The organism is Halomonas sp. THAF12 (genome assembly GCF_009363675.1).
GTDB lineage: Bacteria > Pseudomonadota > Gammaproteobacteria > Pseudomonadales > Halomonadaceae > Halomonas > Halomonas smyrnensis.
Genome location: NZ_CP045399.1, coordinates 2,421,438 through 2,477,234 on the forward strand (window position 1 = coordinate 2,421,438; position 55,797 = coordinate 2,477,234).

Below are 55,797 nucleotides of genomic sequence, written 5' to 3' on the forward strand. Positions count from 1 at the left end.
TGCCGGCCGCCCAGGCCGCCGCCCTGCCGCTGACCACCCTGACCGCCTTCGAGATGCTGTTCGACCGCCTGCGGGTCACCGAGCCGGTGCCCGGCGCGGCACCGGCGGTGCTGATCATCGGCGGTGCCGGCGGCGTGGGCTCGATCGCCATCCAGCTGCTGCGCGCCCTGACCGACCTGACCGTGATTGCCACGGCGTCACGCCCGGAAACCCGGGCATGGGTCGAGGCGCTGGGCGCCCATCACGTCGTCGATCACCGCCGGCCGCTGCCGGCACAGATCGAGGCGCTGGGCATCGGCCAGCCCGGCTTCGTGTTCTCGACCACCCACTCCGGGCAGTACGCCGAGCAGGTGGCGGAGCTGCTGGCCCCCCAGGGGCGCTTCGGCCTGATCGATGATCCCGAGACGCTGAACGTGCTGCCGTTCAAGACCAAGGCGGCCTCCATCCACTGGGAGCTGATGTTCACCCGCGCCCTCTTCACCACCGCCGACCTCGACCGGCAGGGCAAGATACTGGACAGGGTGGCCGGCCTGCTGGACACCGCCATGATCCGGTCCACCGCCACCGAGGCCTTCGGCACCATCAATGCGGCGAACCTCAAGCGCGCCCATGCGCTGCTGGAGAGCGGCAAGGCCAGGGGCAAGATCGTGCTCGAAGGATTCGCCTGACGCCTGGCGCGCCTGCCCGACACGCCACGAGGCGGCCGATGTCTCGGCCGCCTCGTGGCGATTAGGCGATACTGGCGAGCGGACCTCGCGGCGGCCCGCTCGGGCGGCGGGGCCGTGGCCTCGCCGCCGGCGCCCCGTTACCCGTTGGACTTTTCCCAGGCGAAGGGCTGGAAGGGCTCGTCGACCGGCGTCTCGGCCAGATGGTTGGTGTAGTTGCTCATCACCTTCTGAGAAATCCCCAGGACGATCTCCAGCACCTGCTGGCGGGTGAAGCCGGCGTCGAGGAAACGCTGCACGGTGGCCTTGTTCACCTCGCCGCGCTCCCGAACCATCGCCAGGGTAAAGGTCCGCAGCGCCTCGAGACGATCGCTGGGCAGCGGGGTCTCGTTGCGCAGGGCCTCGGTGATCGCGTCATCGACCTTCATCGACTTGGCGATGGCGGTATGGGCCGGCACGCAGTAATGGCAGGCATGCTCGACGTTGATCGTCTGCCACACCACCGTGATCTCGTCGGCGTCAAAGCTGGTGCGCTGGAAGAGATCGTGGAGAACCTGATAGCCCTCCAGCAGCGTCGGCGCCTCGGCCATCACGGCGTGCAGCCCGGGAATCATGCCGAAGCTCTTCTGGGAATTGTCCAGCAGCGGTTGGCTCTCGGCCGGGGCCGTCTCCGGGGTATGCAGGGTAAAGTCGCTCATGTCGTGCTCCTTCGGGAAGAGTGTTAGCAGGGAGAGGCCCTGCCCCCACCCCTTTTTGAGCGATCGCTCAAAAAGGGGTACAGGAAGGGATATCCCCATCACGATTCAAGAGGCTAGCTGTTTTTGAGTGATCACTCAAGCTACAATTTGAGCGATCACTCAATATTCATGCGCGAGCCACCCACTCGCGAATCGGAGAGCGCCATGTCTCGCCCCAGCCATCACGACCGTCACACCGCGCTGGACCAGGCCATGCAGCTGTTCTGGCGCCAGGGGTTCCATGCCACCTCGCTCAAGGACATCGAACGCGCCCTCGACATGCGCCCGGGCAGCATCTATAGCCACTTCGGCAGCAAGGAGAAGCTGTTTCGCGAATCGCTGGAACGCTATACGCGGCTGGGGCTTGCCGAGCTGGAGCGGGCCTTGGACGAGGGCCCCACGCCGCTGCGAGCCCTGGCCGACTACCTGCGTGGCCTCGGCACGCTTTACGACCAGGCCTTGCCCAGCCGCGCCTGCATGCTGGTGAAGAGCCTGCTGGAACTCGACGAGCGCGAGGCGGCGGCGCGCGAGCACGTCAATACCCTGCTGGCCGGCATGGAGGCGCGCTTCCACCAGGCCCTGGAAACGTCCCGCCGGCGCGGCGAGCTGCCCGATGACCTCGATACCCGACGCCTCGCCCGCCGCCTGCAGGCCGACGTCATGGGGCTGCGGGCCTTCGCCCAGCGCGATGTCGACAGGCAGGCCGTCGAAGAGCTCGCCGAGGACATGGCCCGTGCGCTGGAGTCCCTCGGCACCTCCCGCCTCGGCGATAGCTCCACCGTCTGAGCAGGCGGCGACAGGGCCCCGCGATCCCCCGAGCATCAAGCAGGCTCCCATCGAGCGGGCCCCTCTTGAGCGTCGTTGGCGTTGGCGCGGCCATCGATTATCGCCCCAAGCAAGCAAGAGGCCCGCGTCGAGCGGGCCTCTTGCGCAGATTCCATCACCTCACCCTCGGCAGCCTCGTGCGCCCCTATCCTGAAAGGACCCATCGATCTCCCGGTTCTCGATGACGGTCACCATCACGTTGCCGGGGGCGATTGGACGTTATCCTCTGCTAGCCGTCGGAGCGCCTCTTCAGCCATTCATCCGGCGGCAGACTCATGGACATCAGGCGGCATGAAAGGGCCAGCACGACACCGAGGATCCGCGCCAAGATCCCGCGACCGGCTCACGCCGGCTGGCGCGTGGCCGCAATGGTGATATCGCGGATGTTGACGTGCTGTGGCTGCTGGTACATGTAGACGGCCGCCGCGGCGACATCCTCGGCGGCCAGCACGCCCCCCATGGCGTGTTTCCACGCTTCGTAGCCGGCCTTGATCTCTTCGCTGGTGGTGTGGCTCACCAGCTCGGTGTCCACCGCGCCGGGATGAATGGCCATCACCCGCACGCTGCTGTCGGCCACTTCCTCCCGCAGGTTCTCGGTGATGGAGCTGACCGCAAACTTGCTGCCCACGTAGGCGGCGTGACTCGGGAAGCTCTTCTTTCCTGCAATGGAGCTGATGTTCAGAATCGTCCCCTGGCCGCGGGAGGTCATATCGGCCAGAACCGCGTGAATGCCGTTCAGCAGCCCCATCACGTTGACATCGAACATGCGCTGCCACTCGGCGGGGTCCTGCGTGTCCAGCTGACCGAGCAACATGACGCCGGCATTGTTCACCAGCATATCCACCGGCCCATAGAGCGCCTCGGCTTCCCGGATGGCAGCCCGAAACGCTTCCGCATCGGTGACGTCGACCCGGCGGCACAGTGCGTTGGGCAGTGCCAGGGCTTCGATCCGCTCGAGGCGGCGAGCCAGCAGCAGCAGTGGATGGCCAAGCGCTGAAAGCTGTTGGGCGATGGCGGCACCGATGCCGGATGAGGCACCTGTCACCACGACGAGCGGTTTGGTCATGATACGTCTCCCATGAAGCTGGCCTGCCGCGATGGCAGGCGTGAATCATCAACAGGGGGCACATGATGAGCAATGCCGTTATGATGAAAAATGCCCCCATTCTGAAAAGACTGTTCACTTTTTATGAACGACATATCGTTGCGCTGGGTACGTGCCTTCCTGCTGGTCGCGGAGCACGGCAGCTTCACCGCGGCGGCGAAGGCCTCCGGCCACTCCAAGGCCAACCTGAGCCAGCAGGTCACGGCACTTGAGCAGGCACTGGCCGTGCAGCTGCTGCACCGCACCACCCGAAGCCTGCGCCTAACGCGCATCGGCGAGGGATATGCCGAGCGGTGTCAGCTGGCGTTTCGCCAACTGGAATCGGCGAGCGAGTGGGCCATGCAATCGACCCGTGAGCTGAGCGGACGGATTCGCATGAACTCCGTCGGAGGACTCATCGGTGAAGAGCTGGTGGCCCCACTGGTGTTCCGCTTCCAGCAGCGCCACCCGGGGGTGGAGATCGCGCTGGACTTCTCCAGCCTGCGTGAGGATCTCATGGACAGCCCCTACGACCTGGTGGTGAGGATGGGAGAGCTGGCCGACTCCAGTCTCGTGGCCCGCCGGCTGCATCGCGTCACGACCCGCTATGTCGCCAGCCCGGAGTTCCTGGCCCGGCACGCCCCCATCCAGGTCCCCGACGACCTGCGCGCCCTGCCACTGATCTACGGCAGCGTGGATCACTGGCTCTTGGCGCGAGGCAGCGAGCAGCGGCTCATCCAGGCCAGTCGCGGCTACAGGATCATCAGCGGAAGGGCCATGCGCCAGGCGGCGCTATCCGGCCTGGGGGTCGCTCGATTGGTCGACGCCTATGTCCAGGCGGACATTGCCAGGGGGACGCTCGTCGAGGTGCTTCCGGACTGGGCCGAACCCACGCCCTTGTCGATGGTTTGCCCCCCTCACCGCTTCCAGCTGCAGAGTGTCCGGGGGCTGATGGACTGGCTCAAGACGCACTTTGCCGGTGCTTATGAAAAGGCCCTGGTACAAGGTCTGCCGGTGGGCCCCATGGCCTGAACCAGGCCATCGTGTCGCTCCCCTCGACGGCACGGGCGGCCGCCCTCTCCGAGAGGAGCGATCAGGGCGTCTCGGAGGACCGCGCCGGCCGCGGTTCTTCCCTCTCCGCGCCCTCCCCTCGCTGGTCCAGTGCCTCCCCGGGGCGCTCGTGAGCCGGCTCATCGTCCTGGGTGGCGTAAACGTCCTCGATGGCCGCCACCCCCACCGAGGAGGTCTGGGACGGAACGACGACATAGTGGGAAGGCGCGACCGAGCCACGCTTGGCAAAATACCGCACGCAGCCCAGGCCGAAGAGGCCAAAGATCAGCTGCACGGCCGCCAGCCACCAGAAGAAGCCCGCGGCGCCGACCTGGCTCATCACGGCCCCCACGGCCAGCGGGCCGATCACCGAGCCCACGCCGAGCAACAGCACCAGGGAGCTGCTGGCGCCAAGCATCTCCGAGGGTTCCAGGCAGTCGTTGGTATGCGCCAGGTTCAAGGAGTGCAGCGCAAAGGAGAGACCGCCGAAGAGTCCCACACTCGCCAGCATCCCCGGCGTTGCCCAGCCGGTGGCCCGGTACGCCAGCATCGAGGCGCCGGCCGCCGCAAAGGTCACTCCGAGAATGACCCAGCGTCGATCCATGCGGTCGGAGAGACGTCCCAGTGGCCACTGCAGCAGGGCGCCGCCACAGATCACGGCCCCCATGAACAGGGCGATGCGGGCGACGGACAGGCCGGCATCGTGGGCATAGACCGCGCCCATCCCCATGATCGTGCCATTGATCAGCCCCGCCACGAAGACGCCTCCGGCACCGAACGGCGAGATACGACACAGCCGGCTCACGGACATGCGCGACGCGAGGCTGACATCCGGGGCCGGCGTGGCACTGAGCAGCAGCGGTACCACCGCGACGGAAATCAGGATCGACGACAGGATGAAGAGATCGGCCTTCGAGGGATCGGCCACGTTCAGCAGCAGCTGTCCTCCGCCCTGCCCCAGGTACATGACGACCATGTAGACCGCCAGCAGGCGCCCGCGCGTGAGGTTGGTCGCCCGATTATTCAGCCAGCTCTCCGAGACGACATAGATGCCGGCGAAGCACAGGCCGGTGACGAAACGCATCAGCCCCCAGGCCACGGGCACCACGAACAGCTCCTGAACGAGAATGGCCACCGATGCCATGGCCGCCAGGGCAGCAAACACGCGAATATAGCCCACCCGTCGCAGGGCACGGGCGGACCATACCGAGCCGAGCAGAAAGCCCGCGAAGAAGGCCGCCATGATCAGGCCGATCACGCCGCTGCCGAACGCTTCCTGGGAGGCCCGCACCCCCAGCAGGCTGCCCTGCAGCCCATTGCCCAGCATCAGCAGGGCCAGGCCAACGAACAGGGGGCGGACGCCATCACCGACGTGGAGAAGGACTCGGGGGCGGTCGCGCGGTCCGGGGTCGCGCTCATGGCAGTGCCTCCTGGCGGGTGACGGCGGGACGGACAATTCCATCGGCTACACCTTCTTAGGTCAAGCCGGCAGCGAAATGCGCCAGTCCCTCGCCTCCCCTGGCCCATCATGGCCGATGCCATCACAGCCTCAGGCGCGGCGCGATAAAATCGAGGAAGGCGCCGATGCGCCCCGACAGGGCCGTGTTGCGGTAGTAGACGGCCTGGACCGATTCCCTCGGATTGGGGCTAATCATGCGATCCGCCAGCAGGGTGACCAGCCGTCCCTGGACGAGATCGTCCTGGATCATGAAACGCGACAAGCAGGCGATCCCCTCGCCGGCCAGGCACAGCTGGCGCATGACCTCCCCGCTGGTGGTGCTCAGCTGCGAGCGGATGTTGGGGCCCTCTTGCGTCAGCCCCTCGACGGGCCAGCGATTGAGGTTGTCGGCATTCAGGAATCCCAGCAACTGGTGGTCACGCAATGCCGCGGGGCTGACCGGCACGCCATGGCGCTCCAGGTACTGCGGGCTGGCGACCAGCTGCAGCGGCGAGCGCCCCAGCGGGCGGGCATGCAGGGTGGAATCCTCCAGGCCGCCGATGCGAATCGCGACGTCCGTTCGCTGCTCGAGCAGGTTGATGATGTCATCCGAGGCCGACAGCTCGAGCTCGATCCCCGGGTAGTGTTCGCGAAATGGCCCGATCAGGGGCACCAGCTGATGCAGCACGAAGGGCGTGGCGGCATCCACCCGAAGACGGCCCCCGGGTCGCTCGCGACTCAGCCGCATCGCCTCCTCGGCCTCTTCCAGGGTGTTCAGCCCCTCCCTGACCCGATCGATGAAGAGGCGGCCCTCGCTGGTCAGGGTCACGCTGCGCGTGGTGCGATTGAGCAGGGGCGTATCGAGCTGCTGCTCCAGCCGCTGCACGGCGCGCGACACCCGTGCCACCGGCACCTCCATCAGCCTCGCCGCCGCGCTGAAGCCGCCGCTGTCGACCACGGCTACCAAGAGCTGAAGATCCTCGGTCCGACTCTGCATACTCCCCCCATGGCCGCGGCACTGTTATCAAAAACGTAAAGGTGTTTTGATTTTACCCCGGTTTATCGCACAAGACAGCAGGCGCAGACTCCGCAGCGTGAAACGTTCCCTCGCTTCCCCAAGGAGATCTGCCATGCCCATTGCATTGTTTGCACTGACGCTCAGTGCCTTTGCCATCGGCACCACCGAATTCGTGATTGTCGGCTTGGTGCCCACCATCGCCCAGGACCTGGGCGTATCGTTACCTTCGGCCGGCCTGCTGGTCAGCCTCTATGCCGCCGGCGTCGCCGTTGGGGCGCCCGTCTTGACCGCCCTGACCGGGCGGCTGAACCGCAAGCTGGTGCTGCTGGGGCTGATGGCCCTGTTCATCATCGGCAACCTGCTGGCCTGGCAGGCGCCCGGCTACGGCTCGCTGATCACGGCGCGCATCCTGACCGGCCTGGCCCACGGCGTCTTCTTCTCCATCGGCTCGACCATCGCCACCAGCCTGGTCAGCAAGGACAAGGAGGCCAGCGCCATCGCCATCATGTTCACCGGCCTGACCGTGGCGCTGGTCACCGGCGTGCCCCTGGGCACCTGGATCGGCCAGAACTTCGGCTGGCGCGCCACCTTCCTGGTGGTCTCGGCGCTCGGCGCCCTGGCCCTGATCGGCAGCGCCCTGCTGGTGCCCAGCAACCTGAAGAAGGCCGCGCCGGCCTCGATCGGCCAGCAGCTCAAGGTCCTGACCCATCCGCGCCTGCTGCTCGTCTACCTGATCACCATCCTGGGCTACGGCGGCACCTTCACCGCCTTCACCTACCTGGCGCCCATCCTCCAGGAGGTCAGCGGCTTCGGTAACAACGCCGTCAGCCTGATCATGCTGGTCTACGGCGCCTCGGTGGCCTTCGGCAACATCTACGGCGGCAAGCTGGCCGACCGCATGGGCCCCATCCGCGCCCTGACCCTGATCTTCACGGGCCTGATCGCCATCCTGCTGGTGCTGACGGTCTCCGCCACCCATCCCGTGGCCGCGGTGCTGACCGTGCTGGTCTGGGGCGCCTTCGCCTTCGGTAACGTGCCGGGCCTGCAGGTCTATGTGGTGCAGCAGGCCGAGCGCTTCGTTCCCGAGGCCGTCGATGTCGCCTCCGGCCTCAACATCGCCGCCTTCAATATCGGCATCGCCCTGGGCTCGGTGGTCGGCGGCTACGTCGTCGACGGCATGGCCCTCACCGACACCGCCTGGATCGGCGCCGGCATCGTGGTGCTGGCCCTGGTCCTGACCCGGCTCTCCGGCAACCTGGACCGTCGTGGCCAGGCCGCGACCGCGCCGGCCTGATGTCCCTTCCTCTGCCCGGCCTTAGCGCCGGGCAGCTGCTTGCCGACAGGAGATCGACATGTCCCTCAATCGACTGACCCAAGGCCCGCTGACCCTCGGGGTCGAGCTGCCGCTGGATAACGACTGGAGCCCGAGCGGCGAGCGCGCCCGTCGCGACGAGGCCCGCCCCTTCGGCGTTCCCGACATGGAAGCCCATGCCGAGCGCATCGCCCAGGTCGACCGCCTCGGTTTCCGCGCCGCCTGGCTGCGCGATGTGCCGCTCTATGACCCCAGCTTCGGCGATGCCGGCCAGGTCTTCGAGCTGTTTACCTATCTCGGTTACCTAGCGCGCCATACCGACCACCTGCTGCTAGGCACCGCTGCCGCCGTGCTTCCCCTGCGCCAGCCCTGGCTGGTGCGCAAGGCGGCCGCCACCGTGCAGGCGCTGAGCGACAACCGCCTGCTGCTGGGGGTCGCCAGCGGCGACCGCCCTGCCGAGTACCCTCTGTTCGGAGAAGACTTTACCCAGCGGGGCGCCCGGTTCCGCGACGCGGTGGAGATTCTCAAGGGACAGGCGGATACCCGGCTGTCATCGGGGCAGGCCGTGTTGCCCCATGCCCCTCAACCACCGCTGCTGGTGGCCGGCCTCGCCCAGCAGACACCCTCCTGGGTGGGCGAGCAGATGGACGGCTGGCTCGCCTACCCCGGCACGCCACAGGATCACATCCAGCGCGTCGGCCTCTGGCGCCAGGTGGCCGGTGACAAGCCCTATGTCAGCTTCATCCACCTGGACCTGCTCGAACAACCCGACGCCCCCACGACCCGGCAACGCTTCGGCATCAGCGCCGGCCGCGAGGGGCTGATCCGCGAGCTCGAGGCGATGCAGGCGGCCGGGGTCAACCATATCGGCCTGCACTTCCGCCGCAACCAGCGCCCCCTGGACGAGACCCTCGAGGAGATCGGCCGCGAGGTGCTGCCGCGCTTTCAGGGCCAGGCGCCCGTCATCGACCCCCATGCCAGGGAGACCGCCGATGTCGACTGACCACACGTCCCTCCCCGAGACCTTCGAGGCCTGGACCTGGACCGGTCCGGGTGAGCCGGAGGCGCTGAAGCGGGAGCGTCGCTCACTGGAGGCGCCCGGCGATCAGGAGGTGATCGTCGCCACCCGCGCCATCGGGCTCAACCCGGTGGACTGGAAGTTCATCGCCATGGACAGTGCCCTGTGGCAGCCGGGCCAGATTCCCGGGGTCGATGCCGCCGGCGAGGTACTGGCCTGCGGGGCGGGCGTCACTCACGTCGCGCCCGGCGATCGCATCGCCGTGCATACCACCCTGGCCGGCCCGGGCAGCTTCGCCACCCACCTGCGCCTGCCTGCCCGCGCCGTCATCCCCCTGCCGGAAACGATCGACTGGGCGACCGCGGCGGCCTTTCCCTGCCCGGCCCTGACCGCCTGGCAGGCCATCGAGAAGCTACCGGTCAAGCCCGGCAAGCGGCTGATGATCACCGGCGCATCCGGCAGCGTCGGGCGCTGGCTGGTGCAGCTGGCCGCGGAGCGCGGTTTCCGGGTCATCGCCATGGCATCAACCAAGCGGCATGAGGCGCTCAGGGCGCTGGGCGCGCAGGAGGTGCTCGAGACGCCAGAGGCCCTGTCGGCGCCGGTCTTTGCCGTCATCGATACCGTCAATGGCGAGCACGCGCGCCGGATGACCGATCACCTGGGCGCCAACGGCCATATCGTCTGCGTCCAGGACCGCCTGGAGGCGGCCGCGGCACCGGCGTTCGGCCGCGCCCTGTCCCAGCACGAGGTCGCCCTCGGCGCCCTGCATCAGGCCGGCAGCGACGCGGACTGGGCCGAGCTGCGCCAGGCGGGACGCACCCTGCTCGCACGCGTGGCCGACGGCGAGTTGACGCTGCCGACGCCCGAGATCGATGACTTCGCGCACCTCCCGCAGCGCCTGAGCGAGCTCAAGCACGCCAGGGTGCGACCGCTCAAGACCGTCATCACCCTGTAATCCCCCAACCTTCGAGAAAGGAGACTGCCATGCTGTGGGTCATCGCCACGATCACCACCGCCCCGGGACACGACAAGGACGTGCTGAACGCCTTGCTGGACATCGCGCCGACCGTGCGCCAGGAAGCGGGTTGTCAGCTGTACCAGCCGAGCCAGGATCATCCCGAGGGACCGACGGCCTACGCCCCACCAAGGCCTGACACCGTCACCGTCATCGAGGCCTGGGACTCCCGGCAGGCGCTGGACGACCACATGGCCACCCCCCACATGACGCGCTTCAGTGAGGCCACCTCGGAATGGGTGACCCATGCCGAGATTCGCCTGATCGATCCCGTCGACGCCTGATCCCTGGCGCAGCACCGATCGCCGCAGGAAAGCAGCAGGGAGACGTTCCCCTGCTGCTTCCTGCAATGCCAGCCCTTCATGCACCGGCCCTATGCCACCCAGGGGGCTAGCAGAAGCGCCACGGCGTACATCGACACGCCAAAGACCCCGTGCCCGGCCACGCTTTTCCACCGGGCGACCCAGGGTCTGGCACTCTTCGCGGCGGCGACGCCCTGCCCGACATTCGCGCGGGTCTCGACAGCCTGGCGACGGGGGTGGAAATACTGCGAGAAACGGACGAGAGGCAGGTGCTGACCGTCACCGTCAGCCCCGCCTTTGCCGCCAAGTGGCTGCTGCCGAGGATCGAGCGCTTTCATCACGCCTGGCCCGAGCTGGATCTACGACTGGACACCCAACACCGGCCGCTGGATCTGGCCGCACATGGCATTGACGCAGGGATTCGCTATGGCGCGGGTCACTGGCCCGGGCTGCTGGCGACAAGACTCATGGAGGAAGAGGTCTATCCGGTGTGTGCGCCCGCCTTGCTGGAGAACGGCGGCCCCTTGAACCATCCGGGCGACCTCGCCGGCAAGGTCCTCATCCACGACCTTTCCATGCAAGGTCATCGCGACTTCCCCACCTGGCAGGCATGGCTGACCAAGGCGGGTGTTCCCCAGGTGAACAACGGCCGCGGCATGCAGATCAACAACTCAGCCGCCATCCTTCAGGCGGCGATCGACGGGCATGGCATCGCCCTTGCCCGCAGCGTGATGGTTCACGACGACATCAAGGCGGGTCGGCTGGTGCGTTTGTTCCCGAGCTTCCGCTATGCCTCGCCGCTGGCCTACCACGTTGTCTGCCGGCCGGAATGCGCCGAGCTGCCACGCTTTACCGCCTTCAGGGACTGGCTGCTGGACGAGGTGGCGTCATAGGGCGCGGCAGGCGTCACGCCTGCCTTCAGGGCGCCGCCAGGAGGCCGGCGCCCTGAGATGAGCACCACTTGTCACCTAAGCCCGCGTCAGGAGTCGTTGCTCTCATGGCGAGAGTAGGTAGACTGGTCTACCTACTCTCGCCATGAGGTTCCCATGTCTCGCCTATCGCCCAACGCGCCCGCCAGCGCCCAGCAGCGCCTCATCGAGGCGGCCGCCGAGCTCTTCTACCACGATGGCATCACCGCCACCGGCATCGACACCATCGTCAAGCACGCCGGGGTCGCCAAGAAGAGCCTCTATAACAACTTCGCCTCGAAGGCCGCGCTGGTGGCGACCTACCTCGAGGTACGCCATGCCGAATGGCTGGACCTCTACGCCACGCGCCTGGCACAGGCCCACACTCCCCAGGACAGGGTGATGGCGGTCTTCCTCGCCTACGAGGATCATGCCGAGCACGCCTATCCGCGCGGCTTTCGGGGCTGCGGGCTGCTGAATGCGGCCGCCGAACTGCCGGCGGGCGCGGGCGGCAGGGCCGTGGTGCGACGGCACAAGGAACAGGTCGAGGCCTTGCTGGCGGAACACCTCGAGGCGCTGTTTAACGACCGGGCAAGGGCCCAGCAGCTGGCACAGCACCTGGCCTTCCTGCTCGAGGGCGCAATGGCCCGGGCGGGCCTGGAGGGCGAGAGCGACTGCCTGCGGCAGGCGCGCACCATGGCAGCGGCCATGCTGGAGGTCGCATGACACGGCAGGGCAACGAACGGTTACTGGGCATCCTGACCGTGCTGATGGCGGCGGTGCTGTGGGGCACGACCGGCACGGCCGCCACCTTCGCCCCGGATGTCGGAGCGGTCGCCATCGGGGCCGTCGCCATGGGCGGCGGGGGATTGATGCAGGCGATGCTCTCGGCAGGCAGGATTCGCCACCACCGGTCTCGGCTCAGGCCCCACTGGCGCTGGCTCGTGATCGGGGCGATCGCCGTGGCCATCTACCCGCTCGCCTTCTATGCCTCCATGCGCCTGGCCGGCGTGACCATCGGCACGGTGGTCTCCATCGGCTCGGCTCCCCTGCTCTCGGCACTGATTGAGTCGCGGCTGGACGGGCTGCGCCTCGGGGCACGCTGGATGCTCGGCGCCGGGCTGGGGCTCTCCGGCATGCTGCTGCTGTGCCTGGCCGAGGGGGTGGGGCATGTCCCGGCGGGCACGACGACCGACGTGCTCCCGGGCACCCTGCTCGGCCTGCTCGCCGGCCTCAGCTATGCCCTGTATTCCTGGACGGCACGCCGCCTGATGCAGCAGGGCATCCCCTCGCGCGCCGCCATGGGCGCCACCTTCGGCATCGGCGGCCTGCTGCTGGTGCCGGTCCTGCTGCTGACCGGCGCCCCGCTGCTGGCCTCCTGGAACAACGCCGCCGTCGGTCTCTACATGGCCCTCGTGCCGATGCTGCTGGGCTATCTCTGCTTCGGGCATGGCCTGGCGAGGGTCCCGGCCAGCACGGCCACCACCATCACCCTGTTCGAGCCCGTCGTGGCCGCCGGCCTGGCGGTGATCATCATCGGCGAGCGCCTGCCGGCCACCGGCTGGCTGGGCATCGTGCTGATCCTGGCCTGCCTGGTCTGCATCAGCGCACCGGTGGGACGCACTCGGCCACGGGGCGAAGCGCCTCGGCCACAGACGGCTCGCTGACCCACTCGCTCGCCTGCCTGAGCATACCGACTGGGGGAATCACCGCCGAACGGATCGCCCATTGGGCCTCGGCGCGGCACCGTCGTCCGACAAGGTGCCGCGCTCCTTGTCGATCTCTCGGGCCGTCGGACCTTTTCAATTAGCAAAATAATCTTTTTCGCCGAGCGGCATTGTCTCATCGCCCCTTCGCCCCCAGTGTGAATGTCACGTCTTCTCCTCCTTGGGAGGGAGGGGGCCATCAGCATGCCGAGAAGCCCCCGAGGGCACTCAGGGACACTTCACCACGATCAGGAGTCTTCATGACCGCGACAACACTGCCCAACCCCGGCTTTGGCACCTTCCGCCTCGAGGGCGACACCCTGCGAGACAGCCTGACCACGGCCCTGGAGGCGGGCTATCGCCATGTCGATACCGCCCAGTTCTACGGGAACGAAGCCGAGGTCGGTGACGTCCTGGCCGACAGCGGCATCGCCCGGGACGAGATCTTCCTCACCACCAAGGTGTGGCATGACCGCCTGGTACCGGGCGACCTGGAAAAGAGCGTGGACGAGAGCCTCGAGCGCCTGAAGACCGACTACGTGGATCTCTTGCTCATCCACTGGCCGTCACCGAACGACGAGGTCGCGATGGAGGACTATCTGCCGGCGCTCCAGAAGGTCAAGGCCTCCGGCAAGGCACGCCACATCGGCGTCTCCAACTTCACCTGCGCGCAGCTGGACCGTGCCGTGTCGATTCTCGGGCGCGGCGAGATCCTGACCAACCAGGTCGAGGTGCACCCCTTCCTGCAGAATCGCCAGGTGATCGAGAAGTGCCGGGAGCACGGCATCGAGGTGACCGCCTTCATGCCGCTGGCGGTGGGCAAGGTCATGGAGGATGCCACCCTCAAGCAGATCGCCGAGCGCCATGACGCCAGCCCGGCGCAGGTGGCGCTGGCCTGGCTCAAGGCGCAGGACATCGTCACCTTCCCCTCCTCCACCAAGGCGAAGAACATCCGCAGCAACCTGGCGGCCTTCGACCTGACGCTCAGCGATGAGGAGATGCAGGCCATCGCCGAGCTGGATCGCGGCGAGCGCATCGCCGATCCGGACTTCGCGCCGGACTGGGATTGAGCCCCGGAGCCCCGACAAGGGCGTGATCGGGAAGCAGGAGCGTGACGGGCGCGGTGTCGAGGGCAGAGTCGAGCCAGCCCGCCACCGCGACAGAATGGCCAGGGAAGGCCATTCGCGCGACCCCATGGCCTGAGACGCAGCCGCTGCGACAAGGGCAAACATACCCAACGGTAGCCCCATCGAGGCCGTATCCCCCTCAGGCGTCTCTTGCCGCTAGCGCCTCGTCGATCCAGGTCTCCAGCTGGGCCTCGCTGACGCCCCGTGGGTCATAGATGACACAGTAGGTGGCAAGGGTTCCCCGCACGACCTTGTGGCCACCCGATATTTCTGTAATTCTAGACATATGGACACCAAAAAAATGCTCGAGGCCTTCACGGCCCTCTCCCAGGCGACCCGGCTGGAGACCTTTCGCCTGCTGGTACGCCACGAACCGGAAGGCCTGCCAGCCGGCGAGATCGCCAGACTGATGGAAGTGCCGCACAACACCATGTCGACCCACCTGGGCGTGCTGTCCCGAGCGGGGCTGGTGGTCTCGCGCCGCCATAGCCGTTCGGTGATCTACCGCGCCAGCCTCGACCACATGCGCGAGACGCTCAGTTTCCTGGTGCGCGATTGCTGTGCCGGCAGCCCCGAGCTCTGCGAACCGTTGCTCGAGGAACTCCAGCCTTGCTGCCGCCCTTCAAAGGACACTGCGAAATGATCAGCGTGATCTATCACAACCCGGCGTGCGGGACCTCCCGCAACACCCTGGCCATGCTTCGCGCCTCCGGCGAGGAGCCCCACGTCATCGACTACCTGACGACGCCGCCCAGGCGCGAGAAGCTGCGGGAGCTGCTGGCCGACATGGCCATCACGCCTCGTGAACTGCTGCGCCGCAAGGGCACGCCCTTTGATGACCTGGGGCTGGACGACCCGGCGCTGAGCGACGAGCAGTTGATCGATGCCATGCTGGCCCACCCCATCCTGATCAATCGTCCCATCGTGGTGACAGAACGGGGCACCCGCCTGTGCCGGCCGTCGGAGACGGTACTGGGACTGCTGCCGAACCCCGTCGCCGAGTTCACCAAGGAGGACGGCGAATTCATCCGTTTCGAGGCACCTGCGTCATGACGTCCGACCTTCCCAACATCGACCCCGAGCTCTTGCGCCCCATCGATACCGACGCGCTGGTGGGTCCCGACGAGCCGCATCACGCCCCACGTCTTCTGGTGCTGTACGGCTCGCTGCGCGAGCGCTCCTATTCGCGCCTGCTTGCCGAGGAAGCGGCACGCCTGCTGCGCTGGTACGGCTGCGAGGTGCGCACCTTCGACCCCTCCGGCCTGCCGCTGCCGGACGACGCCGACAGCGACCACCCCAAGGTGCGGGAATTGCGCGAGCTGGCCGAGTGGAGCGAAGGCATGCTGTGGGTCAGCCCCGAACGCCACGGCGCCATGACCGGCATCATGAAGGCCCAGATCGACTGGATCCCCCTGGCCCTGGGCGGCGTTCGGCCGACCCAAGGCAAGACGCTGGCGGTGATGGAGGTCTCCGGCGGCAGCCAGAGCTTCAATGCCGTCAATCAGCTGCGCATCCTCGGCCGCTGGATGCGCATGCTGACCATCCCCAACCAGTCCTCGGTGCCGAGGGCCTTCAACGAGTTCGACGAGGCCGGGCGCATGCGCCTGTCGCCGCTCTACCTGCGGGTGGTCGACGTCTGCGAGGAGCTGGTGAAGTTCACCTGGCTGACCCGGGGGCGAGCCGCCTACCTGACCGACCGCTATTCGGAGCGGGTCGAGAGCGCCGAGGCGGTGTCACGCCGCGTCAACCAGTCGACGCACTGAGTCCACATCCCGGAAAGGAGTCCTGCATGCTGGCATTCGCCATCTTCGTGGTCACCCTGGTGCTGGTCATCTGGCAGCCCAGGGGACTCGGTATCGGCTGGAGCGCCCTGGGGGGCGCCGCGGTGGCGCTGGCCACCGGGGTCGTCGACTGGGGCGACGTAGGCACGGTCTGGCACATCGTCTGGGATGCCACCTTCACCTTCGTGGCGCTGATCATCATCTCGCTGATCCTCGACGAGGCCGGCTTCTTCGCCTGGGCCGCCCTGCACATCGCCCGCTGGGGCAACGGCCGAGGGCGGCTGCTGTTTCCGCTGATCGTGATCCTCGGGGCCATGATCGCCGCGGTGTTCGCCAACGACGGCGCCGCCCTGCTGCTGACACCGATCGTCGTCGCCATCCTGACGCGTCTCGACTTCCGCCCCGGGGCCGCCCTGGCCTTCATCATCGCCACCGGCTTCGTCGCCGACTCGACCAGCCTGCCGCTGGTCATCTCCAACCTGGTGAACATCGTCAGCGCCAACTACTTCGATATCGGCTTCTCGCGCTATGCCCAGGTGATGGTGCCGGTCGATCTGGTGTCGCTTCTGGCCACGCTGGCGGTGCTCGGCTGGTACTTCCGCCACGACGTGCCGGGCCGCTACGACGTCGAGCGGCTCGAGGCGCCGGCCTCGGCGATCCGCGACCGCCAGGTCTTCCGCGCCGCCTTCCCGCTGCTCGCCGGGCTGCTGGTCGCGCTGTTCCTGACCACCCGCTGGCAGGTCCCGTTCGCCGCCATCATGGGGGTAGCGGCCCTGGTGCTGATGGCCATCGCCGGACGCTGGTTCACCTCGAGCCACCTGCATGTCATCTCGCTCAGGAAGGTCATCGGCGACGCCCCCTGGCAGATCGTGCTGTTCTCGCTGGGCATGTACCTGGTGGTCTATGGCCTGGGCAATGCCTGGCTGACCGCCGAGGCCGCCTCGGTGCTGGAATGGCTCGGCGGCCAGGGCGCCTTCGTGGCCACCGTGGGGACCGGGTTCGCCTCGGCGCTCCTCGCCTCGCTGATGAACAACATGCCCTCGACCCTGGTGGGGGCGCTGGCCATCGATCAGGCCCAGGTCTCGGCGACGACCCAGCAGCTGATGGTCTATGCCAACATCATCGGCAACGACCTGGGGCCCAAATTCACGCCCATCGGCAGCCTCGCCACCCTGCTCTGGCTGCACGTGCTGGCCGGCAAGGGCTACCGCATCGGCTGGGGGCAGTACATGAAGGTCGGGCTGATCATCACCCCGCCGGTGCTGCTGGCCGCGCTGGTGGCCCTGGCCCTCTGGCTGCCCATGCTGCCGTCGAGCTGACGATAAGGAATCCGCCTCTCGGCCCCGACGGCCGAGAGGCCCCGCCGGTCCCCTTTCATGACGGTGGCCCCCCCCGCCCGCTACCAGGCCCCCTTCGCCAAGGGGGCCGTGGCCTTGTCGAACGATGGTTCCATCACGCCATCGCCTCGGCGACTCGGGAGCGGTTCACCCGCTCCTGGAGCTACAGCACGCCCAGCGCCAGCATCGCCAGGCCACTGCCGGCCAGCGGCGTCATCCCCAGCGCCTGCTGTGCGACCAGCGCGAAGCCACGGGCTCTGATCACGAGGCCTCCTGGAGGTCGCGGCGATCGCCCCGAGATCCTGTACATGGTGCCGTCACTCCGCCACGACATCGGCCGGCAAGGACTCGCTCCATTCGCGCAACTCATCGAGCACCTTGATGGCGGTCTCCCCCAGCGGCGTGATCGCATATTCCACGATCACCGGGGACGTCTCGCGCACGTGGCGGGAGATCAATCCCTTCGCCTCGAGGAAGCGCAGTCGCTCGGTGATCATCTTCTTGCTGGCACCGCCCACCATCCGGGCCAGGTCATTGAACCGCACCGGCCCGTCCTTGATGTGCCACAACAAGGACCCCGTCCACTTGCCACCGAGCACGCGCATGCCCTTCTCGATGGCGCAGGGTTCCATGCAGGGCGCCGCTACCCGGCGCCGGCCTTTCGGATCTTCCGTCACAAACGCATCCAATCGCACACCTCCTGTCGTGTCTGCCCAGCGCCAATCGGGTTCTGGGCCTGAAACCGCTCATCGATTCCCGAGGGCTCCCCGGAAGAGGCCATCCCGGGGCGGGCCCGGTCGGTCCTCCGAAGAACAAGGTTACCAAAAGTATACTAGTTGTTTTTGGTTACCCCTCGCGTCATCTTAACGCCTGCAGAGCTTGTTGATCCACTACTCGTTGCCCGTCGTGGCGGAGGATTTCATGCGTAAGATCTTGATCATCAACGGACATCAGCCCTACCCGTTTGCCAAGGGCACACTGAATGACACTCTGGCTGAGCGTGCCCGCTCATGGCTGGCCGACCAGGGACACGAGGTGCGTGTCAGCCGCATCGCCGAAGGGTATGACGTCGAGGAGGCGATCGCCGATCACCAGTGGGCCGATGTCGTGATCATGCAGTTCCCGATCAACTGGATGATGGTGCCCTGGTCCTTCAAGAAGTACATGGATGAGGTCTATACCGCCGGCATGGACGGCCGCTTCTGCGAGGGCGACGGGCGCACCGCCGAGAAGCCGAAGGAGAACTACGGGCTGGGCGGCACTCTCACCGGCACACAGTACATGCTCAGCGTCACGCTCAACGCCCCGGCCGAGGCCTTCAACGACCCCGACGAACCCTTCTTCGCCGGCAAGTCGCTGGATGACCTGGTCGCCCCCGTGCATCTGAACGCACGCTTCTTCGACATGAGCACCCTGCCGACCTTCGGCGCCTACGACGTGATGAAGAATCCCGACATCGACAGCGACCTCGCCCGCTTCGACGCCCACCTCGAGCGCGTCTTCGGCTGATGCCTCCGTCACACTCAGGAGAATCCCCCATGACAACGCCTCAATGGCCTGACGCTGGGCACCCGGTTCCGCTGGCCGACCAGGCCTCCCCGGAGTTCTACCGCGAGCTCATCAACACCGGTGAGACACGCCTGGTTCACATGACCATGGCCCCCGGCGCCGCCGATGCGCCTCACCGCCATCCCGAAGAGATCGTCTACTTCCTTTCTGCCGGCCGCCTGCGCATCGCGCTGGAAAGTGGCGATGTCGTGGAGCGTGACGTGGTAGCAGGCGACGTCATGCACAACGAGGCCTGGGCCCACCAGGTGACCAACGTTGGCGCGACTTCCGTCGAGGCCATCATTTTCGAACGCCTGGATCGCGACGACCTGGCGTGATCGCACTTATCCCGAGGAGAGAGACGATGAAGACCATTCTGATGACCGGGGCCGGCAGCGGCCTGGCGGAAGGGGCGGCACTGGCACTGGCGCAACAAGGGCACAGGGTGATTGCCACGGTGGAGATCTGGCCCCAGGTGTCGGCCCTGAAGGAGAAGGCGCAGCAGCAGGGCGTTGACCTGGAGGTCGAGAAACTCGACATCACCGATGCTCCGGATCGCGACAGCATCTTTGCGCGCTACGGCGCCGAGGTGGATGTTGTGGTGGCTAATGCGGCGATCGGCGAGACCGGCCCCATCGCCGAAATCCCCGTGTCGCGCGTGCGCAAGGTCTTCGAGACGAACGTCTTCTCGACGCTGGAGTTCGTGCAGCCTTACGCCAAGGCCTTCGCCGACCGCGGCCAGGGCAAGATCGTGCTGGTATCGTCCATCGCCGGGTTCACCACCTTCCCCTACCTCGCGCCCTATGTCGCGTCCAAGCATGCCCTGGAGGCCATTGCCCAGCTCCTGCATGAAGAGCTGGCACCGCTGGGCGTGAAGGTCGCCACCATCAACCCGGGCCCCTTCCGCACCGGCTTCAACGACCGCATGTACGACACCCTCGACCAGTGGTACGACCCGAAGACGCACTTCACCCCCGAGGCGCCGATCCGCGAGACCCAGCAGCTGTTCGCCGGGGACGATCTACAGCTCGACCCCTCCTCCATGATCGATGAGATGGTACGCCTCATCCCGCTGGACGAGCATGCGTTCCGCAACGTGCATCCCGCACGATTCGAGGAGGACGTGAAGCGCTACCAGGAGAGCCTCTGGGACCGTCAGATGTGATCGTCCACAGGCAACAGGCCATGCGCGTCGGGCCCGATGCAAGAGGGTACCGGGCCCGACGCGCACCGCCCTTCATCGCGTCACCCCCATGAGGACGTTCACCATGTCACAGCCGGATATTCACCTGTACACCGCCGCCACCATGAACGGTTACAAGCCGGTCATCTTTCTCGAGGAAGCGGAGGTGCCCTACGAGCTGACCTTCATCGACTTCGGCAAGAAGGAGCAGAAGGCGCCCGACTATCTCAAGCTCAATCCCAACGGGCGCATTCCCACCATCGTCGACCGGGGCAACGACGACTTCGCCGTGTTCGAGAGCGGCGCCATCCTCTGGTACCTGGCCGAGAAGTACGACCGCTTCCTGCCCAGAGAGGCCAAGGCCCGCAGCGAAACGCTGCAGTGGCTGATGTTCCAGATGGGCGGCATCGGCCCGATGATGGGCCAGGCCATGTACTTCCAGCGCATCGCCGCCCCCAACGGCCAGCAGGAACCCTTCTCCATCACGCGTTACGTGGAGGAATCCCGTCGCCTGCTGGAGGTCCTGAACACCCGCCTGGAGGGCCGCGAGTGGCTGGCGGGAGATCAATACACCATCGCCGACATGGCGACCTATCCCTGGGCACGCGCCTACGTCTGGGCCAAGGTGTCGGTCGAGGGTCTCGACCACCTGAAGGCCTGGTTCGAGCGGCTCGATGCGCGCCCCCAGATCCAGAAGGCCTTGACCATCCCGAAGGCACAGCCCGCCTTCTGGGGTGACGCCGACGAAAGCGAGTTCCTCAGGGAGAATGCCGCGCGCTTCGCCACCGATGTCAGGAAGTGAGAGCCCATCACGCAACCTGGGGGCCTAGCCTTGCACGTCAGGATCATCGCAAGGACAGACAGTCCAAATCGCAGCTGGGGCAGTGTCCGGGGCAGTTGAATACGAAACGCCCTCGTGGGCAGGATATCGGCTGAACCAGCCCTGTCTCAGGATGCAGCCCCCGTCCGACACGGGAGCAACGCAAACACCGAGACCGACGTTGTCACGCGGGCTGGACCATTGACGTCGAATAGCGATGGATGGCCATGAAAGAACTGACCCAGCAACTGCGGACCTTGCTCAAGGTCGCCGAACATCAGAGCTTCGCTGCGGCCGCGCGGGAGCTGGATATCGCGTCCTCGACGGCCACACGACATGTCAACCAGCTGGAACGTCACCTGGGCGAGCCCCTGCTGGTTCGTACGACCCGGCATGTGCGTCTATCGCCAGCCGGAGAACATGCCTTGGTGCGCTTTCGCGCCATCCTCGCCGAAGTGGAGCACCTGACCCGCGACCTGGACACCCTGGGAGAGCGCGTCGCCGGGCCGCTCAGAGTGTCCGTGCCCTGGCGCTACTCTCGCCTCTACCTCGCTCCAATGGTGAGCGAGTTCATGCAGCTGTATCCCGAGGTGGCCCTGGAGATCATCAGCAGCGATGACATGGTCGATCTCGTGAAGAACGACTTCGATGTCGCCATTCGCATCGGTCATCTCGACGACTCCAGCCTGATTGCGCGCCGCATTACCGATCAGCGTTTCATGCTGGCGGCAGCCCCCTCCTACCTCGAAGCCAGGCCCCCGATCAGCGAGCCGAACGATCTGGATCAACATCGTTTACTGACGTTCAGCTACAGCGCCAGCAACCATTACTGGCGGCTGACGCAGGGAGGAGTATTACACCGCATCTCGGCGCGATCCGGCGCTCTGCGGACCAATAATGCCGACATCCTCACCCAGGCCGCGCTGGATGGAGCCGGCGTGGTGGTCCAGCCGCTCTGGGCTATCCGTCACGAACTGGCCATGGGTCATCTGGTGCCGGTGCTGGAGGACTATCATGTGACATCGACCGATTTCGATACCGGCATTCATGTCGTCTTCGCCCGAGAGAATCAGAGTAACCCTCGTGTACGCGCCTGGGTCGATTTCTTGATGGCGCGGCGCGAGCGCCTCTCCTGTTGAATGCCTCGCGAGATGCAAGAGGAAGCGCCGCACCAAGGGGCCCTCGGCAAGGATTAGAAAAGAATATCGCTGCGGATGATGTACTTGGCCCCCTCCGTGATCGGTTCGCTGGCATGCACGCAGTGCTGCGGATGAGAGCCATGCGGGAAGCACAGCACCGCGCCCTTGGGGGTCGAGACCGAGACGGTCTGGATGTCATCGCGTGACCGGGCCGGCTTGCCGGGATCGGTGCGGCTGACCAGGAACTCGGTGCGACCGCCGGTGTAGCCATCGCTCAGGAAGATCAGGAAGGTGTAATGGCTCATCAGGCCCGGGTAGGCATCCGTGACGACTTGACCGTCGATGACGCGGCTGCCGGGCCAGGCCCCATCGGTATGCGGCTTGAAGAAGTCGCCCACCTCATAGCGATAGACGCGAAAGCGCGCATTGATACCCTTGGCCTGTTCTCCGTCGATACGCTCGTTGACCAGAGAGGCCACACGCGACCAGATCACCCTGTCGATCGCCTCACTGACGATCCAGTTGACGTTATGGTTGTGACGGACCGAGCGCGGCAGGGAAACGGGAGCGTCCTCCTCGAAGCCCATCTCCTCGACGGCCTGCACGAAGTGGTCGGCTTCCCGGGGGGTCAGTACGTCGAGTAGCTGGAAGGCGCCCGGAACGCCCTCTACTTCCTGGCGGGTGGCGGCAGCCACGTCATCGGTGTCGAAGAAGTCGCCCACCTCGCCGTTGTCACTCCAGATAGGGAGGGGCTTGGGATTGAAGCCGCGTTCGTGACTCACGGCATGGAAAGACAGGCTCATGACAAAAGCTCCTGAGTGACGAGAAACATGTGATGGATGACAGGCGCGCGGCTGAGGTCGCCCGACGTCAGCCGAGGCAGGCGACAGGGCGCGAGTCTCAGTCGGCATAGCGCACCAGCACCCGCGTCTCGAGACTGGTGCGTGTCGGCGCCTCGGGCGCGGTATTCAGCAATTCGGCGGCGGTATGCGCGACGGGCGGCTTGCCGGCGCTATCGAAGGCATTGAAGAGGATGGCCTCATTCGGCCGCATGCGGGAGGCGAAGTACCAGCGGTGAGCGGGATTGTGAACCAGCCCCTGAATCTGACCGCGGCGATCCGGATAGAGAATATCGATGTCGACCCAGTCATCGGGCTGAACGGTAGACACATCCACAAACGCCAGTGGGTCGCGCTCCACGCTATGTTCCACGGGCTGCCACACATTGACGATGCCATAGTGGCCGCGCAGCCATTGCTCGGCCTGTGCCGGTGGCAGAACGTCACGCAGACGCTGAGAGCCGGCATCTGACGAATAGTCGACGTGAACATGCTGGGCCGGCACACGTTCCCCCTCGAAGCCGCGCAGGGTGTGATCGAAGACATGCACGTCGCTTGCCCCCAGCTGTTGCTTGAGCAGTGTCTCTATCGCCGGCGTGTGCTGGCGGTCTCGTGTTTCGGGATCCCGCACATCCACGGCAAGGGACGGCGTCTCCACCAAGACCAGCCCCTGCGTGACGAAATCGGTCGGCACCACGCGAAGATCATGCAGTCTGACCCCACGACGATCGTGCTCCGGCTCGATACGTCGTCCGGTCTCCCCGTTAGGATCCACCTGAATCTGCAAGCCTTCGGGGCGATCGACCTGATAATTGACGTAGGCAAGGCGTGTCGATGTGGCTGTTGACATGAGAATGGAAGCGCTCTCCCTCACGATGAACGATCCGTCGGCAAGTCATTGAAGCAGCACGCTCTTCTTCTCCTTGCCAGTGACGGCCTCACCCCCCGAGGCTAGGGCAGGGCCCAGGCGGGAAAAAGGCGACAAGATGCAATTGGCTATTGCCGATTCGGCAATGGTGTCATCACGCCAGCCGAAGTCGCATGGCGGATCGTCGATCGCCGAGACGCTCGCGCCGGGCGTCGACGTCGCCGCCCGCGGGCAGGGCGAGAAGCCCCGCGACGCGGGCTCCAGCGAGGCGCGGCCCGATATAGCCAAATAAGGCTATTACATTGAAAAATAGCCCTGAGAATCTATCCTGAGGCATGACCGTCGCCCTCGGGAGTCTCCATGGCCACACGTCTCGCCGTCATCACCGGCGACATCATCGATTCGCGCCGCCTCGAGGAGGGCCAGCGCCTCCACCGGGTGCTCGAGACGACCCTGGAGGGCCTCGCCGAGCGCCACGAGGGAGACTATCAGCGCTATCGCGGCGACGGTTTCCAGCTCGCCATCGCCCGGGTCGAGGCGGCACTGGAGGCGGCCGTGGCGCTGCGCGCCGCCCTGATCGCGCGCTCCGAGGCCGGACACCGCTGGGACGCCCGGCTCGCCATCGCGGTGGGGCGTGACGACTGGCGGCCCGGCGAGGCGCTGGCCTCCGCCGACGGCCCGGTCTTCGTCGCCTCCGGCCGCACCCTGGATGCGCTGGACGCATCGGACGCGCACCTCGCCCTGCGGCACACCGACGTCGATGAGGCCCCCTGCGAAGCCTTGCTGATCCGCCACCTCGACGCCCTGCTGGCCGACTGGTCGCCCCGCGCCGCCGAGGCGGTCGGCCTGCGCCTGACCGAGGATCTCACCCAGCAGGCGCTGGCCGAGCGGCTGGGCATTCGTCAGCCCAGCGTCCACAAGCGCCTGCGCGCCGCCCGCTGGCCCCTGCTGGCCGACACCCTGACGCATTTCCGCGCATCGCTCGCCGACGAGGAGGCGACGCCATGACCGCCACGGCCCTGACGACGCTGTTCGCCCTGATCCTCGTCCACCTGGTGGGCGACTTCCTGCTCCAGCCGCGGCGCTGGGTCGAGGCACGCCAGCGCGACAAGGCCCGTGCCGGCGTGCTCTACCTGCATGCCGGGATCCATGGGCTGCTGGCCCTGGCGGTGCTGTTGATCGCCGGCATCGATCCGCTCGCCGCCGTGGCCTGGTCGGTGACCATCGCCGCCAGCCACGCGCTGATCGACCTGGGCAAGGCGCATCTGGACCCGCGGCAGCTGTGCTGGTTCGTGCTCGATCAGGCCCTGCACCTGATCGTGCTGCTGGGCGTCTGGCTGGCCTCGCTGGGCAGCCTGGCGCCTCTGAGCGCGGCGCTCGACTGGCTGAGCCGTCCCGAGGTGATGGCTCACGCTCTCGCCTATCTGCTGGTCACCCGCCCCATGGCCATCGCCATCGCGCTGGCCATGCGCCCCTGGAGCGAGGAGGTCACCGACCCCGGCACCCTGGTCGCCGCCGGGGCTCGCATCGGCATGCTCGAACGGCTGCTGGTGCTGACCCTGGTGCTGCTCGACGAGTTGACCGCGGTGGGCTTTCTGCTCACCGCCAAGTCGGTGCTGCGCTTCGGCGATCTGCGTGCCCGCCGCGACCGCAAGCTCACCGAGTACGTGCTGCTGGGCACCCTGCTCAGCGTCACCGCCACCCTGGCGCTGGGGCTGGCGGTGCGCCAGCTGCCCTGGACGGCCTGAGCATGCGCTCCATGGCACTGCTCTACATGGTGCTCGCCCTGCTGCTGGGCGGCTGCGCCGGCGGCGAACGCCCCGTCGGGCCCGGCGGCGTGGTGATCGACGACAGCCATTCGTCCAGCGCCCACTCCAGCCGGGTGCGCTTTCTGGTGCTGCACTACACCGACGAGGACGAGGCGACCTCGCTGGAGATTCTCAGCGGGCCCCGCGTCAGCGCCCACTACCTGGTGCCGCGCCGGCCCGGCCGGGAGCGCGGCGCGCCACGGGTCTATCGCCTGGTCGACGAGTCGCGCCGCGCCTGGCACGCCGGCGCCAGCGCCTGGGCGGACCGCACCCATCTCAACGACAGCTCTCTGGGCATCGAACTGGTCAACGCCGGGCCGGATCGCCCGTCCATCGAGGCCGCCTCGACGGTGGCCTGGGCGCCCTTCCCCGACGAGCAGATCACGGCGCTGATCGCCCTGCTCAGGGACCTGATCGCGCGCCACGACATCGCCCCCACCGACCTGCTCGGCCACGCCGAGATCGCGCCCACACGCAAGATCGATCCGGGACCGGCCTTCCCCTGGCGGCGCCTGTATGCGGCCGGCATCGGCACCTGGCCGCTGGAAGCCGACCTGGCCCGCTACCGTCGCCTGTTCGCCGCGGGCCCACCGCCGCTCGCCGTCCTGCAGCGGGCGCTGGCGGCCTGGGGCTACGCGGTCACGCCGAGCGGCGAACTCGATAGTGCGACCCGAGGCGCGCTGCGCGCCTTCCAGATGCGCTATCGGCCCGCCGACTATCGCGGCCGGCCGGACGCCGACACCGCCGCTCGGCTGTGGGCGCTGCTCGCCCGCTACCGGCCCGAGGCGCTGGCCGATCCGGCGCTCGCCTCGCCGCTCTCGCCGTCCGCGGCGACGCCCGGGAAGCCACCCGCGCCGCGGGGATAGTGGATGACGTCGTGGAAGCGCGCCGGCCGCTCGGCCGGGTTGCGATAGGCGTGGGGCCGGTCGGCGGCGAAGCGCAGTCCCTCGCCCGCCGCCAGACGCCGCCAGGCGCCGTCCACCCGCACCTCCAGCTCGCCCTCGACCACCACCAGGTGCTCGATCACGCCCGGCGCGTGGGGCGCCGACTCGCTGACCGCGCCCGCGGCCAGGGTGCCCACCAAGAGCTCGAAGCCGAGCGCGGGGTCGAAGGGAAACAGCGGCACGGCCGACATCCCGGCGGCATCGCCCTCGGAGGCCGGCGCAGCCTGAGGCGCGGCACCGGCCAGTCCCGCATCCGGGGCAACGGCCTCGGGTTCGAACAGGCTCGAGAACGGCACGCGAAAGCCGCTGGCGATCTTCCACAGCGTCGCCACCGTGGGGCTCGATTCGCCGCGCTCGATCTGGCCCAGCATGGCCTTGCTGACCCCGGTCTCCCGGGCGGTGCGATCGAGGCTCCAGGCCTCGGCGCGGCGCAGCGCCCTGAGCCGTTCGGCAATATGCTGCGAGATCTCCTGCATCGGCCTCTCCCGGTCGCGTTCAGACGGTTCCGATAGATCGTTCGGATAGCCGATAGATCGTTCGGATAGATGGAAAGGCGCCATTGTAGCGCGGCCGCCGTGGCCTGCCTGCCCGTTTGTGCGTTTTAGCGCACGGTGCTAGGGTGGCGCCATCGTGCGCTATAACGCACAGCCACCCGGAGCCCTCCCATGCCCATGCCCAGCCGGCCAACGCCGAGTCCCGCCAGCGCCGAGCGTCCCTCACTGTGGCGCGACGGCAGCCTGTCGACCCTCACCGCCGGCTTCATCGCCGTGCTGATCGGCTATTCCAGCTCGGCGGCGATCATCGTTCGGGCCGCCGAGGCGGCCGGCGCCAGCCAGGCCGAGATCGGCTCCTGGCTGTGGGCGCTGGGCATCGGCTCCGGCGTCACCACGCTGATCTTCTCGCTGCGCTACCGCATGCCGCTGCTCACCGCCTGGTCGACCCCGGGCGCGGCGCTGCTCGCCACCAGCCTGCCGGGGCTGCCCATGAGCGAGGCGATCGGTGCCTTCCTGTTCTCGTCGCTGCTGATCACCCTGTGCGGCGTGACCGGGCTGTTCGAGCGCCTGATGCACCGCCTGCCGCAGGCGCTGGCCTCGGCCATGCTGGCCGGCGTGCTGCTGCGCTTCGGACTCGACCTGGTGATGACCGTGGAGCATCGGCTGGTGCTGCCGCTGGCGATGGGGCTGACCTATCTGGTGGCCAAGCGGCTGTGGCCGCGCTATGCCATCCCGCTGGTGCTGGCCGTGGGGGGCCTGGTGGCCCAGGCCCAGGGCCTGCTGGATCTCGGCGCCATTACCCCGGCGCTGGCGGTGCCGGCCTATACGGCACCGAGCTTCGACCTCGGCACGCTGATCGGCGTCGGCATCCCGCTGTTCGTGGTCACCATGGCCTCCCAGAACCTGCCCGGCGTGGCCGCCCTGCGCGCCGCCGGCTACCGGCCGCCGATCTCGCCGCTGGTCGGCGGCACCGGGCTGACTGGCCTCGTGCTCGCGCCCTTCGGCGGCTTCGCCCTCAATCTGGCGGCGATCAGCGCCGCGGTCTGCCAGGGCCCGGAGGCCCATCACGACCCACAGCGACGCTACGCCGCCGGGGTCGCGGCGGGCGGTTTCTACCTGCTGCTGGGGCTGTTCGGCGCTACCGTGAGCTCGCTGTTCGCCGCCCTGCCCGGCGAACTGGTGGTCGCCATCGCCGGTCTGGCACTGCTGCCGACCCTCGGTGCCTCGCTGGCCGACGCCCTGGGCGATGCCCGCCAGCGAGACGCCGCCCTGCTCACCTTCCTGGTCACCGCCTCGGGCATCGCGCCGGGCGGCATCGGGGCGGCCTTCTGGGGGCTCGTGGCCGGGCTGGTGGCACTGGCCATCGGCCGCTGGCGCGCCACCGGAAAAGACGACTGAGCCATGTCGCCCTGGGCACTGCTGGCGTCGCCTCGGTGCCGCACCATGGCGATGGGGGCTGCTAGGCTGCCGCGATCCAATAACAACTTCCCTGGAGCATGCCCATGGCGATCCCGACTCTCTCCATCTGCCGGGGGCGCGACATCACCCCACACCTGCCGGCCCTGGCCCAGCTGCGCATCCGGGTCTTCCGTGACTACCCCTATCTCTACGACGGCAACGAGGCCTACGAGGCCAGCTACCTCGAGCGCTACGCCGCCAATCCGGAAAGCTTCTTCGTGTTGGCCTTCGACGGCGACACCCTGGTCGGCGCGGCCACCGGCCAGCCGCTGGACGACGAGGTCGACGACTTCCGTGCCCCCTTCGAGGCCGCCGGCTACCGCCCCGAAGGCGTCTTCTACTATGGAGAATCGGTGCTGCTGCCCGAATACCGCGGCCGCGGCATCGGCAAGGCCTTCATGGAGGCCCGCGAGAGCCACGCCGAAAGCGAGGGCTTCGGCCATGCGGCCTTCTGCGCCGTGGAACGCCCGGTCGACCATCCGCTCAAGCCCGACGACTACCGGCCACTGCACGACTTCTGGAACGCCTGGGGCTATCGCCGCACGCCGTCGCTCTCGACCACCTTCGCCTGGAAGGACATCGATGCCGACGAGGAGACCGCCAAGCCGATGATCTTCTGGCTCAAGGCCCTGGACTCATGAGCGAGAAACACCCGCCGACGGTGACCGTGGCGACCGCCCAGTACCCCATCGAGGCGTTCGCCGACTTCGCCGACTTCCAGGCCAAGGCGGCGCGCTGGGTGCATGACGCCGCCCGCCGCGGCGCCGAGCTGCTGGTGTTTCCCGAGTACGGCGCCATGGAGCTGGCCTCGCTGCTGCCCGAGGCCGAGCAGGGCGACCTGGCGGCCCAGCTGCACGGTCTGCAGCCCTGGCGCGATGCCTTCGTCGAGACCTGGCGCGGGCTTGCCCGCGAGCATGGCGTGACCCTGCTCGCTCCCTCCCTGCCCTGGCGGCTCGACGACGGACGCTTCGTCAATCGCGCCTGGCTGTGCGGCCCGGACGGTGATCCGGGCCATCAGGACAAACAGGTGATGACGCGCTTCGAGAACGACGAATGGGGCGTCGAGGCCGGCCACGGCCTCAGGGTCTTCGACACCCCGGCCGGGCGGCTGGGCGTGCTGATCTGCTACGACAGCGAGTTCCCGCTGCTGGCCCGGGCGCTGGTGGATGCCGGCGCCGAGCTGCTGCTGGTACCGAGCTGCACCGACACCGAGGCCGGCTTCCAGCGCGTGCGGCTCAGCGCCCAGGCCCGCGCCATCGAGCAGCAGGTGGCGATCGTGCACTCGCCCACGGTGGGCGAGGCGCTGTGGTCGCCGGCGGTGGACATCAACATCGGCCGGGCCGGCGTCTACACGCCCTGCGACCACGGCTTCCCGCCCGACGGCGTGCTGACCCAGGCCCGGGACGCCACGCCGGGCTGGCAGCTGGCCCGCCTCGATCTGGCCGCGATCCGCGCCCTGCGCGACCACGGCCAGGTCAACAACCACGCCGACTGGTCCCACCAAAACGCCTGCCTGGCCGCGGGCGTCGCCCGGGTGTCTTGCACCTAGCGTCTCACCCGCCCGCCTTCGCCCGAAGGCATAGCCACGCCGACGCCGCGTGCCCTTTTGCCGCCACTCGCGCTTGGTCGTACAATGCCGTTCAATTCGGGCCGCTCATATCCGGTCGGCCCACCCCCTCTATACGACGCTTTCGAGGATATCCGCGACCCATGCGCGCCAGCCAACTGTTGATCTCCACCCTCAAGGAAACGCCCGCCGATGCCGAAGTGATCAGCCATCAGCTGATGCTGCGCGCGGGGATGATCCGCCGCCTGACCTCGGGGCTCTATACCTGGCTGCCGCTGGGCCTTCGCACCCTGCGCAAGGTCGAGCGCATCGTCCGCGAGGAGATGGATCGCGCCGGCGGCCAGGAAGTGCTGATGCCGGCCGTGCAGCCCGCCGAGCTGTGGCAGGAATCCGGCCGCTGGGACCAGTACGGCCCCGAGCTTTTGCGCCTCAAGGACCGCCACGAGCGTGACTACTGCGTCGGGCCGACCCACGAGGAAGTCATCACCGACCTGGTGCGCCGCGAGATCGCCAGCTACAAGCAGCTGCCGTCTAACTTCTATCAGATCCAGACCAAGTTCCGCGACGAGATCCGCCCGCGCTTCGGCGTGATGCGCTCCCGCGAGTTCGTGATGAAGGACGCCTACTCCTTCCACATCGACGAAGCCTCGCTGATGGACACCTATCAGGTGATGTACGACACCTACGTGCGCATCTTCACCCGCCTGGGGCTCGACTTCCGCCCGGTGATCGCCGACAACGGCTCCATCGGCGGCACCGGCTCCCACGAGTTCCACGTGCTGGCCGACTCCGGCGAGGACGACATCGTGTTCTCCACCGAGTCCGACTACGCCGCCAACATGGAGAAGGCCGAGGCGATGGCGCCCCAGGGCGAGCGCGACGCCCCGCGCGAGGAGCTGCGCCTGGTCGACACGCCGGATGCCAAGACCATCGCCGCGCTGGTCGAGCAGCACGGCCTGCCGATCGAGAAGACCATCAAGACGCTGATGGTGCACGCCACCGAGGGCGGCCTGATCGCGCTGCTGGTGCGCGGCGATCATGAGCTCAACGAGGTCAAGGCCGAGAACCTGCCCGAGGTGGCGAGCCCGCTGACCATGGGCACCGAGGAAGAGATCCGCGCGGCGGCCGGCGCCGGCCCCGGCTCGCTGGGCCCGGTGAACCTCGAGATGCCGGTCGTGATCGACCGCAGCGTGGCGATGATGAGCGACTTCGGCGCCGGCGCCAACGTCGACGGCAAGCACTACTTCGGCATCAACTGGGAGCGCGACCTGCCGCTGCCCAAGGTCGCCGACCTGCGCAACGTGGTCGAGGGCGATCCTTCGCCTGACGGCCGGGGCACGCTGTCGATCAAGCGCGGCATCGAGGTCGGCCACGTCTTCCAGCTGGGCCAGAAGTACAGCGAAGCGATGAATGCCACCGTGCTGGACGCCAACGGCAAGGCCGCGCACCCCTGGATGGGCTGCTATGGTATCGGGGTGAGCCGGGTCGTGGCCGCCGCCATCGAGCAGAACCATGACGACGGGGGCATCATCTGGCCGGACGCCATCGCGCCCTTCCACGTCACCGTGGTGCCGATGAACGCCCACAAGTCACAGCGCGTGCGCGAGGAGAGCGAGCGTCTCTATCAGGAGCTCAGCGCCGCCGGCTTCGACGTGCTGCTCGACGATCGCGACCTGCGCCCCGGCGTGCGTTTCGCCGACCAGGAACTGATGGGCATTCCCCATCGCCTGGTGGTCGGCGACCGCGGACTGGACAAGGGTGAACTGGAGTACAAGGGACGCCGTGACAGCGATGCCACCATGGTCCCCGCCGGGGACATCCTCGCCTTCCTGCACGAGAAGATCGACGCCCGCTAAGCGGCGGCCGACGGCCGCCCTGGCGGCGGCCGCCTCCCTGCTGCTGGCGTCGCCGCTCGCCGCCCAGCCCCTCGACGGCCAGGCGGGCAGCGACTTCCTCGATGCCCTCTCCGTGCGCCCGGTCCCGGACCGGGCGCCGGTGGTTAGGGCCCTGCCGCCGCTCCCCACCACGCTGCGCCCGACCCTGGACGGCGCCCGGCGGACGCCGCGCTCGCCCGCCGAGGTGTGGGCGGCCCGTCAGTGGATCAACGACATGGCACCGCGCCTGGCGCGCTACGTGCCCGATGCCGATCGTCGCCAGACGCTACTGACCCGCATCCATCAGGAGGCGAGCCTGGCCGGCCTCCCGCCGGCGCTGGTGCTGTCCGTCATTCAGGTGGAGAGCGCCTTCCGCGCCGAGGCGGTGTCATCGGCCGGCGCCGTGGGGCTGATGCAGATCATGCCGTTCTGGATCCGCGAGCTCGGCCTGCCCGCCGACGACCTCAAGGATCCCATCCGCAACCTGCGCTATGGCTGCACGATACTGGCCCACTACCTGGCGGTGGAAGACGGCGACCTGACCCGCGCCCTGGCCCGCTACAACGGCAGCCTGGGCAAGACCTGGTACCCCGAGCGGGTGATGCGCGCCCTGTCCCGACGCTGGACGCCCGCGGCCCCCGGCCTGCCCGAGCGCCTGACCGCCGACCGCTGAGCGTCCCCCCTCTACCGAACGACGGCACAAAAAAAGGCCGGCCCCGAAGGGTCGGCCTAGTGGGGGGTAGCCCCCCTCCCCTGACGACGGTGGAACGGTGGATCAGCGCTTCTTGTTTTCGCGACGATGGTGGTCGCGGATGACGAAGGCCACCCAGCCGCCCATGAAGGCGATCATCATGCCGACGGTGGCAAGCCCGAAGATCACGGCATCGTCCCAGTACATGGTGCTTGCCTCCCGTCGCGATGTGATGGCCCCACTCTAGCGGCCCGTCCCGGGCGATACGCTGATCTGGGTCAAGTGCGCCACCCGGTGTGAACAGGCCGGCCGTACGGGCTTGATCCAGGTCAGATTCACGCTCGCGACGCTGCCGCTGGGAGCTCCTCGGCCCCGGAAACGATGCCGCGTCGCGCCGAAGGGAAGGAGGGGCAAGGAGGAGGGAGAGAAACGGGGGAAACGCGGCCGCGCCGAAGGGCGACGCGGCCGGCGCTCTCGAGCCGAGGGCTCAGACCATCTTCTTGTCTTCGACCTGATCCGGCGTGGTGCCCGGCGGCAGCGGGTGGCCCTTGGCGAGCTCGGCGCGGGTGGCCTCGCGCACCTCCAGCACCTCCAGACGATAGTGCAGGTGGCGACCGGCCAGCGGATGATTGGTGTCGATCCGCACGCCGTCGTCGCGCACCTCGAGCACGGTGACGATCTCCGGGCCGTCATCGCCCGGCGTCTGGAAGCGCATGCCCGGCGCGAGATCGGGCACCGGGAAGGCCTCGCGGCCGACCTCGCGCACCAGCGCCTCGTCGCGCAGGCCATAGGCCTCGGCGGGGGCCAGGGTCACCTCGAGCTCGGCGCCGGCCTCGCTCCCGGCCAGGGCCTGCTCCAGCCCGGCCATCAGGTTGCCGTGGCCGTGAAGGTATTCGAGTGGCTTCTGGCGCGCGCGGGAGTCGTCGAGGACCTGGCCGTCCTCGTCGCTCAGCACGTAGTGCAGGGTCACGACCCGCTGGGGGGCGATGGTCATGGGGCCTCCGGTACTGGGGAATGAAAGATAGGGTTAAAGGGCATCAGTCGCGACGGCGCAGTCGGGAGACGGGCATCTCCAGACGCTGCTGCTGATGCAGCATGTTGAGCAGCACGATGGCGCGCTCCTCGCCCTTGTGGCTGGCGAAGACCGCCTGCAGGTCCTTGAACGGCCCCTCGGTGATCTCCACCGCCTCGCCGGCACGGAAGTAGACGTGGGCGACGTCGTCATCATCCTGGCTGGCCTGGCGGCGCAGGGCCTCGATCAGCCCGTCGCCGACCGGCACCGGCATGTCGCCGCCGAAGGTCACGAGCTTGAGCACGCCGCGCGTCGAGCGGATCGGCCGCCAGTTGCTGATCAGCCGGTCGAGGCGGATGAACAGATAGTAGGGAAACAGCGGCTCGCTCACCCACTCCAGCTTGCCGCGGCGCTTCTTCTGCACCTCGAGCACCGGGTGAAAGACCTCGTAGCCCTGGTTGCCCAGGTGCTCGGCGGCGCGGAAGGACTCGCCTCCCTTGCACTGGATGGCATACCAGCGGGGCACCGCATCCTCGGTGGCCTCGAGAGAAAGGTCGTCATCACGCATGTCGTCGATCGTCTCTGGCTGGTGTCGGCGCCGGGGCTCTGCAACAATCGGCGGCGCGTGCCACCGGTGTCGTCGGCCCCGGTCGAGACCGGGATTTTAACATCGATGGCCCGGCACGTGCCCTGACCCATCGCAAGGAGAGCCCCCTCATGCCGACCCCCACCGCGCATCGCAGCTGGCGCAGCGCCCTGTCGGTCTACCTGCGTGCCCCGGTGCTGACCATGCTGTTCCTGGGCTTCTCGGCGGGCCTGCCCTTCCTGCTGGTGTTCTCGACACTGTCGGCCTGGCTGCGCAGCGACGGCGTCGAGGTGGCCGCGATCGGCTTCTTCGCCTGGATCGGCATCCTCTACTCGATCAAGTTCTTCTGGGCCCCGGTGGTCGACCGGCTGGCGCTCCCCGGCCTGACCCGCCGGCTCGGCCAGCGCCGCGGCTGGATGCTGCTGGCGCAGGCGATGATCGCCGCCGGCCTGGCGGGGCTGTCGAGTCTCGATCCGCCGAACCAGCTGCCGCTGGTGGCGCTGTTCGCGCTGCTGGTGGCCTTCGGCTCGGCGACCCAGGACATCTCCATCGACGCCTTTCGTATCGAGTCGGCGCCGGAGGACCTGCAGGCGGCCATGGCCTCGACCTATATCATCGGCTATCGCGGCGGGCTGATCGCCGCCGGGGCGGGAGCGCTCTACCTGGCCTCGCTGGTGTCCTGGCACGTCGCCTACCTGGCGATGGCGGCGCTGATGGCGGTGGGCATGGTGACGGTGCTGGTGCGCCCGGAACCCGAACGCCAGGCGCTGGGCGTCCAGCTGATCCATGAGCCGCGGGTGCGGGCCTTCCTGCGCGCCAGCCGCGGCCGGCCGGCCTGGCTGCGCCGCCTGGGCGCCTGGGTGATCGGCGCGGTGGTCTGCCCGTTCACCGACTTCTTCGGTCGGCACGGGCTCAAGGCGCTGTGGCTGCTGGCCTTCGTGGCCGTGTTCCGGATCAGCGACCTGGCCATGGCCTCCATGGCCAACCCGCTCTACATCGATCTGGGCTTCAGCCTCGAGGCCATCGCCAACGTGACCAACGTGTTCGGCATCGCCATGAGCATCGGCGGCGGGCTGATGGGCGGCCTGCTGGTGGCACGCTACGGGGTAGGGCCGATCCTGATCCTCGGCGCCTGCGCCACCGCCCTGACCAACCTGCTGTTCGTGGCCCTATCGCTTGCCGGCGACAGCCTGCCGATGCTGGTGGTCACCATCGTCGGCGACAACCTCTCCAACGGGCTGGCCAGCGCGGTGTTCATCGCCTTCCTCTCGGGGCTGACCTCGCGGGCCTACACCGCCACCCAGTACGCGCTGTTCTCGTCGCTGATGACGCTGCCCGGCAAGTTCCTGAGCGGCTTCGGCGGCCTGGTCGTGGCCTCGCACGGCTACGCGGACTTCTTCCTGGCGGCCTCGGTGCTGGGCCTCCCGGCCATCGCGCTGGCGATCTGGGTCAGCCGCGACCGCCGTCTGGCACCGGCGCCGACCGCGGCCTGAGGCCGCCCCTCTCGGCCCCGCCGCTCAGTCCAGCCGGCCGGCGAGCCATTCCAGCGCGCCCGGGGTGGCGCGCCACTGGTCACGCATCAGGGTGCGGTACTGCCAGGCCTCGGCCCGCGAACCGGGCGCCGCCGTGCCGTCGCCCGACGGGCTGGCCGGACGCGGATTCTCGGCGCACAGCAGCGACAGGGCGTGACCGTTGTGGCGCCGGGACTCGCTCAGCGCCTCGACGGCCTCGTCGAGGCGCTCCAGGCGGTAGAGCGCCAGCGCCCGGCCCATCAGCAGCCCCAGCACCGCCTCGTCTTCGGACGGCTTGGCCAGCGCCGACTCGCTGAGCGCCAGCGCCTCGGTGTCGCGGCCCTCGCGCAGCAGCTGGTCGAGCACCAGCTCGCGCAGCCCCAGGCTGTCACGATCATCCAGCTCGAGCAGCCGCTCGGCCAGGTGCCGGGAACGCTGACGGGCGCCGCGTTCCATGCCCACCACCAGCGCCAGGCCGGTGCGCAGCAGCACGGCGTTATCGGCGGCGTCCCAGTCCAGCGAGGCGTCGCCCGGCGAAGCGACGCCCGGCGAAGCGTCGCCCGGCGAGGCATCGCCGGATGCCGCCTCGCGTGCCTGATCCAGCCAGCGTTCCAGGCGCTCGGCCAGCGGCTCGAACAGGCTCGGCGCCATCCACGGCAGGCTGCCGAAGCGGCTGGTCAGCGCCAGCGCCAGCGACTGCACCACCGCCGGCGAATCGAGCCACTCCGGCTGGGCACACAGCGCCGGCAGCCAGTCGCCGGCCGCCTGCCAGGGATCGTCATCGAAGCCCAGCGGGGCCTCGTTCTCGACCTCGGCGGGGAACACCGCGCGGAAACCGGCATAGAGCGTGTCCTCCCGGGCGCTGCGGTGATAGGCCAGCTGGCCCTCCTCGACGCGCAGGTCCAGCGTCGGTACACCGTCCAGCGACTCGAGCAGCGCCTGCAGCGCGACCAGCGGCTCGGCCAGGTCCTCCTCGGCGTTGAGCAGCTGTTCGGCCAGGGTCGCGCCGGGGTTGTCGGCCAGGTCGGAGAGGAACTGCAGCTGGTCGGGATCGAGCTCGCCCTGACGGGACAGGCGGCGGAACCAGAAGCTCGAGCGCTCGCGGGCCTCTTCCTCGTGCCCTTCATGCAGCAGCAGCATGGCCTCGATGTAGGCCAGGGTCGGCGAGTCCGGCAGCGCCTGCTGGGCGCGCACGAAGGCGGCCCGGGCGCTGTCCAGGTCGTCGTTGTCCAGGTGCATCAGGCACAGCCGCTCCAGCGCCACGCCGCGCAGGAACAGCGGGCCGCGATCGAGCACCGCGTCGAGCAGCGCCTCGCGCTTGCGATGGAATCCGCGCTCCTGATAGAGATCGACCAGGATCTCGAAGGCCGGCTCGGCCTGCTCCGGCAGGCGCGACCAGTCGGCGGTCTCGAACAGCGACTCGAGGATCTGCTGGGCGCGACCGCGCTGGCCGGATTCGGCGGCGATCAGCCCGGCCTCGAGCAGCGCCTGGGCGGGCGCCTTGCCGCTGGCCAGCGCGGCCTTGAGGGTATCGCCCTTCCACTCGCGCAGCGACAGCATCCACATCAGGTGATCGGGCACATCGCCCGGCAGGCTGACGGCACCGCAGCAGCGCTTGGTCTTGCGCCCGGAGTCGCACCAGCAGGGCTCGTTGCGCCCCGGGCGGGCCAGCGCCTCGCAGTCGAAGTCCAGCCGCGCCAGCGGGGTCTGCGACCACAGCTCCGGAGCCAGCGCCTGGGCCATGGCCGGATCCCCGGTCAGCTTGGGACCCTCCTCGCGGGCCCAGGCCATCAGCGTCGGATAACGCTCGTCTTCGCGAATCGCCTTGAGGGCGCCCGAGGCGAACCCCAGCAGCTGTTCTACCCATACCGCCAGCATGGCCGTCTCCCCTGCCGAAAAACCGCACAGTCTACCAGCCGCGCGCCGGGCTGGCAGCCGCTCAGCGTGATACCTTCGCGAACAGCGGCCGCACCCGGGCATCCATGTCCAGCCGCGCGCCGAGGCGCACCAGATTCCAGTAGTGGCCGTTCAGGGTCCGCGACAGCAGCAGGGTGTCCGCCGGCGGCTGCAGGCGATCCATGGCCGCCCACACCCGCGGGCTCAGCTCGCGCAGCCGGCGATGCACGCGCACGTCGCCGAAGTCCTGGATGCCGGGGGCGAACAGCGGGCCTACCGCCTCGGCGGCCTCGCGGTAGAGCGCCAGGGGGGCACCCTCGCCCTGGCGACCGCCCAGCTCGAGCATCGCCGCATCCATGGCCATGGGGTCCGCGGCCAGGGTGGCCTCGAGCAGGCGCATCATCGCCGACAGCCGCTCGCGCGGCACCGGGATGACGGCGCCGAAGTCGTAGATCACCAGTCGACCCTGGTCATCGGCGGCGAAGTTGCCGGCATGGGGGTCGGCGTGCAGCTCGCCGAAGGTGAACAGCTCCTCGATCAGCCAGTCGGCCAGCGTCGTGGCCACCCGCTGGCGCACGGCGTCGTCGGCATCCTCCAGCTCGCGCAGCGGCGTACCCGCCACGTGGCGCATGGCCAGCACATGGGGCCCGCAGAGATCGGGCAGCGGCTCGGGGATCACCAGCGAATCGAGATGCGCGTAGCGCGCCCGGTAGCGCGCCAGATGCTCGGCCTCGGCGCGATAGTCGAGCTCGTCGCGCAGGCCGGCGGCGAGCTCCTCGAACAGCGCGTCGAGGCGCGCCTGGGGCACCTTGAACCAGCGCCCCAGACGCATCAGGCGGCGCAGCTGGGCGAGATCGCCCTCCAGCACCTCGGCGAGGCCGGGATACTGCACCTTGAGCACCACCGTCTCGCCGTCTCGCGTCACCGCCCGGTGCACCTGGCCCATGGAGGCGCTGGCGAAGGGCGCGGTCTCGACCTCGGCGAAGACCGACTCGAGGTCGCCGTACTGCGCCTCGAGCGTGCCGCGGATGGCCTCCCAGGGCATCGGCGTGGCCTGACGCTGCAGCCGGGCCAGCTCATCGGCCAGGTCCGCCGGCAGCAGGTCATCCCACTGCGACATCACCTGAGCCAGCTTCATGGCCGGCCCCTTGAGCTCGGAAAGCCCCTCGAACAGCGCCTCGCCGAGGGCACGCCAGTCGGCCTGCCCGCCTAGCCGGGTGCGCAGCAGGGCACCGCCGGTGCGAGTGCCGAGGCCCAGCAGACGCCGTGTGCGACCGCGTTCGCGCATCTATCACGCCCTCCGGTAAAGTGAGACAAGCATTGTACAACGGATCACCATCTTACCCCTGGCGACCCGCGACAAATACTGTAAGAATCCCCATGACTTTCATCCTATCGACGTTTACCCCGCCGACGAGACGCCATGCGCCTGATCATCGCCGAGAAGCCGAGCCTGGCCCGGGCCATCGCCGAGGCCCTGCCCGCCGCCGTTCGCCGCGAGGACGGCGCCCTGGTGGCCGGTGACACCACCGTCACCTGGTGCCTCGGCCACCTGCTGGAACAGGCCCCGCCCGAGGCCTACGACCCCGCCCTCAAGAGCTGGCGGCTCGATACCCTGCCGATCCTGCCCGAGCAGTGGAAACTCGCCCCGCGACCCAAGGCCAGGGGGCAGATCGCGGTGATCCGCCGGCTGCTCAAGCAGGCCGGCGAGGTCGTGCATGCCGGCGACCCCGACCGCGAGGGCCAGCTGCTGGTCCAGGAAGTGATCGAGCACCTGGGCTGGAAGGGGCCGGTGTCACGACTGCTGGTCAGCGACCTCAACGCTCCGGCCGTCAAGCGCGCGCTCTCGCGGCTGGAGGACAACGCCCGCTACGCGCCGCTCTACCGCGCCGCCCAGGCCCGCTCCCGGGCCGACTGGCTGTACGGCATCAACCTGACCCGCGCCTGGACGCTGATCGGCCGACAGGCGGGGCACGATGGCGTGCTCTCGGTGGGCCGGGTGCAGACGCCGGTGCTGGGCCTGGTGGTGCGTCGCGACGCCGAGATCCGCGACTTCGAGCCGCGGCCCTTCTACGTGCTGTGGGCCGATCTGGCCGTTTCCCGCGGCCGCCTGCGGGCCTGGTGGGCGCCCGGCGAGACGCACCCGCTGGACGATCAGGGGCGGCTGCTCGAACGCGCCCCGGCGGCCGCGCTGGCCGAACGCCTGCCCGGCGCCGAGGGCCGGCTGACCAAGCTCGAGCGCCGCGACAAGCGCCAGGCCGCGCCCCTGCCCTACTCGCTGTCGGCGCTGCAGGTCGACGCCGCCCGCCGCCACGGGCTCTCGGCCAAGGCGGTGCTGGACATCTGTCAGCGCCTCTACGAGCGCCACCAGCTGATCACCTATCCGCGCTCGGACTGCCGCTATCTGCCCGAGGAGCACTTCGCCGGCGCCCGCCGCACCCTCGAGGGCGCCTGCGCCGGCGACGACACCCTGCGCGGCTGGCTCGCCGGCGCCGACTTCGCGAAGCGCTCCAAGGCCTGGAACGACAAGCGGGTCGGCGCCCACCACGCCCTCGCGCCCACCGGCAAGACCGCCGATCCGGCGACGCTCTCGCGCCAGGAGGCCGACGTCTTCCGGCTGATCGCGCGCAACGTGCTGGCCCAGTTCTATCCTGCGCTCTCGACCCGCGAGGTGAAGGCCGAGTTCACCATCATCGGTGAACGGTTCCGCGCCCGCGGCCAGGAGATCCTCGATCCCGGCTGGAAGCCGCTGTTCACCACCCGCGACGAGGCCCCGCCGCTGCCGCCGCTCGACGAGGGCGAGGCGTGCCGCGTCGAGGACGCCGGCGTGGAGGACCGCGAGACCCGCCCGCCGGAACCCTTCACCGACGCCAGCCTGATCAAGGCGATGATGAATATCGCCCGCTACGTGGACGACCCGGAGGTGCGCCGCACCCTGCGCGACACCGACGGCCTGGGCACCGAGGCCACCCGCGCCGGCATCCTCGAGACCCTGGAGACCCGTGGCTACCTGGTGCGCGAGGGCAAGGCCCTGCGCGCCACCCGCCTCGGCGACGCCCTGATCGCCTCGCTGCCCGAGGCCGTGAGCCGCCCCGAGCGCACCGCCCTGTGGGAACAGCGGCTCTCCGCCATCGCCGAGGACGGCGACGCCCCGGCGCCCTTCCTCGACGCCCTCGTCACCGATCTGCGTACGCTGCTGAGCCGCGCCGACGCCGGCCGCATGCGCCAGTCTCTGGCCGATGCCCGGGGCGCCGAGCCGGCGGCCCGCTCGGGCAAGTCGGGCGGCAAGGGGCGACGCGGCGCAAAAAGCCGGAGCGCCGGCAAAGGCGGCAGCAAGAGCACCGGCCGGCGCGGCGCCGCCGGCAAGGCCACGAAAGGCACCAAGGCCGGCAGCGGCACCGCCCGACGCAAGCGGAGCACGTCCTCATGAACACGCTGATCCTCGGGCCGGGCGCCGTCGGGCGCCTGCTGGCGCTGCACCTGGCCGCCACGATGCCCGTCACCCTGATCGGCCGCCGCGAGCTGCCGCGTCGTCAGACCCTGACCACCCCGACCGGTGAGACGCACTCGCACGAGATCGACAGCGTCACCCCCGCGACGCTGGCCGACGGGCTCGCCGCACGCGCCGACATCCTTCACCTGACCACCAAGGCCTACGCCGCCGAGGCCGCCTTCGAGGCGATCGCGCCCCGGCTGGCGCCGGACACACCGCTGGTGCTGTGGCAGAACGGCTACGGCGTGCAGCCGCGCCTGAGCGAACGCTGGGACGGCCCGGTGCTTTGCGCCAGCACCACCGAGGGCGCATATCTCGACGGTGACGCCGGCGTGGTGCATGCCGGGCGCGGGCAGACGGTGATCGGCGATCTCGCCGGCTCTCACGCCGAACTGGCGGAAACGGTCGCCACCAGGCTCTCGACGGCGGGCCTCGCCGCCCGCGCCGTCGACGATATCCGCGTACGGCTGTGGCACAAGCTGGCCGTCAACGCCGCCATCAATCCGCTGGTGGCCCGCTTCCGGATCCGCAACGGCCAGCTACGCGACCGCCCCTTCAGGCCCATGGTCGAGGCCGTGATCGAGGAAGTCTCGGCGGTGATGGCCGCCGAGGCCATTCCGGCCCCGGCGGAGGGCTGGTCGGCGCGGGTGTGGTCGGTGGTGTCGGCCACCGCCAACAATCGCGCCTCGATGCTGCAGGACGTGCTGGCCGGCCGGCCCACCGAGCACGACGCCATTCTCGGCCCGCTGCTCGCCGCCGGGCGCCGCCACGGCCTGGCCACGCCCGTGCTGGCGGGGCTCCATGCCCGCCTGACCGCGGCCGACACCGTGTCCGCCTCCAGCGCCGCCGGATGATGCCGCGCCTGGCCGTTTCGGGTGTCGCCTGCTAGCCTCATCTTGTTGATGACACCCGACGGGCTCCCCTTCCCAGGCCTGAGCGATGAAGATCCCGGACTCCTGGCGGTCGACGCTGATCGCCCTGCTGCTGTTCCCCGCCATCGGCGTCACGCCCGCGCTGGCGGGTTCCGACGAGCCCGCCTTTGCCGGCGACGCCACCGATCTTGCTCACTTCGATAACGGCATGCGGCTGCTGGGCGGTAACGTCGAAAGCCCCGACGGCGTGACCTCGGGCTTCCGGCTGACCACCGGCATCTCGCCCCGGGGGCTGCCGAGCTTCGACTTCGGCGCCGAGGTCCGCTATCGGGAAAGCAACGACGTGCCCGTGTCCGGCGCCACCCGCGACACCCTGCTCGACACCACCAGCCTCGGCGGCAGCCTGATGGCCGGCGTGCGCTTCGGTGCGCTCGGCCTCTACGCCAAGTCGGGACTCGCCGGCTGGCAGGGCAAGGCCGCCAGCGGCCATGCACCCGAGCTCTCCGAAGGCGGCATGACCCGCGTCAACGGCATCGGTGCTCGATTCGGCTTCGCCAACGACTGGGTCAGCCGGCTGGAAATGGAGCGCGTCGACGATCCGGCACTCGAACATCTCAATATGGTCACCGCCTCGGTGCACATGCCCTTCTAGCCGCCCCCCCTCAGACACCCGCGCCTACGACCCAACGCGCGCCACCGCACACCCACAACGAAACACCCCGAGGGCCGAGGCCCTCGGGGTGTCCTGTCGCAGGTGCTGGCCAGCGATCAGCCGGTGTTGCGCAGCCCGGCGGCGATGCCGGCCATGGTCACCATCAGCGCCCGGGAAAGATCCCCGCTGATCGCGCCGTCGGCATCGCGGTTACGCTGCAGGAGCTCGGCCTGAAGGCCGTGCAGCGGGTCGATGTAGGGATTGCGCACCTCCACCGCCTGACGGATCAGCGGCGTGCTCTCGAGCAGCTCGTCCTGATCCAGGATCGAGAGCACCGCGCCGTTGAGACGACCGAAGCGCTCGCGCAGCCGCTCGCCGAGGGCCTGCAGGGCCGGCTCGTCGACCAGGCGCTGCTCGTAGTAGGCCGCGATGCTGACATCGGCCTTGGCCAGCAGCATCTCGAGCATGTCGAGATAGGTGCCGAAGAACGGCCAGCGGTCGCGCATCTCGCGCAGCACCTCGAGCCCGCCCGGCTCCTGGAGGCGCTTGGCGAAGGCCTCGCCGCTGCCCAGCCAGGCCGGCAGCATCAGGCGCGTCTGGGTCCAGGCGAAGATCCAGGGAATGGCCCGCAGGGTCTCGACGCCGCCCTCCTGGCGACGCTTGGCCGGGCGCGAGCCCAGCGGCAGGCGGCCCAGCGCCGTCTCCGGCGTCACCGAGCGGAAATAGGGCACGAAGTCGGGATCCTCGCGCACCACGCCCACGTAGGCCTGGTGGGCCACGCCGGCGAGGCGATCCATCTCCTCGCGCCAGGCCGGCTCGGGCGTCGGCGGCGGCAGCAGCGAGGCCTCGAGCACCGCACAGGCGTAGATCTCCATGGAGCGCAGCGCGATGTCGGGCTGGCCGAACTTGAAGCGGATCATCTCGCCCTGTTCGGTCACCCTGAGGCTGCCGTTCACCGAGCCCGGCGGCTGGGACAGGATCGCCGCGTGGGCCGGGCCGCCGCCGCGACCGACGGTGCCGCCGCGGCCGTGGAACAGCGTCAGGTCGACGTCGTGACGCCGGCACACCTCGACCAGGGTCTCCTGGGCACGATACTGGGCCCAGGCCGCGGCCAGCTGGCCGGCGTCCTTGGCGGAGTCCGAGTAGCCGATCATCACTTCCTGACGATCACCGGCCAGTCGACGATAGCCCGGCAGCGCCAGCAGTCGGTCGATGACGTCGCCGGCACGGTTGAGGTCGTCCAGGGTCTCGAACAGCGGCGCGATCGGCAGCGTGGCCTCGCCGCCCACTTCCTTCATCAGCAGCGCCACGGCCAGCACGTCGGAGGGCTGGCCGGCCATGGAGATGATGTAGGTGCCCAGCGCCTCGACGTGCTCGGAGCCGATCACGCGAAAGGTGTCGATCACCTCGCGGGTCTCGGCAGAGCACTCCCAGCGACGCGGAATCAGCGGCCGGCGGGAAGACAGCTCGTTGAGCAGGAATTCCTGGCGCTGCTCCTCGCTCCAGTCGCGGTAGTGGCCGAGCCCCAGGCTATCGGTGAGCTCCTCGAACACCTGCTCGTGGCGAGTGGATTCCTGGCGCAGGTCGAGCTTGGTGAGGGTGACGCCGAATACCGAGACCCGGCGCAGAGTGTCGAGCAGCACGCCGTTGGCGATGGTGTCGAGGCCGACGTCGCACAGCGAGCGGTAGCAGGCCAGCAGCGGCGCGTAGAGCTGATCGCGGGTCTCGATGATCGGCCCGCCGTCGTGGTTGACGCCGTCGAGCTGGGCCTGGGCCCAGTCGCGGGTGGCCTCGACCCTGCTCAGCAGGCGCTTGATCAGCTCGCGATAGGGCTCGGCGACGTCGCCCACCTCGGCCTTGAGCGCGCTGTTGGCCTTCCACATGGAGAGCTCGGCCTTGAGCTGTTCGAGGTCGCGCGAGTAGAGGTCGGCGGCCATCCAGCGGCCCAGCAGCAGCACCTCGCGGGTGACCTTGGCGGTGACGTTGGGGTTGCCGTCGCGGTCGCCGCCCATCCAGGAAGCGAAGCGGATCGGCGCGGCGTCCAGCGGCAGCCGCTCGCCGGCGGTATCGAGCAGCAGGTTGTCCAGATCGCGGTGGAAGTCCGGCACCGCCTGCCACAGCGAGTTCTCGATCACCGCGAAGCCCCAGCGGGCCTCGTCGACCGGCGTCGGGCGCTCGTGACGGATCTCGTCGGTATGCCAGGCCTGGCTGATCAGCTCCTCGAGGCGGCCGTGGGCGCGGGCGGCGCGCTCGGGATAGTCGGCCGAAGACTCGATGATGGTCAGGCACTCATCGATGGCGTCGTACTTCTGGATCAGGGTGCGGCGGATGACCTCGGTGGGATGCGCGGTCAGCACCAGCTCGACGCGCATGTTGGCCAGCGCCTCGACCAGCTTGCGCGGCGTGTGGCCCTCGCCGCGGGCGCGTTCGAGCAGTTCGCCGAGCACCGGCTGGGCGCCGGGCTTGTAGTCCTCGACCCGGCGAAAGCGGGCGCGGTAGTGCTGTTCGGCCATGTTGGCCAGGTTGAGGAACTGGTTGAAGGCCCGGGTCACCGGCAGCAGGTCGCTGTCCGGCAGGCCCCGCAGGTAGTCGATCAGCTGACGGTTGCTGTCGGCCTCGCGCTGGCGACCCTGCTTGGCAAGACCGCGGATGGTCTCGATGCGATCGACGAAGTCCTTGCCGAGATCATCGGCAATGGTACGTCCCAGACTGTCGCCCAGGATGCGGACGTTGTCCCGCAGCGATTCGTGCAGGTCGTGGCTCATGTCCAGGCTTCTCCTTTCCTCGTGGGTGGGGATATCGTTATGTTGTTTCTTGTCGCTTCGCCGCCTGCCAGTGCCGTTCCATGCGCTCGAGCCCCGCTTCCGCCAGCGGCACGCCCTCGTCATCCAGGGCGGCCTCCACCTGACGGAAGCGGCGCTCGAACTTGCCGTTGGTGACCCGCAGGCAACGTTCGGGGTCGGCATCCAGCGTGCGCGCCAGGTTGACGGCGGCGAACAGCAGATCGCCGACCTCTTCCCTGGCATGGTCATGATCGTCCTCGGCCAGCGCCTCCTCGACCTCGGCCAGCTCCTCGCGCAGCTTGGCGATCACCCCGCGGGTGTCCGGCCAGTCGAAGCCGACCCGGGCGGCCCGCTTGGAGAGCTTGGCCGCACGGGACAGCGCCGGCAGATTGCGCGGCACATCGTCCAGCACCGAGGTCACGGCCGCGTCCTCGGCCCGCGCGTCGCGTTCCTCGGCCTTGAGCGACTCCCAGCGCGAATGCACCTGCTGCGTTTCCACCTCGGCGGCGCTCACGCCCTCGCGCCGCGAGGTCAGGGTGCCGTCGGGGAAGACGTGGGGATGACGGTGCAGCATCTTGGCGGTGAGGACATGGACCACCTCATGGAAATCGAAGCGGCCCTCCTCGGCGGCGAACTGACTGTAGTAGACCACCTGGAACAGCAGATCCCCCAGCTCGCCCGGCAGTTCGTCCCAGGCACGCCGCTCGATGGCGTCGGCGACCTCGTAGGCCTCCTCCAGGGTGTGGGGCACGATGCTGTCCCAGTGCTGCTTCACGTCCCAGGGGCAGCCCTGCTCGGGGTCGCGCAGCACCGCCATCAGCGTCAGCAGGTCGTCGAGATCGAAGCGGCGCTCGCTCATGGCTTCTTGCCCTTCTTCTTGTGGCTCTTGCCGCCGCTGCGCAGACGACGCACCTCGATGACGTTCGACAGCTGCTGGATGCGCGAGAACAGCCGCCCGAGCGTCTCCAGGCCGTCCACCTCCAGGGTGATCTGCATCCGCGCGATGCCGTCATCGGTATCGGTCAGGGTGTTCACCGACAGTACGTTGACCTTCTCGTTGCTGAGCACCGCGGTGACGTCGCGCAAGAGCCCCGAGCGGTCCCAGGCCTGGATCTCGATGTCCACCGGATACTGGGTGCGGGCCCGCTCGCCCCACTCCACCTCGATCACACGCTGGGGCTCGTCGAGGCGCAGCTGAAGGATGTTCGGGCAGTCCTCGCGGTGCACGGTGACGCCGCGGCCCTGGGTGATGAAGCCGACGATCGACTCGCCGGGCACCGGGTGGCAGCAGTTGGCCATGCTGGTCTTGAGGTTGCCGACCCCGAGCACCGTGATGCCGTTGCCATCGGGCTTGTCGGCGGCCTTGCGCGGCTTGGCCAGCAGCTTGTCGAGCTGCTCCTGATCATCGCTCTCGCCGAACAGCTGCTGGGCCTGGTGCAGCACCTGGCCGATGCGCAGGTCGCCGGCGCCGAGCGCGGCGTACATGTCCTCGGGACCGGTGTAGTTGACCTGGTTGGCCAGCCGCGTGAGGTCCATGTCGCCGACGTCGAGACGCTTCATCTCGCGCTCGAAGAGGATCCGTCCCTCCTCGAGGTTGCGGTCGCGGGCCTGATGCTTGAACCAGGACTGGATCTTGGCCCGTGCCCGGGAGGTGCACACATAGCCGAGGTTGGGATTGAGCCAGTCGCGGCTCGGACCGCCCTTGCTGGCGGTGAGGATCTCGACCTGCTGACCGGTGCTGAGCCGGTAGGTCAGCGGCACGATGCGCCCGTTGACCTTGGCCCCGCGACAGCGGTGGCCGACCTCCGTGTGCACCCGATAGGCGAAGTCGATCGGCGTGGCCTCTCGCGGCAGATCGATGACGTGGCCGTCGGGGGTGAAGACGTAGATGCGGTCCGGCGCCACGTCGCTGGACAGGCCCTCGCGGAGGTCGCCGAAGTCGCCGACCTCCTCCTGCCACTCGAGCACCTGGCGCAGCCAGGCGATCTTGTCCTCGTAGCTGGCGCTGCGGGCGTTGGTGTCGTGGCCCTTGTAGCGCCAGTGGGCACAGACCCCGAGCTCGGCCTCCTCGTGCATCGAGAAGGTGCGGATCTGGATCTCCAGCACCTTGCCCTCGGGGCCGAACACCGCGGTGTGCAGCGACTGGTAGCCGTTCTTCTTGGGGTTGGCGATGTAGTCGTCGAACTCCGTGGGCACGTGATGCCAGCGCGAGTGGACGATGCCGAGCACGGTGTAGCAGTCGGTGATCTCGGGGACCAGGATGCGCACCGCGCGGATGTCGTGAACCTGGGAGAAGTCGATGTGCTTGCGCTTCATCTTCCGCCAGATCGAATAGATATGCTTGGCGCGCCCGTCCACCTGGTACTGATGGATGCCCTGGGCCTCCATCAGCCCCTCGAGGGTGGACACCACGTCCTCGATGTAGCGGTTGCGGTCGAGGCGCTTCTCGGCCAGCTGGCGGGCGATGGTCTTGTAGTCCTCCTCGTGCAGGTAGCGGAAGGACAGGTCCTCCAGCTCCCACTTGAGATGGCCGATGCCGAGCCGGTGGGCCAGCGGTGCGTAGATATCGAACACCTCGCGGGCCACCTGCAGGCGCTTCTCGCGCGGCGCATCGCGCACCTGGCGCAGCGCGCAGGTGCGCTCGGCGATCTTGATCAGCGCCACACGCACGTCGTCGATCATGTTGACCAGCATCTTGCGCAGGTTGTCCTGCTGGTCGTGCTGGCTCAGCCCCTGGCTCGGCATCTGGGAGGTGCTGATGGCGGCCATCTGCAGCACGCCGTCGATCAGCCCGGCGACCTCATGGCCGAAGCGCTTGGTCACCTCGGCCAGGTCGATCAGCCCCTCGCGCACCGCGCGATACAGCACCGCGGCCTCGAGGGCCGGCTGGTCGAGGCGCAGCTCGCCGAGGATATCGGCCATTTCCAGGCCCATGCGGAAGCTCGAGCCGTCCTTGAGCCAGGTCTTGTGAGGCCGGTCGGACTCCTGCTCGAGTCGCTGGGCCAGCTCGCAGGCCACGCGCATCTCGTCGCCGTCGCGCAGCTTGACGTCGTCCTGGAGACGCTCGACCCAGCGGGGGATATCGACCGTCCCCCACTCGGTCAGGGGCTGATCTTCCCGCACTTTAACCATCGCTTGACGCTCCTTCGTCCCGCTGCCCGGCGTCCGGGTGCTCGAGCAGCAGCATGGATTCCAGATGGGCGGTGTGGGCGAACATGTCGGCCACCGCCCACCGCCGGATGACGTAGCCCGCCTGCACCAGATGCGCGGCATCCCGCGCCAGGGTGGCCGGATCGCAGGACACGTAGAGCACCCGCGGCACCGGTCGTTCGGCCAGCGCCCGGCACACGGCCTCGGCGCCGTCGCGGGGCGGGTCGAGCAGCACGTGGCGCAGCCCGGGCGCGTCGAACAGGGCGCCCACGGCCTCGCTGCGGTTGAGGTCGGCCTGACGGGCCGTCACCTCGAGCGCGTTGCAGCGGGCATTGTCGGCCAGCCGCTCGACCATCGCCGGGCTGCCCTCCACCGCCGTCACCTCGGCACCCAGAGCCGCCAGCGGCAGGCTGAAGTTGCCGACCCCGGCGAACAGGTCGAGCACCCGCTCGCCGGGCGCCAGCGGCGAGAGCCATGCCAGCGCCTCGGTCACCATGCGCTGGTTGACCGCCTCGTTGGCCTGCAGGAAATCGCCGGGGGCGAAACCCAGCCGCAGCGAGCGTTCGTCGACCGCCAGGTGGGCGTGCAGGTCCGGTGCCGGCGTCAGCCATTCGAAGGTCGGCGATTCGCGCCCCACCCAGCGCGCCAGATGCAAGCCGCGGGCCAGGGCGAACTCGCGCCAGCGGCGGGTATCGGCGTCGTGCTCGCGCAGCTGGCGGACCACTAGGGTCACGCCGGCGTCGCTCGAGGACAGCTCCAGATGGCCGACCTGCCGCGGCGCCTCCAGTTCGGCCAGATGCCGGTGCAGCGGCGCCAGCACGTCGGCCAGTGCCGGCACCAGAATGGGGCAGTCGTCGAGATCCACCAGCCGGTGGCTGTGCCGGGCGCGGAAGCCCAGGTGCACCCCGCCCTCGGCGTCGACCTTGACGCCGAGGCGCGCCCGGCGCCGATAGCCCTCACCGGCCTCCGCCAGCAGCTCGGGCTCGCCGTCCGGGGCGATGCCCTGGCGGGCCAGCAGCTCGCGCAGCACCGCCTGCTTGTGGCGACGCTGCCCGTCCAGGCTCAGGTGCTGCAGGTCGCAGCCGCCGCAGGTGCCGAAGTGGACGCAGGGCGGCGTGACGCGCTCGGGCGAGGCCTCGACCACCTCGCGCACGTGGGCCTCGTCGAAGCGCTGGCGGGTCCGATGCACGGCGATCTCGACGCGTTCGCCCGGCAGGGCCCCGTCGACGAACACCGTCTTGCCGTCGGCCAGACGCCCCACGCCGCGACCGTCATGGGCCAGGCCATCGATCGTCAGGATGGCGCCCTGATCGCCGCCGCCACGGGCGGCCTTCTTGCCGCGTTTCGCCGTCTGCAGCCCCGAGACGCCGGAGCTCGCCCGCGCGGGGCGTCGTTGTCCCAGCCCCACCTCAGGACTCCGGGGCGAACAGGCCGGTGGACAGATAGCGGTCGCCACGGTCGCAGACGATGAACACGATCACCGCGTTCTCGACCTCCTCGGCAACGCGCAGCGCCCCGGCGAGCGCCCCGCCGGACGACACGCCGGCCAGGATGCCCTCTTCCCGGGCCAGGCGACGCATATGAGCCTCGGCCTCGGCCTGGCCGATGTCCAGCACCCGGTCGACGCGGGCGGGCTCGAAGATGCCCGGCAGATAGGCCTCGGGCCAGCGGCGGATACCGGCGATGCTGGCGCCGTCTTCCGGCTGCAGGCCGACCACCTGCACCTCGGGGCTCTGCTCCTTGAGGTAGCGCGAGACGCCCATGATGGTGCCGGTGGTGCCCATGGAGCTGATGAAATGGGTGATGGTGCCACCGGTCTGCTCCCACAGCTCGGGGCCGGTGCCCTGGTAGTGTGCCAGCGGATTGTCGGGGTTGGCGAACTGATCGAGCGGCTTGCCCTCGCCGCGGGCGATCATCGTCTCGGCCAGGTCGCGGGCCGCCTCCATGCCCCCCTCGCGGCTGACCTCGATCAGCTCGGCGCCGTAGGCGGCCATGGCCTGCTTGCGCTCGCTGGAGGCGTTCTCCGGCATGATCAGGATCAGTCGATAGCCCTTGATCGCCGCGGCCATGGCCAGGGCGATGCCGGTATTGCCCGAGGTCGCCTCGACGAGGGTGTCGCCCGGAGTGATGGTTCCGCGCGCCTCGGCCTGCTCGAGCATGGACAGCGCCGGACGGTCCTTGACCGACCCGGCCGGATTGTTGCCCTCGAGCTTGGCGAGCAGGGTGTTGTTGCGCCCTGCCGTGATGCGCTTCAGGCGGACCAGCGGCGTGTGGCCGATGGTCTCCTCCAGGGTGGGGAAATGCATGCAACCGTCCTTCTGGAAACGTCTTTTCGGCATTATATCCTCGGGCACCGACACTGGACAGGCATCCTGTTCGGCTGTGGCATACTGGGCCACGACACTCCAGCCGACGAGCCCTCCCGATGTCCTTGAAGACCCGCCTGATGCTGGCCATCCTCGCCCTGCCCCTGGTGCTGTTCGCACTGCTGGTGGTAACGGTCACGGAACTGGAAGATCGCCACCATCGCCAGCAGCTGCGCGAGCGCCTGACCGAGGCCACCGACCTGCTGACGCCGAGCCTGGGCCGGGCGCTGGCGGACGGTGCCACACGCGAGCTGGAGGGCCTCGCCGATCGCCTGCTCGACCTGGAAGACGTGCGCGCCCTGAGCATTCGCGACGCCGATGGCGAGCGCCGGCTGGAACTGGGTCGACTGCGACAGGCCGCGGATCTCTCGCCGCAAGAGGGCCCGGCGCTGATCGAGGACGGTCGTCACTGGCGGCTGCAGGCGGCGCTGCCCGGGGCGCCCGGCGCCCTGCTGATGCTGGACATCGACGCCTCGACGCTGCCACTGACCTACTATCGCCACCTGGCCGGCGGCGGGCTGCTGCTGATGATCGTGGGTCTGCTGCTGTTCCTGGTGGGCTACGGCCTGAGCCGGCGGCTGACCCAGCCGCTGGAAGACGTCACCCGCTCGCTGGAGTGGCTGTCCGCCGGCGGCGCCCCTCAGCCCCTATCGGTGCCGAAGGAAACCGAGCTGGCCCGCCTCGCCCAGGGACTCAACGCCCTGGGTGAGCACCTGGCCTCGGCCCGCGACGACCTGCAGGCCCAGATCGAACAGGCCACCGGCGAGCTGCAGGAATCGATGGAAACCATCGAGGTGCAGAACATCAAGCTGGACCTGGCACACCGCCGCGCCCTGGAGGCCAACCGTGCCAAGTCGGAGTTCCTGGCCAACATGAGCCACGAGATCCGCACCCCGCTCAACGGCATCATCGGCTTCTGTCGCCTGCTGCAACGCACCGAGATGGCCCCTCGCCAGCGCGAATGGCTCGACCACGTGCAGCGTGCCTGCGACAACCTGCTGATGCTGGTCAACGACGTGCTCGACTTCTCCAAGATCGAGGCCGGTCGCCTGGAGCTCGAGCACGCCGAGCTCGACATGGTGGCACTGGTCGACGAGGTGCTGGGCCTGCAGGCGCCCCAGGCCCAGCCCAAGGGCATCCAGGTGCTCGGCCTGGTCTATGACGACGTGCCCGACACGCTGAGCGGCGACCCGCTGCGCATCCGCCAGGTACTGACCAACCTGGTCGGCAACGCGGTGAAATTCACCGAGCACGGCGACGTCATCGTCCGCGTCATGGTCGAACAGCGCAGCGGCGGACACGTGGTGCTACGCGTGGCGGTCAGCGATACCGGCATCGGCATGAGCGACGACGCCCAGCGCCGGCTTTTCCAGGCCTTTCGCCAGGCCGATGCCAGCCACCAGCGCGAGTTCGGCGGCACCGGCCTGGGCCTGGCCATCAGCCGTCAGCTGGTGGAGCAGATGGGCGGCAAGATCTGCGTCGAGAGCGCCCCGAACGAGGGCTCGACCTTTGCCTTCACCCTGCCGCTGGCCTGCCCGCCGGATGCCGCGGAAGAACGCGAGCCCGAAATCAGGCTGGACGGCCAGCGAGTGGTGCTGCAGGAACCCCACGGGCCGACCCGCTCCGCCCTGCGGCATCTGCTGGGCCGCTGGGAAGGCCGCGTGATCGGCGAGGAGCGAGCGCCTGGCCACGACGCCTCACTGGCGGTGTTGGGTCTGACCGATGCCGACCTCACCCCATCGGGGCAGGCGGCCCTGCAGCGGCGACTGGAGTGCCTGGGATGCCCGGCGATGCTGCTGGTCAACGCCAGCCCGCCAGACCTGCCGGCACTGCCGCTGCCTCACGGCGGCGAGGTCCTGAGCAAGCCGCTATCCAGGCGAACGCTGGTGGAGTCGGTCAGCCGCGCCCTGACGCGGGCCCGTCGCGACCCGCAGCCGGATCGCCAGACGCAGGCGCCCCAGGGGCCGCTGAGCCTGCTGGTGGTGGATGACACCGAATCCAATCGCCTGCTGCTGCAGGAACTGATCAGCGGCCCGCAGCTGGAGGTGGGGCTTGCCGCCAGCGGCGAGGAGGCGCTGGCCATGGCCGAGGAAAGATGCTTCGACGTGGTGTTGATGGATATCCGCATGCGCGGCATGGACGGGGTGGAAACGACGCGCGCCCTGCGCGCGCTGGGCGGACACTGGCGTCACGTGCCGATCATCGCCGTCACCGCCCATGTGCAGAACGAGCAGCGTCGCCAGCTGCTGCAGAACGGGCTGGACGGCGTGCTCGAGAAGCCGCTGGACACGGCCCAGCTGTCGAGCCTGCTGCGCCATCATCTGGGCGTGGGCCTGGCGCTGGAAGAAGACGACGAGGCGCCGAGGGCCGACCCGGCCACCGATAACGAGCTGGCCTCGGTGGACCTGGCCCTCGGCACCCAGCTGGCCGGCGGCCGCGAGGCCCTGGCCCGCAAGCTGCTGGGCCAGCTGATCGATTCGCTGGACGAGAGCGAGGCCCAGGTTCGCCAGGCCATGAAGGACGGCGACGCCGAGGCGCTGCTCGACGCCATTCACGCCCTCAACGGCGCCTGCCGCTACTGCGGCGTGCCGCGCCTGGGGCTGCTGGCCGAGACCCTGGAGACCCGGCTGCGCTCCCGCGGGCTGGACGCGGTCACGCCACTGCTGCCGGACCTCTACGCGGCCATGGCCGCGCTGCGCGACTGGCAGGCGGCTCAGCCCGCCTCGACGTCGCCGTCCGGCGCCTGATCGGGTGAGGGGCCGGATCGCTCCGGCACCCCGCCTCAGGCCTCGAGCACCACGAAGGCCACGGCGAAGGCCGCCTCGTCGGACAGCGACAGGTGCAGGTTCCTGACGCCTTCGGCCTCGGCCAGCTCCCGGGCACGCCCGGACAGCACCAGCGCCGGGCGCCCCAGGGCATCGTTGACGACCTGGATCTCGGTCCAGCGCATGCCGTGACGCAGCCCGGTGCCCAGCGCCTTGACGAAGGCCTCCTTGGCGGCGAAACGCTTGGCCAGGAAGGCGGCCGTCTGACCGCGCTCCCGGTAGCCCACCAGCTCGTCGTCGCCCAGCACCCGCCGGGCGAAGCGCTCGCCGTGACGCGCCTGGGCGGTCTCGAAGCGCGCCACCCGGGCGATATCGGTGCCGACCCCGAGGATCATCCGCAGCAGCCGCCGTCGGCCTGATGGTCGTGATCATGCTCGTGGTCGTGCTCGTCGAGCGCCGCCACGAATCCCGCCTCCTGGCCGGCGATCGCCAGGCGCTTCATCTCCGCCACCGCCTCCTTGAGGCCGACGAACAGCGAGCGCGCGATGATGGCGTGGCCGATGTTGAGCTCGCAAAGCCCCGGGATGGCGGCGATGGCCTCGACGTTGTGATAGTGCAGGCCGTGGCCGGCGTTGACGGTCAACCCCAGCTCGCCGGCCATCTCCGCGGCGGCCACCAGGCGGGCGTGCTCGGCGGCCGCCTCCGCGCCGGCGGCCTCGGCATAGGCCCCGGTGTGCAGCTCGATCACCGGCGCCCCGGCCCTGGCCGCCGCCTCGATCTGCGCCGGCTCCGGGTCGATGAACAGCGACACCTCCGAGCCCGCCGCGGCGAGACGGCGGCAGGCCGCCTCGATCGCCTCGAAGCCGCCGACCACATCCAGGCCGCCCTCGGTGGTCAGCTCCTCGCGCTTCTCCGGCACCAGACACACGTGGGCCGGGCGAATCTCCTCGGCCAGCGCCAGCATCGCCTCGGTGACCGCCATCTCCAGATTCATGCGCGTGTTGAGCACGTCCGCCAGCAGCCGCACGTCACGCTCCTGGATGTGCCGGCGGTCCTCGCGCAGGTGAACGGTGATGCCGTCGGCCCCGGCCTCCTCGGCCAGCAGCGCCGCCTGGACGGGATCGGGATAGCGGGTGCCGCGCGCCTGGCGCAGGGTGGCGATATGGTCGATGTTGACGCCGAGCAGGATGCGGGGAGGATGCATGGGGAACTCTCCAGGTCCGGAATACGAGGAAAACAGGGCCACAAGGATAAGGGTAAGCGGACGGTCGCCCAAGCGCCCTGGCCTGCCGTTCGGCACAGGCCGTTCAGCCGCGGGCGGCGTCCTCGCCGGCCCGGCGGCGCGCCACCAGCTGCTGCATCCACTCGCGGGAGCGCAGTGGCCGACTGCCCAGCAGCGGCGCCAGCGCCGCCCGGGTCACCGCCTTGGCCGGTCCGGCGAGACCCGGCTCGCGCCAGTCGCCGCCGGACAGCAGCTTGAGCGTGCGCCCGTCGATGCCGCGCTCGGCGGCCACGAAGGCGCGGGAATCGACGTCGAGGCGATAGCGAGTCTGGGGATCGAGGGCCTCACCGCCCGGCGTGCAGAAGCGCGGCTCGGCATCCAGCGCCTCGAGCAGCGACAGTTCCAGGCGACGCAGGGCACCGGCCCGGCCGTCCGGGCGCGGCAGCGCCTCCAGGGCGGCGGCGTAGAAGGCGAAGACATCGCCCACCGGCAGCTCCACCGGCAACAGCCGGGTGAGCAGCTCATTGGCGTAGAGACCGCACAGCAGCCCCTCCCCCACCAGCATCGCCGCCGGCGCTCGACTCTCCATCAGCGACAGGCGCTTGAGCTCGCCCTGACCGCTCCAGGTGATGTGCAGCGGCGCGAAGGGCTGCAGGGTCGCCCGGGCACGACTCCCCGGGCGCTGCACGCCTCGCGCCACGGCCCGCACGCGCCCGTGATCGAGCGTCAGAAGCTCGACCAGGGCGCTGGTCTCGCGGTAGGGGCGCTTGTGCAGCAGATAGGCTGGCTGGGGTTGCATGATCGGTCCTTCGGCCAGGCGGCCAAGTGGCCAAGTGGCCAAGCGGCCAAGCGGCCAAGCGGCCAAGCGGCCAAGCGGCCAAGCGAAGGATAACGGCCAGCTCGCAAGGGGCCAGGCGTTCACCGCTCCTGGCG

General features: G+C 68.9%; 55 protein-coding genes (1 of these 55 cut by a window edge). 34 read left to right on the top strand and 21 right to left on the bottom strand.

The genetic code is table 11. The features are described from left to right. Positions 1–668, top strand: partial view of a zinc-binding alcohol dehydrogenase family protein gene (locus FIU88_RS11110; protein WP_152479285.1) — the 3' portion only. 349 nt of this gene lie to the left of the window's left edge; only the last 668 of its 1,017 coding nucleotides appear in the window; its start codon lies off the left edge, out of view; it ends in the stop codon at positions 666–668. Positions 669–805: 137 nt separating this feature from the next. Here FIU88_RS11110 and FIU88_RS11115 read toward each other — a convergent pair whose 3' ends face one another. Continuing rightward, positions 806–1,363 carry a carboxymuconolactone decarboxylase family protein gene (locus FIU88_RS11115; RefSeq protein WP_152479286.1) on the bottom strand — a complete coding sequence of 186 codons (558 nt, stop codon included), beginning with the start codon at positions 1,361–1,363 and terminating at the stop codon, positions 806–808. 204 nt (positions 1,364–1,567) lie between these two features. On the opposite strand from FIU88_RS11115, the gene FIU88_RS11120 reads away from it, so the two are divergent. Continuing rightward, complete coding sequence (locus FIU88_RS11120; protein WP_152479287.1) at positions 1,568–2,188, top strand: TetR/AcrR family transcriptional regulator; 621 nt, start codon at positions 1,568–1,570, stop codon at positions 2,186–2,188. Positions 2,189–2,570: 382 nt separating this feature from the next. On the opposite strand, the gene FIU88_RS11125 is transcribed toward FIU88_RS11120, so the two are convergent. Further along, complete coding sequence (locus FIU88_RS11125) at positions 2,571–3,293, bottom strand: SDR family oxidoreductase (protein ID WP_152479288.1); 723 nt, start codon at positions 3,291–3,293, stop codon at positions 2,571–2,573. A 138-nt stretch (positions 3,294–3,431) separates the two neighbouring features. Between FIU88_RS11125 and FIU88_RS11130 the strand changes: the two genes are divergently transcribed. Beyond that, positions 3,432–4,343: a LysR family transcriptional regulator gene (locus FIU88_RS11130; protein ID WP_253742524.1), complete on the top strand. Its 912-nt coding sequence runs from the start codon at positions 3,432–3,434 to the stop codon at positions 4,341–4,343. A 61-nt stretch (positions 4,344–4,404) separates the two neighbouring features. On the opposite strand, the gene FIU88_RS11135 is transcribed toward FIU88_RS11130, so the two are convergent. Then, positions 4,405–5,823, bottom strand: coding sequence for an MFS transporter (locus FIU88_RS11135; protein ID WP_152479290.1), 1,419 nt, complete (start codon positions 5,821–5,823; stop codon positions 4,405–4,407). Positions 5,824–5,902: 79 nt separating this feature from the next. Next, entirely contained in the window at positions 5,903–6,796 is an 894-nt protein-coding gene (locus FIU88_RS11140) for a LysR family transcriptional regulator (RefSeq protein ID WP_152479291.1), read from the bottom strand. A gap of 133 nt (positions 6,797–6,929) precedes the next feature. Between FIU88_RS11140 and FIU88_RS11145 the strand changes: the two genes are divergently transcribed. The 12 genes from FIU88_RS11145 (at position 6,930) to FIU88_RS11205 (ending at position 17,305) form a co-directional block, all read left to right on the top strand. Further along, positions 6,930–8,111 carry an MFS transporter gene (locus FIU88_RS11145; RefSeq protein ID WP_152479292.1) on the top strand — a complete coding sequence of 394 codons (1,182 nt, stop codon included), beginning with the start codon at positions 6,930–6,932 and terminating at the stop codon, positions 8,109–8,111. Positions 8,112–8,169: 58 nt separating this feature from the next. Further along, positions 8,170–9,132 (top strand): TIGR03571 family LLM class oxidoreductase, encoded by a 963-nt coding sequence (locus FIU88_RS11150; RefSeq protein ID WP_152479293.1) that lies wholly within the window; start codon positions 8,170–8,172, stop codon positions 9,130–9,132. Next, a complete protein-coding gene (locus FIU88_RS11155) occupies positions 9,122–10,102 on the top strand; it encodes an alcohol dehydrogenase catalytic domain-containing protein (protein WP_152479294.1) in 981 nt (326 codons plus the stop codon). The genes FIU88_RS11150 and FIU88_RS11155 overlap by 11 nt, the downstream gene beginning before the upstream one ends. A 29-nt stretch (positions 10,103–10,131) precedes the next feature. Continuing rightward, entirely contained in the window at positions 10,132–10,446 is a 315-nt protein-coding gene (locus FIU88_RS11160; RefSeq protein WP_152479295.1) for a putative quinol monooxygenase, read from the top strand. 287 nt (positions 10,447–10,733) lie between these two features. After that, positions 10,734–11,357, top strand: coding sequence for a LysR substrate-binding domain-containing protein (locus tag FIU88_RS11170; RefSeq protein WP_152479296.1), 624 nt, complete (start codon positions 10,734–10,736; stop codon positions 11,355–11,357). A gap of 153 nt (positions 11,358–11,510) precedes the next feature. Then, on the top strand, positions 11,511–12,098 hold the full coding sequence (locus tag FIU88_RS11175; protein ID WP_152479297.1) for a TetR/AcrR family transcriptional regulator: 588 nt from the start codon (positions 11,511–11,513) through the stop codon (positions 12,096–12,098). Then, positions 12,095–13,039, top strand: a complete 945-nt coding sequence (locus FIU88_RS11180) for a DMT family transporter (protein ID WP_152479298.1) — start codon at positions 12,095–12,097, stop codon at positions 13,037–13,039. The genes FIU88_RS11175 and FIU88_RS11180 overlap by 4 nt, the downstream gene beginning before the upstream one ends. A 299-nt stretch (positions 13,040–13,338) precedes the next feature. Continuing rightward, positions 13,339–14,148 carry a 2,5-didehydrogluconate reductase DkgB gene (gene dkgB / locus FIU88_RS11185; protein WP_152479299.1) on the top strand — a complete coding sequence of 270 codons (810 nt, stop codon included), beginning with the start codon at positions 13,339–13,341 and terminating at the stop codon, positions 14,146–14,148. 358 nt (positions 14,149–14,506) lie between these two features. After that, positions 14,507–14,848: a helix-turn-helix transcriptional regulator gene (locus FIU88_RS11190; RefSeq protein WP_016854273.1), complete on the top strand. Its 342-nt coding sequence runs from the start codon at positions 14,507–14,509 to the stop codon at positions 14,846–14,848. Next, a complete protein-coding gene (arsC, locus tag FIU88_RS11195; protein WP_016854274.1) occupies positions 14,845–15,258 on the top strand; it encodes an arsenate reductase (glutaredoxin) in 414 nt (137 codons plus the stop codon). The genes FIU88_RS11190 and arsC overlap by 4 nt, the downstream gene beginning before the upstream one ends. Continuing rightward, on the top strand, positions 15,255–15,968 hold the full coding sequence (gene arsH / locus FIU88_RS11200) for an arsenical resistance protein ArsH (protein WP_016854275.1): 714 nt from the start codon (positions 15,255–15,257) through the stop codon (positions 15,966–15,968). The genes arsC and arsH overlap by 4 nt, the downstream gene beginning before the upstream one ends. A gap of 26 nt (positions 15,969–15,994) precedes the next feature. Further along, positions 15,995–17,305, top strand: coding sequence for an arsenic transporter (locus tag FIU88_RS11205; protein WP_152479300.1), 1,311 nt, complete (start codon positions 15,995–15,997; stop codon positions 17,303–17,305). Positions 17,306–17,640: 335 nt separating this feature from the next. Here the strand turns inward: FIU88_RS11205 and FIU88_RS11210 are convergent, their stop codons facing one another. After that, positions 17,641–18,012, bottom strand: a complete 372-nt coding sequence (locus FIU88_RS11210) for a helix-turn-helix domain-containing protein (protein ID WP_016854280.1) — start codon at positions 18,010–18,012, stop codon at positions 17,641–17,643. A 232-nt stretch (positions 18,013–18,244) separates the two neighbouring features. Here FIU88_RS11210 and FIU88_RS11215 point away from each other — a divergent pair, with 232 nt between their 5' ends. From FIU88_RS11215 to FIU88_RS11235, 5 genes are all read left to right on the top strand, one after another. Then, a complete protein-coding gene (locus FIU88_RS11215) occupies positions 18,245–18,832 on the top strand; it encodes an NAD(P)H-dependent oxidoreductase (protein WP_152479301.1) in 588 nt (195 codons plus the stop codon). A 29-nt stretch (positions 18,833–18,861) separates the two neighbouring features. After that, a complete protein-coding gene (locus FIU88_RS11220) occupies positions 18,862–19,209 on the top strand; it encodes a cupin domain-containing protein (RefSeq protein ID WP_172977712.1) in 348 nt (115 codons plus the stop codon). Positions 19,210–19,235: 26 nt separating this feature from the next. Next, positions 19,236–20,036: an SDR family oxidoreductase gene (locus tag FIU88_RS11225; protein WP_152479303.1), complete on the top strand. Its 801-nt coding sequence runs from the start codon at positions 19,236–19,238 to the stop codon at positions 20,034–20,036. Positions 20,037–20,139: 103 nt separating this feature from the next. After that, on the top strand, positions 20,140–20,856 hold the full coding sequence (locus FIU88_RS11230) for a glutathione S-transferase family protein (protein WP_152479304.1): 717 nt from the start codon (positions 20,140–20,142) through the stop codon (positions 20,854–20,856). Between the two features lie 245 nt (positions 20,857–21,101). Beyond that, the gene (locus tag FIU88_RS11235; RefSeq protein WP_172977713.1) at positions 21,102–22,013 is read left to right on the top strand and encodes a LysR family transcriptional regulator; all 912 of its coding nucleotides are present in this window, start codon (positions 21,102–21,104) and stop codon (positions 22,011–22,013) included. A 53-nt stretch (positions 22,014–22,066) separates the two neighbouring features. Here FIU88_RS11235 and FIU88_RS11240 read toward each other — a convergent pair whose 3' ends face one another. Together FIU88_RS11240 and FIU88_RS11245 are read right to left on the bottom strand one after the other, a co-directional pair. After that, on the bottom strand, positions 22,067–22,816 hold the full coding sequence (locus tag FIU88_RS11240; RefSeq protein ID WP_152479306.1) for a 2OG-Fe(II) oxygenase: 750 nt from the start codon (positions 22,814–22,816) through the stop codon (positions 22,067–22,069). A 97-nt stretch (positions 22,817–22,913) separates the two neighbouring features. Further along, positions 22,914–23,702 (bottom strand): CmcJ/NvfI family oxidoreductase, encoded by a 789-nt coding sequence (locus tag FIU88_RS11245; protein ID WP_152479307.1) that lies wholly within the window; start codon positions 23,700–23,702, stop codon positions 22,914–22,916. A gap of 136 nt (positions 23,703–23,838) precedes the next feature. Between FIU88_RS11245 and FIU88_RS19200 the strand changes: the two genes are divergently transcribed. The 4 genes from FIU88_RS19200 (at position 23,839) to FIU88_RS11260 (ending at position 26,394) form a co-directional block, all read left to right on the top strand. Further along, positions 23,839–24,012 (top strand): hypothetical protein, encoded by a 174-nt coding sequence (locus tag FIU88_RS19200; RefSeq protein WP_172977714.1) that lies wholly within the window; start codon positions 23,839–23,841, stop codon positions 24,010–24,012. 68 nt (positions 24,013–24,080) lie between these two features. Beyond that, complete coding sequence (locus tag FIU88_RS11250) at positions 24,081–24,728, top strand: hypothetical protein (RefSeq protein WP_152479308.1); 648 nt, start codon at positions 24,081–24,083, stop codon at positions 24,726–24,728. Further along, on the top strand, positions 24,725–25,468 hold the full coding sequence (locus FIU88_RS11255; RefSeq protein ID WP_152479309.1) for a DUF3307 domain-containing protein: 744 nt from the start codon (positions 24,725–24,727) through the stop codon (positions 25,466–25,468). Before FIU88_RS11250 ends, FIU88_RS11255 begins: the two co-directional genes overlap by 4 nt. 11 nt (positions 25,469–25,479) lie before the next feature. Next, positions 25,480–26,394: an N-acetylmuramoyl-L-alanine amidase gene (locus tag FIU88_RS11260; protein ID WP_253742526.1), complete on the top strand. Its 915-nt coding sequence runs from the start codon at positions 25,480–25,482 to the stop codon at positions 26,392–26,394. Here the strand turns inward: FIU88_RS11260 and FIU88_RS11265 are convergent. Further along, on the bottom strand, positions 26,301–26,948 hold the full coding sequence (locus tag FIU88_RS11265; RefSeq protein ID WP_152479310.1) for a helix-turn-helix domain-containing protein: 648 nt from the start codon (positions 26,946–26,948) through the stop codon (positions 26,301–26,303). The genes FIU88_RS11260 and FIU88_RS11265 overlap by 94 nt on opposite strands. 189 nt (positions 26,949–27,137) lie before the next feature. On the opposite strand from FIU88_RS11265, the gene FIU88_RS11270 reads away from it, so the two are divergent. The 5 genes from FIU88_RS11270 to FIU88_RS11290 all read left to right on the top strand — a co-directional run bounded on the left by FIU88_RS11270 (position 27,138) and on the right by FIU88_RS11290 (position 32,538). Then, on the top strand, positions 27,138–28,364 hold the full coding sequence (locus tag FIU88_RS11270; protein WP_152479311.1) for a benzoate/H(+) symporter BenE family transporter: 1,227 nt from the start codon (positions 27,138–27,140) through the stop codon (positions 28,362–28,364). Positions 28,365–28,468: 104 nt separating this feature from the next. Continuing rightward, on the top strand, positions 28,469–29,065 hold the full coding sequence (locus FIU88_RS11275) for a GNAT family N-acetyltransferase (RefSeq protein ID WP_016854294.1): 597 nt from the start codon (positions 28,469–28,471) through the stop codon (positions 29,063–29,065). After that, positions 29,062–29,973 (top strand): carbon-nitrogen hydrolase family protein, encoded by a 912-nt coding sequence (locus FIU88_RS11280; RefSeq protein ID WP_152479312.1) that lies wholly within the window; start codon positions 29,062–29,064, stop codon positions 29,971–29,973. The genes FIU88_RS11275 and FIU88_RS11280 overlap by 4 nt, the downstream gene beginning before the upstream one ends. Positions 29,974–30,134: 161 nt before the next feature. After that, positions 30,135–31,847: a proline--tRNA ligase gene (locus FIU88_RS11285; RefSeq protein WP_152479313.1), complete on the top strand. Its 1,713-nt coding sequence runs from the start codon at positions 30,135–30,137 to the stop codon at positions 31,845–31,847. Positions 31,848–31,986: 139 nt separating this feature from the next. Further along, positions 31,987–32,538: a lytic transglycosylase domain-containing protein gene (locus FIU88_RS11290; RefSeq protein ID WP_152480219.1), complete on the top strand. Its 552-nt coding sequence runs from the start codon at positions 31,987–31,989 to the stop codon at positions 32,536–32,538. A 102-nt stretch (positions 32,539–32,640) separates the two neighbouring features. Here FIU88_RS11290 and ccoM read toward each other — a convergent pair whose 3' ends face one another. From ccoM to rfaH, 3 genes are all read right to left on the bottom strand, one after another. Beyond that, a complete protein-coding gene (gene ccoM / locus FIU88_RS19520) occupies positions 32,641–32,763 on the bottom strand; it encodes a cytochrome c oxidase subunit CcoM (RefSeq protein ID WP_016854299.1) in 123 nt (40 codons plus the stop codon). A gap of 280 nt (positions 32,764–33,043) precedes the next feature. After that, entirely contained in the window at positions 33,044–33,550 is a 507-nt protein-coding gene (locus tag FIU88_RS11295; protein ID WP_016854300.1) for a peptidylprolyl isomerase, read from the bottom strand. Between the two features lie 43 nt (positions 33,551–33,593). After that, positions 33,594–34,136, bottom strand: a complete 543-nt coding sequence (gene rfaH, locus FIU88_RS11300; protein WP_016854301.1) for a transcription/translation regulatory transformer protein RfaH — start codon at positions 34,134–34,136, stop codon at positions 33,594–33,596. Between the two features lie 149 nt (positions 34,137–34,285). Here rfaH and FIU88_RS11305 point away from each other — a divergent pair, with 149 nt between their 5' ends. Then, complete coding sequence (locus FIU88_RS11305; RefSeq protein ID WP_152479314.1) at positions 34,286–35,647, top strand: MFS transporter; 1,362 nt, start codon at positions 34,286–34,288, stop codon at positions 35,645–35,647. A gap of 24 nt (positions 35,648–35,671) precedes the next feature. Here FIU88_RS11305 and FIU88_RS11310 read toward each other — a convergent pair whose 3' ends face one another. Beyond that, the gene (locus FIU88_RS11310) at positions 35,672–37,543 is read right to left on the bottom strand and encodes an SEC-C domain-containing protein (protein WP_152479315.1); all 1,872 of its coding nucleotides are present in this window, start codon (positions 37,541–37,543) and stop codon (positions 35,672–35,674) included. 61 nt (positions 37,544–37,604) lie between these two features. Beyond that, complete coding sequence (locus FIU88_RS11315; RefSeq protein ID WP_152479316.1) at positions 37,605–38,849, bottom strand: AarF/ABC1/UbiB kinase family protein; 1,245 nt, start codon at positions 38,847–38,849, stop codon at positions 37,605–37,607. A 135-nt stretch (positions 38,850–38,984) separates the two neighbouring features. On the opposite strand from FIU88_RS11315, the gene FIU88_RS11320 reads away from it, so the two are divergent. The 3 genes from FIU88_RS11320 (at position 38,985) to FIU88_RS11330 (ending at position 42,578) form a co-directional block, all read left to right on the top strand. After that, positions 38,985–40,991 carry a DNA topoisomerase III gene (locus tag FIU88_RS11320; protein WP_152479317.1) on the top strand — a complete coding sequence of 669 codons (2,007 nt, stop codon included), beginning with the start codon at positions 38,985–38,987 and terminating at the stop codon, positions 40,989–40,991. Continuing rightward, entirely contained in the window at positions 40,988–41,908 is a 921-nt protein-coding gene (locus FIU88_RS11325) for a ketopantoate reductase family protein (RefSeq protein ID WP_152479318.1), read from the top strand. Before FIU88_RS11320 ends, FIU88_RS11325 begins: the two co-directional genes overlap by 4 nt. A gap of 85 nt (positions 41,909–41,993) precedes the next feature. After that, positions 41,994–42,578: a hypothetical protein gene (locus FIU88_RS11330; protein WP_152479319.1), complete on the top strand. Its 585-nt coding sequence runs from the start codon at positions 41,994–41,996 to the stop codon at positions 42,576–42,578. Positions 42,579–42,694: 116 nt separating this feature from the next. Here the strand turns inward: FIU88_RS11330 and ppc are convergent, their stop codons facing one another. The 5 genes from ppc to cysM are packed head-to-tail and all read right to left on the bottom strand — an operon-like array spanning position 42,695 to position 50,817. Further along, on the bottom strand, positions 42,695–45,343 hold the full coding sequence (ppc, locus tag FIU88_RS11335; protein ID WP_152479320.1) for a phosphoenolpyruvate carboxylase: 2,649 nt from the start codon (positions 45,341–45,343) through the stop codon (positions 42,695–42,697). A gap of 37 nt (positions 45,344–45,380) precedes the next feature. After that, the gene (mazG, locus tag FIU88_RS11340) at positions 45,381–46,220 is read right to left on the bottom strand and encodes a nucleoside triphosphate pyrophosphohydrolase (RefSeq protein ID WP_152479321.1); all 840 of its coding nucleotides are present in this window, start codon (positions 46,218–46,220) and stop codon (positions 45,381–45,383) included. Next, complete coding sequence (gene relA, locus FIU88_RS11345) at positions 46,217–48,493, bottom strand: GTP diphosphokinase (RefSeq protein ID WP_026068344.1); 2,277 nt, start codon at positions 48,491–48,493, stop codon at positions 46,217–46,219. Before relA ends, mazG begins: the two co-directional genes overlap by 4 nt. Further along, positions 48,486–49,919, bottom strand: a complete 1,434-nt coding sequence (locus FIU88_RS11350; RefSeq protein ID WP_152479322.1) for a TRAM domain-containing protein — start codon at positions 49,917–49,919, stop codon at positions 48,486–48,488. Before FIU88_RS11350 ends, relA begins: the two co-directional genes overlap by 8 nt. Position 49,920: 1 nt before the next feature. Beyond that, on the bottom strand, positions 49,921–50,817 hold the full coding sequence (gene cysM / locus FIU88_RS11355; RefSeq protein WP_152479323.1) for a cysteine synthase CysM: 897 nt from the start codon (positions 50,815–50,817) through the stop codon (positions 49,921–49,923). Positions 50,818–50,936: 119 nt separating this feature from the next. Here cysM and FIU88_RS11360 point away from each other — a divergent pair, with 119 nt between their 5' ends. Next, complete coding sequence (locus tag FIU88_RS11360) at positions 50,937–53,624, top strand: ATP-binding protein (RefSeq protein WP_152479324.1); 2,688 nt, start codon at positions 50,937–50,939, stop codon at positions 53,622–53,624. A 35-nt stretch (positions 53,625–53,659) separates the two neighbouring features. Here FIU88_RS11360 and acpS read toward each other — a convergent pair whose 3' ends face one another. From acpS to recO, 3 genes are all read right to left on the bottom strand, one after another. Next, positions 53,660–54,037 (bottom strand): holo-ACP synthase, encoded by a 378-nt coding sequence (acpS, locus tag FIU88_RS11365; protein ID WP_152479325.1) that lies wholly within the window; start codon positions 54,035–54,037, stop codon positions 53,660–53,662. Further along, positions 54,034–54,846: a pyridoxine 5'-phosphate synthase gene (pdxJ, locus tag FIU88_RS11370; protein ID WP_152479326.1), complete on the bottom strand. Its 813-nt coding sequence runs from the start codon at positions 54,844–54,846 to the stop codon at positions 54,034–54,036. The genes acpS and pdxJ overlap by 4 nt, the downstream gene beginning before the upstream one ends. A 103-nt stretch (positions 54,847–54,949) precedes the next feature. Next, on the bottom strand, positions 54,950–55,663 hold the full coding sequence (gene recO / locus FIU88_RS11375; RefSeq protein WP_016854316.1) for a DNA repair protein RecO: 714 nt from the start codon (positions 55,661–55,663) through the stop codon (positions 54,950–54,952). Between the last annotated feature and the right edge of the window lie 134 nt (positions 55,664–55,797).

Coding starts and splice junctions, on each gene's coding strand:
- FIU88_RS11115 (WP_152479286.1), bottom strand. CDS start 1,363: ATGAGCGACTTTACCCTGCATACCCCGGAGACGGCCCCGGCCGAGAGC.
- FIU88_RS11120 (WP_152479287.1), top strand. CDS start 1,568: ATGTCTCGCCCCAGCCATCACGACCGTCACACCGCGCTGGACCAGGCC.
- FIU88_RS11125 (WP_152479288.1), bottom strand. CDS start 3,293: ATGACCAAACCGCTCGTCGTGGTGACAGGTGCCTCATCCGGCATCGGT.
- FIU88_RS11135 (WP_152479290.1), bottom strand. CDS start 5,823: ATGGAATTGTCCGTCCCGCCGTCACCCGCCAGGAGGCACTGCCATGAG.
- FIU88_RS11140 (WP_152479291.1), bottom strand. CDS start 6,796: ATGCAGAGTCGGACCGAGGATCTTCAGCTCTTGGTAGCCGTGGTCGAC.
- FIU88_RS11145 (WP_152479292.1), top strand. CDS start 6,930: ATGCCCATTGCATTGTTTGCACTGACGCTCAGTGCCTTTGCCATCGGC.
- FIU88_RS11150 (WP_152479293.1), top strand. CDS start 8,170: ATGTCCCTCAATCGACTGACCCAAGGCCCGCTGACCCTCGGGGTCGAG.
- FIU88_RS11155 (WP_152479294.1), top strand. CDS start 9,122: ATGTCGACTGACCACACGTCCCTCCCCGAGACCTTCGAGGCCTGGACC.
- FIU88_RS11160 (WP_152479295.1), top strand. CDS start 10,132: ATGCTGTGGGTCATCGCCACGATCACCACCGCCCCGGGACACGACAAG.
- FIU88_RS11175 (WP_152479297.1), top strand. CDS start 11,511: ATGTCTCGCCTATCGCCCAACGCGCCCGCCAGCGCCCAGCAGCGCCTC.
- FIU88_RS11180 (WP_152479298.1), top strand. CDS start 12,095: ATGACACGGCAGGGCAACGAACGGTTACTGGGCATCCTGACCGTGCTG.
- dkgB (WP_152479299.1), top strand. CDS start 13,339: ATGACCGCGACAACACTGCCCAACCCCGGCTTTGGCACCTTCCGCCTC.
- FIU88_RS11190 (WP_016854273.1), top strand. CDS start 14,507: ATGCTCGAGGCCTTCACGGCCCTCTCCCAGGCGACCCGGCTGGAGACC.
- arsC (WP_016854274.1), top strand. CDS start 14,845: ATGATCAGCGTGATCTATCACAACCCGGCGTGCGGGACCTCCCGCAAC.
- arsH (WP_016854275.1), top strand. CDS start 15,255: ATGACGTCCGACCTTCCCAACATCGACCCCGAGCTCTTGCGCCCCATC.
- FIU88_RS11205 (WP_152479300.1), top strand. CDS start 15,995: ATGCTGGCATTCGCCATCTTCGTGGTCACCCTGGTGCTGGTCATCTGG.
- FIU88_RS11215 (WP_152479301.1), top strand. CDS start 18,245: ATGCGTAAGATCTTGATCATCAACGGACATCAGCCCTACCCGTTTGCC.
- FIU88_RS11220 (WP_172977712.1), top strand. CDS start 18,862: ATGACAACGCCTCAATGGCCTGACGCTGGGCACCCGGTTCCGCTGGCC.
- FIU88_RS11225 (WP_152479303.1), top strand. CDS start 19,236: ATGAAGACCATTCTGATGACCGGGGCCGGCAGCGGCCTGGCGGAAGGG.
- FIU88_RS11230 (WP_152479304.1), top strand. CDS start 20,140: ATGTCACAGCCGGATATTCACCTGTACACCGCCGCCACCATGAACGGT.
- FIU88_RS11235 (WP_172977713.1), top strand. CDS start 21,102: ATGAAAGAACTGACCCAGCAACTGCGGACCTTGCTCAAGGTCGCCGAA.
- FIU88_RS11240 (WP_152479306.1), bottom strand. CDS start 22,816: ATGAGCCTGTCTTTCCATGCCGTGAGTCACGAACGCGGCTTCAATCCC.
- FIU88_RS11245 (WP_152479307.1), bottom strand. CDS start 23,702: ATGTCAACAGCCACATCGACACGCCTTGCCTACGTCAATTATCAGGTC.
- FIU88_RS19200 (WP_172977714.1), top strand. CDS start 23,839: ATGCAATTGGCTATTGCCGATTCGGCAATGGTGTCATCACGCCAGCCG.
- FIU88_RS11250 (WP_152479308.1), top strand. CDS start 24,081: ATGGCCACACGTCTCGCCGTCATCACCGGCGACATCATCGATTCGCGC.
- FIU88_RS11255 (WP_152479309.1), top strand. CDS start 24,725: ATGACCGCCACGGCCCTGACGACGCTGTTCGCCCTGATCCTCGTCCAC.
- FIU88_RS11260 (WP_253742526.1), top strand. CDS start 25,480: ATGGCACTGCTCTACATGGTGCTCGCCCTGCTGCTGGGCGGCTGCGCC.
- FIU88_RS11265 (WP_152479310.1), bottom strand. CDS start 26,948: ATGCAGGAGATCTCGCAGCATATTGCCGAACGGCTCAGGGCGCTGCGC.
- FIU88_RS11270 (WP_152479311.1), top strand. CDS start 27,138: ATGCCCATGCCCAGCCGGCCAACGCCGAGTCCCGCCAGCGCCGAGCGT.
- FIU88_RS11275 (WP_016854294.1), top strand. CDS start 28,469: ATGGCGATCCCGACTCTCTCCATCTGCCGGGGGCGCGACATCACCCCA.
- FIU88_RS11280 (WP_152479312.1), top strand. CDS start 29,062: ATGAGCGAGAAACACCCGCCGACGGTGACCGTGGCGACCGCCCAGTAC.
- FIU88_RS11285 (WP_152479313.1), top strand. CDS start 30,135: ATGCGCGCCAGCCAACTGTTGATCTCCACCCTCAAGGAAACGCCCGCC.
- ccoM (WP_016854299.1), bottom strand. CDS start 32,763: ATGTACTGGGACGATGCCGTGATCTTCGGGCTTGCCACCGTCGGCATG.
- FIU88_RS11295 (WP_016854300.1), bottom strand. CDS start 33,550: ATGACCATCGCCCCCCAGCGGGTCGTGACCCTGCACTACGTGCTGAGC.
- rfaH (WP_016854301.1), bottom strand. CDS start 34,136: ATGCGTGATGACGACCTTTCTCTCGAGGCCACCGAGGATGCGGTGCCC.
- FIU88_RS11305 (WP_152479314.1), top strand. CDS start 34,286: ATGCCGACCCCCACCGCGCATCGCAGCTGGCGCAGCGCCCTGTCGGTC.
- FIU88_RS11310 (WP_152479315.1), bottom strand. CDS start 37,543: ATGCTGGCGGTATGGGTAGAACAGCTGCTGGGGTTCGCCTCGGGCGCC.
- FIU88_RS11315 (WP_152479316.1), bottom strand. CDS start 38,849: ATGCGCGAACGCGGTCGCACACGGCGTCTGCTGGGCCTCGGCACTCGC.
- FIU88_RS11320 (WP_152479317.1), top strand. CDS start 38,985: ATGCGCCTGATCATCGCCGAGAAGCCGAGCCTGGCCCGGGCCATCGCC.
- FIU88_RS11325 (WP_152479318.1), top strand. CDS start 40,988: ATGAACACGCTGATCCTCGGGCCGGGCGCCGTCGGGCGCCTGCTGGCG.
- FIU88_RS11330 (WP_152479319.1), top strand. CDS start 41,994: ATGAAGATCCCGGACTCCTGGCGGTCGACGCTGATCGCCCTGCTGCTG.
- ppc (WP_152479320.1), bottom strand. CDS start 45,343: ATGAGCCACGACCTGCACGAATCGCTGCGGGACAACGTCCGCATCCTG.
- mazG (WP_152479321.1), bottom strand. CDS start 46,220: ATGAGCGAGCGCCGCTTCGATCTCGACGACCTGCTGACGCTGATGGCG.
- relA (WP_026068344.1), bottom strand. CDS start 48,493: ATGGTTAAAGTGCGGGAAGATCAGCCCCTGACCGAGTGGGGGACGGTC.
- cysM (WP_152479323.1), bottom strand. CDS start 50,817: ATGCATTTCCCCACCCTGGAGGAGACCATCGGCCACACGCCGCTGGTC.
- FIU88_RS11360 (WP_152479324.1), top strand. CDS start 50,937: ATGTCCTTGAAGACCCGCCTGATGCTGGCCATCCTCGCCCTGCCCCTG.
- acpS (WP_152479325.1), bottom strand. CDS start 54,037: ATGATCCTCGGGGTCGGCACCGATATCGCCCGGGTGGCGCGCTTCGAG.
- pdxJ (WP_152479326.1), bottom strand. CDS start 54,846: ATGCATCCTCCCCGCATCCTGCTCGGCGTCAACATCGACCATATCGCC.
- recO (WP_016854316.1), bottom strand. CDS start 55,663: ATGCAACCCCAGCCAGCCTATCTGCTGCACAAGCGCCCCTACCGCGAG.